Here is a 57,671-nt window from a genome sequence, read left to right as displayed (position 1 = left end):
TTGAATCCCAGTTAGGTGGAAAGGCCGAGGCTGAGGAGTTCTTCAACAATTTCAACTTTATACATAGCCAACCAACGATTGATAATCTAGAGAATCAGCTTCATGACTCTTTAGTTCCAGACCACACTAACGAAGAGGGCTGGCACAGATTTTTATCCAAAGTAAAGAGATGGGCTACTAGAAAAGGAGAGCCTTCGGCTGATGGATGCATAAGGTTTGAGGACCTACACAGCTTATTGAGTCTAGGAGTCAGCCGGGATCTCTCTCAGTATTTTGATATACCTGAAAAATACCTCCCCCCAACAATGAATTTTCATCAAGATGTTACTAATAAGCTAGAGACGGGGGGAGCTTGGGTTGTGTCGGGCGCTCCTGGTATGGGAAAAAGCACCTACCTCTCCTATTTGTATGAAAATCTACAGGCTAAGAATGTTGCTGCAGTGCGACATCATTATTCACTGGGCCTTCAAAGTCTGGACGATAGGATTTCTTTCTTTAACGCCGCATCATCAATTATTAAGCAAATCAAAAACTCCCCAATGATTTCGTGGGTTGGGCTAGATGAATCACCAGAGAATATAGATAAGTGGCTAGTTCGTGTAGGAGAGGAGGCAAGCAAAAAAGGGAAAAAATTTATACTAATTGTGGATGGATTGGACCATGTATGGAGAGAGAGGTCTGATATATCTCAATTAGAACATTTAATAAATAGAATTCTACCAGTTCCAGAAGGCGTAACAATTGTCTTTGGAACTCAGCCGGTCAGTAGCTCTAAGTTGCCTAACAGGTTGCTAAGCAATTGCCCTGTCGAAGGTGATCGGTGGGTGGATATCCCTTATATGGATTTGTCTGCAATTGGATCATGGCTTTAAGGCTTACGTGATTCCGGTGTCGCCAATATTGGAGGAAGCACATCTGTAAGCTCTATTCCTGAAATAGCTCTAGCATTACAACAGATTTCAAGCGGATATCCTTTGCATGTAATTTATTCGTTGCGTACATTGTTAGCTAAAGAAAAGAATGTGTCCGTTTATGATATCGAGAAGCTGGATAAGTGTCCGGATGGTGATATTAACACTTACTACTGGAATATTTGGGCAAACCTCTCGGAACTAGCTAAGGAAATTCTATACTTAATGGCTGTGACAGAATTTCCATGGCCAGGTAAAAATAGCTTTGCAAAATGTTTTGAAGGGACACAAACATTTTTAGAGGCGTATAAAGAAATTGAGCATTTGGTGGAACACCGCCGGAGCGGTGTGTTTCCGTTTCACGGAAGCCTATTAGTAAATATCCAGAAGCGGAAAGAATTTGAAGGCGCTAAAAGAAGGCTATATCCGGTTGTAAGTAATTGGCTTAGCAACGACGCTCCATCATTTTGGAGGTGGGCCTGGGATTGGATTGTACAATCGGAAATGAAAAACATTGATCCGCTGCTTAAAGGTGTTACTAAAGAGTGGGTTATAAATTCGTTATGCGATGGGTATCCGTTGGGGCATATCGAACATATTATCTCTAGTGCTGAAAAAGTAGCTTTTTCTAATAAAAATTATACTCGCCTAGTTGATTTGCGTCTGATGAAAACTAGGTTTATCAATGGTCCTGAATATCAGGTTCAGGATTTTTCAGAATTTTCTCGCTCGGCTATGAAGCATTCTGATGATGAATATGGATTGCTTTGGAAATCGGACAATATAAGAACATTAGATATCGAGGATATCGTCGCTGTTGCATCACTATGTAGGGAAAAGTATCCAGAAGTTGCAGAGAACTGCTATCAAGAACTATACAAAAGGGCAGTATTTTACGCGAATATATATGAAGGAACTGAAAATAAATTTAGCTTAATAGTTGATTCGTTAATTCAAGTTTTGTGTGATTGTGATGACCCAGATGTGGGCAGAGTTATTGATTTAATTGACCGGATTACCCCTAAAGATGGTTTGTATGAAAAGCTATTTTCATCCTTGTTAAGAAGCGATAATTCAGAATATATTTTTGATATTGACTACTTTAATCTCCCTGAAGAAAGTAAACCGAAGTTTTTAGAATACTCTATAACTGCCGCTTGTATTTCAGGTATTGATCTATCTAGCAGAGATTATCGAGGTGAGGTATTATCTTCTTCGTTTGGTGTGTCGTATTATTTATTAAAAGATCAGATACTAGTACATAAGAATTTTATTGGTCCGGTATATTTTAGGCATAAAGATGTGTCAGAAAGTGAGTTGCTTGATTTCTTCTTTCATACATTGAATGATCATTTGGCTTTTGATGTATTAACTTTAGATAAAGAAATTTTAAAACTCCAAATTGATGATAATTATGACTTTTTGATTTGGTTTGGCTTTTATATTGCAGCTGTGAATACAGCGAAGTTAATCCGTAACGGCGAAAAGTTAAACCCTTTAGATATCTACAAGTATATAGAAAGTTCGGGTTGCAAAAAGCATATTGGGTACGATTATGAACTTCATTCTAAAACATTATCTGTAATACATGCCATTCCTAATGCATGCATCAAAATTGCTTTATTGCTGAAAGAAAAAAATCTTTTTGAAAATATTGATAAGAAATATCTTGATGAGGTTCAAGACTATTCGTGGTGGAGTCCAGTCGTTTTCTTTCAAAAGTCAGTAAAACAGTCTTTCGTTCCTGTCGACCATGATAGTGCTAATAATTACTGGTGTGATTCTTTAAATGACCTTAACAATAGGGAAGGTAATACAGCTGAACTAGGTGATGAGTGTATTGATATTGTATCAATTTCATCTTCACTCGGTTTAAAGGATGCCGTGAAAACTGGTTTAGAGCAGGCTTGTAAGTACATGCTTGGCTACGGGTATAGAAAAGATATTACATTTCATGAGGTGTTTGAATCAATTCAGGCATGTTCTGATGCTGATATTGGGGATGTTGCTGATTATTTGAAGAGGGTTTCATGTTTTACAGTAGACATGTTCTCATTCACGGAGAGGGAAATAAGGCATATACCATTCTGGTATATGCAACTGTTGAGCAAGCATTTGCCTAGCAGAATATACGATGAGTTTTCCTTTCACCTTGAAGAGCAGAATTGGTATGTACTTGAAGATATTTTAATTGCTTATATAAAGAACGGTGACATCAGTTTGCCTGGTGTACTAGATTTGATTGGCTGCTTTTATTCTTATGGTTTGGTTGAGGCTATTAAAGAACGATCAAATGAAGATTCTTCTCTTGACCCAGTACTCCAAGAAATTGTTGAATATTATGGTAAAGAGCCACCTAAGCCAAGAGATAGAGATTCTAGTAGCAATATAGATAAAGAAGAAATAAAAATTCCTTTTGGTTCTTATGTGCCAGAGTATTTAGGTGATTTAATAGAGAGAATAAGAAAAGAGTATAGATACTCAGATTCTAGTTATCTTTCACAATGGATAGAACATTGGGTTGATCTTGGAGAAGGTCTGCGAGTCATAGCTGAATATGAAAACTTCTTCAAGGACGATGAAGACCTCCCTTATTTATCTGGGCTTAAGGAAAGTATCGATGCTATTTATCAAGCGAGCAAGAAGCTTCAAGGTAAAAGGAGGGCGTATGTTTGGGCACTTAGAAGTATTAGAGCTAATAGTTATTGGAGTAGATATTCTGGCTCAAAATCTGAAGAAATGATTTGCTATTATGCCCGAGAGTATAGAGACCGATGGGAGGAACTGTTCGCTGATTCAACTCATGGTGAGCACCTTCAATTGCGTGGCGATGAGTGGTCAATTGTACCAACCAGTAAGCTAGTAATGTTTTTAATAGCTGTTGGTCAGAATGATTTAGCGACGGATGTCACTGACGTAATCGTCCGTGGTTTGGAAAGGGATATAGAGCACTTGCCAATTCGAGAGTCCTATTGGTTGCACGATACAAAATCTAAAGAGGTATGGGCCTTTAGTTTTCTCTTAAAATTTTATCAATGGCCAGATAAAGCTGTAAAGAAAAAAACAGCTATGAAGATAGCCCATATTATTGATAATGACGATAGTGGCTTGTGCAGAAAAGAGTTTATAGAATGTATTAAATCACTCCCTAATGAAATGTCTGTCGTTGAATATTTATCAATACTTCAGCTTGTTGAAAAAAAACATTTTGATGCAGACGAACTTATAGAGGCGGTCCCATTTCACTCCTTGTCTTTGAAATATCTATTTGAAGATTTGGGGTTTTACTACGACGAGAAAAATCTAGCTAATTCATATTTGGATAAATCTATATATATTGGAATTAGTGAAAGGTTGAAAAAATCTTTAAACGGAGTGCCTGGCTATATCTCAACATCTATAAGTACTTTGGGCAACAATGTTGGTGCTGACCTTCTTGGCCATATGTCCTCAGAGCTGGAATACATTAATAGTAGGGAGAATTATTCTTACTTTGATCCATACAGCTTCACCGGCGGCATGTTTTGGTTGCGGGATCATCTGATGTGTAGTTTATCTTCAGCTACAGAGTCGGCGGTGATGTCGGCTTATGTACGAACTATTTTATATGCGGCTAATAATTACTCTATTGATCAATCTGAAGTATTTCACTTGGTGCAACAGGCCAATCCTTTCTCTGAGTTGCTTCATTCTGTTGGTCCAATATCTAGACCTGCTTTTTGGCCAGATACGTCAGAAATCATACAGAATGAACAGTTACCCGCTGAGAGGAAACTGAAAAGGATTTTGGACAAGCTTGCATGTAATGATGATGTGGTGCTGGGTGGTTCGGGGCCTGTTGTGCATCAAGTTAATGGTATCAATGTTGATCTAGAGGTATTCGCCGTGAGCATTGCTGAAGGCTGCGAACTAAATGCTTCAGAAAAATTTAGCGCAATTGAAAATAATCAAAACCCAATTTTTACAGGTGTTTACCCTTTATCAATATGTTTGCATGAAAAAATCGCTAGTAGATTTGAAGTTGATAAAGCTGTAAGAGGATTATATGCGCCGCATTTATCTCTGGGAACGGGTACTCCATATATTGAAAGCAATACTGATGGAATCAGTTTTAAGGAAGGTGATATAAATATAGCTAAGTGGGAATTCTGGTATCAAGACTGGTACCCGGCTCGTTATTATGGCTTAGGTCCTTCTTTGGGGGTAGCGACTATAGCAAGTCCTAATCTAAGGTTTATTCTTAAGTCTTCGGATGAGCAATTCTATTTAATTGGGCGATTTAGTGTGGTTAATAAAAGTGGATTTTCTACGGATAATGCGAATACAGAGCATTTCTACTTTGAGTCTAAGCTGAAACCTGGTCAATTAGAAGCATTGGATACCAGTTATGTTTCACCAGTAGTATCTGAGTATATGAAAACTTACATTGCAGGCAATCGGCTACCCAGAGGGAAAATGTTTCGAAATATTCACATTAAGTAGTAGGTAGTTGATATGGGTTTATTAGGTGGTTGAATTTGCTCTCTGAGTTAGATGTTTTGCAATATCCTATTTAATCCGTTAAATGCTAATTTAGTAAACTCACTGACTCATTTTGTCCAAAAGTTTCTTACGCGGAGTTGTGGTTGTATGTGGTTGTATGATGCAAAGGAGGATTGCTTGTATCGCAGAGCGCTGGTTAGCAACGAAATGTCGAGAATTGCTTTGATCGACTTGATGGGATAGTTGAGAATTTTAGGGTGATTTTCTCAGGTTTTGGTTAGAGAAAGTGCTTTTTGTTGAGAAAGTTGTGATTCCATTGGTACTACTGGCTTCTCTCATGATTCATAAAAACAAAAAATAATTCTTGCATAACTTAAATCATCCCAACCGTCCTTAGTCGAATACAAACAAGCCTTTCATTGATTAAATGAAAGGCTTGTTTGCTATTGGGGCTCCCAACTTTGACGTCTCGCTAACGAAATGCTGCTCAGTTTATTATTTAGTGTTGTAAACTTAGGAGTATGATTTCAACGCTTTACACTTCTATTCCTGATTGTTTTGATCAGGATTGTTCCCTATGAGGTAAACATGACGTTTCATTTCCCCCAGAAACTGCGCCTGACATCTTGGGTGACATTATTCGCACTTGCCGTCATTATGTTCTCCCCAATGGCTGTTCATGCGACTGCTACTGACGATATCCAAGAGCCTTCTGCTGCCGAAATCTCGATTGACAACTTGAACCGAGAGATTGTGGATTTATCCCAAAGCCTCTCGCAAGCGAGTGGCGACGAGCGTGATGCCCTTCAACTGCAACTATTCCAAAAGAATGAAGAATTAAGAAGCCAGTTAGCGTCAGCGATTGAACGTGAAACTATCTCTCGCGACAAGCTGATCTTGCTAGTTAAAAAACAAGAACAATACTCTGAGGATGCGACGAACTATCTATCGGAAAAAATAAAGAAAGTCGTCGAGGATTTAAATAAGGCTAAGGATGAAGAGAAGCTTGCTCTTGTTAATGATTATCGAGAGCTACAGCGTTATCTTGATGTTAGCTTCGATTCGAGCTGGCAAAATCTCGCTTGGTTGAAGGAGCTAGGGGCCCAAAACGAGCGCGCAGAAGCGGAACTAAAAGATAAAATTGATAAACGTATGCGCTTACTGTCTGCTTCAATTGAGTACTTGAGTCAGCAAAGTGAGATCATTGGCTCCCAACTTTCGTCTAGCCCAGAGTCGGAAAAAGCGTCGTTGCAACTTAGTCAGCTCATTACTAAACAAAGGCTAAATATTGCGACAGAAAGCTTACGCAACCTGATTTCAATTGGTGATAAAGTCGGTTTAGAAACGTCTGAATACAAACGCCAAATTTTTGAAGTGACGGGTAATATCACCCATGATTTACTGAATACCAAAGTTGTGTGGTCAATACTGAGTCACTGGTCCAACTCTGCACTGGATTGGTTTGCCGAGAATGCACCGCAGCATATCTTCCAGTTGTTTGTTTTTGCGCTGATTTTATTGATCGCTCGTGGACTGGCTAAGTTAACGCGCAAAGTGGTCCGTAAGGCAGTTGCATCGAAAAACTTAAAACTTTCCCACTTGATGCAGGACTTCTTTATCTCGATGTCCGGCAAATTCGTGTGGGTGATCGGTATCATGGTAGGCTTATCTCAGCTTGGCTTGAACCTAGCGCCAATCCTAACCGGTTTCGGTATTGCTGGTGTGATTATTGGTTTCGCGTTGCAAGACACGTTATCCAACTTCGCGGCGGGTATGATGCTGCTTATTTATCGCCCATTTGATGTTGGTGATTTTGTGTATGCTGGCGGTGTAGATGGCAAGGTAAGCCATATGAGTTTGGTGAACACCACAATCCGTACGTTTGATAACCAAATTATTATTGTGCCTAACAGCAAAATCTGGGGAGATGTTATTAAGAACGTCACGCATGAACGCATTCGCCGCGTGGATATGGTGTTTGGCATTGGCTATGCGGATGACCTCTTAAAAGCGGAGTCAGTATTGTCTGATATCATTACCTCTCACCCTTCGGTACTTCGCACTCCAGAGCCAATGATCAAAGTTCATACATTAAATACGTCTTCTGTAGATTTTATTGTGCGTCCTTGGGTAAAAACGGATGATTACTGGGATGTATACTGGGATGTGACAAAAGAGGTGAAACTACGCTTCGACCGAGAAGGTATTTCGATTCCTTTCCCACAACAAGATGTGCATTTGCATATGGTGGAGAAGCAAGACGCTTAATTACAGGTCCCAACTAGTGAAAGGCACTCTAGATAGAGTGCCTTTTTTGATCTTCGGTTAGCGCTATAGTTACAGTTCGTTAAAGAACACCAGTTTAGGCTCGCATTCTAACAAGTTGTCGATCTGGCTAATCAAAAGAGCAAAGTGTTCTGTTTTACCATGAAGCTCAAATGCTTGTTGGTTTTTAAATTGCTCCTGAAAAACGAAGTGGCATGCATTGTCTTTATCTTGGAACAATTGATAACGAACGCAACCTTCTTCATTGCGAGTAGGTTCAAGCGCTCGGGTAAGTACCTCTTTCAACTCTTGTTCTTTTCCCGGTTGTGCATGAAAGGTAGCCGTCAAGTGAATCATAATGTTTACTCTTTTTGTTATAGGTAACGCCCTTGGCGTTGCAGGAACTCAATTTTGTAACCATCAGGGTCGGTTACAAAAAAGAACGTTGCTAAATGCTTTTGTTGATGGTCAAAGGCTTTGATGTCACCAGTTTCAATGCCGAGAGATTTAATGCGTTTGTGGGCTTGTTCAATGTCCTCCACGCTGACGGCAAGGTGGCCGTAACCTGAGCCGTGAGTGTAGGGCTCACTTTGGTCGTGATTGTGCGTCAGTTCCAATTCAAAGCCAGTTTCTTGGTTGGCTAGATAGGTTAGAGAAAAGCCATCAAAGATGTATTGATCAGCGACTTCTAGTTCAAGTACGTCACAGTAAAATTGTAGAGAGCGGTCCAGATCACTTACTCGGATCATGGTGTGAATCATTTTTGTCATAGGTACTCCTTGATAGTCCGCACAGGTTAGCGATTTCAAAAGGAGTCTGGGTAGTACTCTAGTACGACAAATTAGAAGATGCTCAAGGGTTTATAATACGGATGCATAGCCTAGGATGGTTATTGCTCGGTTGGTTGCTATTAACTGTTAAGTTGCGCAAGTGCTTGACGAGTGGTCTCTTGAGGTTGGCGGGCGTAAGTGAGGCAAGCGCATCGAAGTAAGGAGGCAAAGTTGTTCACTTCACCATTGTATTCGAGTGCTTCTTGATAAACAGTGCTTATGAATTTAGGAACCGTCATGTTTTGAGCACTAGCGATTTCCTCAAGAATTGTCCAAAAGCTCGCTTCAAGTTTTACACTGGTCGCGTGACCATCAATACGGATAGAGCGGGTGATGAACTGATAGTTGTCTTGGGGTTGCTTAGCAAAGATTTCGCACATTTTCTTTATTCATATAATTAAAGACCCATAATTATTGTGGTGTACGATTTAAAACGTCAACTGTTTTCATGCATAAAAAAACGCTCCCTTGCGAGAGCGTTGAAACATCACGAGTTGTGAAGTAAGTGCAAGTTGATTATTTAATTTGTTGCTTCAAGTACTCGCCTAGTTGCGAGTGGTGCATGATTTTTGATACCGGAAGGATAGTTTCTGCAGGTCCCCAAGCAAATACGTTGACAGGAGTATGCGTATGAGTACCCGTCCCCCATACTGTGTTTTGCTTTGTTGCATGCTCACGCGCTAGCAAGTTGCCACGGTCGTTGTAAGGAAAGAAAGCATCAAAGTCATTGATTGTCGGTACGTTCTCTTCGCTTAAGTATTTGTGTCCAGCGAGTCGGTATGGATTTGGTTTACTTGCTAATACGCGTTCTGCTTGCTCAGGCGTAATCGAAAAATCGCTATTTGTGTTCACGACTTCCGCAAACTTCTCTGGAGTTTGCTCTTTCTTATCAAGCGCTTGGAATTCACTGATCATGCCGTAGTAACTTTTCTTTTGGTTGTATAAACCATCGAGGATCTCGAACTGACCAAAGTTGAAGTTTGGCGCGTAATCCTGATTTTTGAATGCTTCGCCGTCGCGTTTTTGTGGTTTAGGCAAGTTTGCTGATGAGTAGCTAAAGCCAAAAGAGCCGGTTTCGTGGTCAGCAGTAACAATGATCAGGGTGTCATCACGGCCTTTTGCCCACTCATAAACTGAGTTTACCGCTTCATCGAATTTAAGCATTTCATGCAGCATCGTACCTGCATCGTTACTGTGGCCAGCCCAGTCAATTTGGCCGCCTTCAACCATCAAGAAAAAACCGTCTTTGTCTTTTGAAAGAATGTCGATTGCTTTGGTGGTCATTTCTTTCAGCGATGGCTGCGTGCGTTTTGGATCGTTTTTGCTTTGACTGTAGGCAATACCATCGTTCATGCCCGAGTAAGCAAAAAGTCCAAGTAATTTGTCACCTTTAGCTTGTGTGAGCATATCGCGGCTGAAAGCTAAGCTATAGCCTTGGTCTTGCGCTTCGGCAAGCAAGTTGCGTTCGTCTTTGCGTTTCGATTTTAGGTAGACATTACCTTGAGTGAGCTTTTCAAGTTGCTCGTATGTCTCTCCCTTGTCGTTTGTCGACTTTGGAATCCAATGACGAAGTCCACCAGACATCATCACGTCTACGCCTGTTTCGAGCATATCCGCCGCAATATTGTTTTCTAGGGAGCGATGTGGTTGATGAGCGGCAAATGCTGCTGGCGTTGCGTGGGTCATACGCGTATCAGAGACGAGCCCTGTCGCTTTACCTTTACTTTTGGCTTTTTCCAAAATAGTTTCGACATGGTTGCCTTGGCTATCAATGCCAATGACTTCAGAAGCGGTAGGGATTCCTGTCGCTAGCATCGTAGCTGAGCACGCAGAGTCGACGACAATTGCGTCTTCTGGATTGGTTAGTGATGATCCAATCACACCTTCTTGAGCGAGTTTGTATAACGCTGTGCTTTCGCCTTTGTAAACCGAGTTAGGTGCGTGTTTTGCGTAGGTCTCGAGTAAACCAACTTGTTGAGGACCCATGCCGTCGCCGATCATCAAAATGACGTTTTTGATTTCAGCTGAGAGTGCGTTGAAAGAGAGGGTAGATGCAGCCACTGCCGTAACGATTGGAGATACTAAGCGCTTCATTATATTTTCCTTGTTTATTGAAAGCGCAGGCATTAAAGCAATGATTTATGAAAGTTTTGTGTCGGTAATAAAAGTTTAACCAAATTGTCGTTTTTGTTTGGTTTTGCAGAAAAAATGAGTCGCTCTCTAACGTTCGTTAGTTTGGAAAGAAGAAAGCCCACAAACGTGGGCTTGGATTACGCTTAGGAGTTGAAAGCATGGACTAAAGTTATCCATTCAGTGCCTTCACAAGAAACCTAGTTTAGGGAGCAATAAACGAGCATATATTATCGGGCCACAAGAGCGGTCGAATTCACTTACGTTTGCATCATATCGTTCTTTGGCTTATTAAATTATGGGCTGCAGTAAGTGTTTGGTTCAAATAGGATTTGTTGTCGTGACGATTATCAGACTGGTTATCAGACTAATGCCAGTATGATGCCACCAACGGTAAGTGCCGCAGAAAGGTATTGACCCGCAGAATATGAGCCATCCTCTTCTTTCTCGATTTTATCGGGGTGATCCATGCCAAGCGCACCATGTGTGAAAGATTCGACCTTTTCACCAACAGATTTATCTTCTGCTTCTATTTTTTTGCTGTCGTGCTCGATTTGTTGCAGAGCGGCAAGTAGCGCTTTGCCTTCGGTCGAAAGCGTCACCTTATTGTGTTCGACTTTCAGCGGCGAAGCACTAGTTTCTTCTTGTGCAATACTTGCTTGTTTAGAGGCGACAGGTTGTTTGGCATAGCTATTAACAGAAGTGCTTCCTACTGGATTCATCGAATACTCCTTGGAACATCGACACTCGGTCACTGAGTGCGGGTAAAAAGCAGTTATATTTTTATCGGCGGCAAAGTTTATTTCTGAAGCTATTTGGATAAAAACAGGTCTGCTTTTGCCGCTTCTAGTTTCTATTGGTGATCATTAGCAAAAAATAGACCAGCAGGAAGCAGACCCTTGTCACTCTATGAACTCGAAGCGGTGTGATGATGCAACGCAACGGCAAGGTAGTAACTTAAATTGAAGACCAGCTACTTACATTGAAGATCGTTATTGCGTTTAGTTAGATGTTGATATGCCGCCATGCGGTGAGCATCTTGTACATACCGTACTGGTGGTGCGAGAACCTCTAACTGATAGTCTGTATTATCAGAAAGCACGTTATCTGTTGGGCTAATTACAACCACTTTTAAGCTCGGGTTGCGGCTTAAGATTGATGCTGCCGTACCCAACCCTTGCTCGGTGTGAAACTTGCCCGCAACATGGACAATCTGAGCGCCTGGGTTGTCGTCTAGATAGCTAACGATAGATTCCGCCATAGTTTCATCCCAAGTAACTTGAGCTGCAAACTGTTTTTCCGTCTGCTCTGGCTTACCGTGATGCATGGATGCCATGAACTTTTCTTTGTACGGACTACTACCAGTGTTGATGGCTTGTGCAATGAACATCCGCTGATCATCATCGAGCTTGTTAATGTAATCTAGCCCTTGTCGACCAATGCATCGGACAATGCTCTTTGGTGCATTTGCTGCAATGACCGGGAGATTTTTCTGCTTAGCAAACTCCACGAGAGGGCGATAGTCGCTTTCATAATTGGGCCAAGCGTTGGCTTGTTTCATTAAGTACTGTTCGCCGATCTCCCCACGTAGGTAAGCGTCAACAACAGGTTGTTTGTCGCGGGTAAATTGTTCCATAGATAACGCGAGTGAGCGGTCGTAGGACGTAAGTTGTTTGAGCATATCGGTTTGAAAGCGATGAATGCCGGCGTGTGTGTGCCATTCACCAATAAGAATGACATCTGCTTGTTGCAGCTCAATTGGCAGTTTGCTTAGAGCGATGTGCTCGCCAGAAGGGGTGTATAGTTGGTAGTCGTAAAAACTAGTGACTTCCGCTGAGGTTGCGTGAGAGTTGGTGTGCGTATATGAAGAGCAACCAGTAAGTAAGCCTGCAAAGAGCAAGCTCAAAGTAGAAAAGCGCATTGAAAAGCCTCCAAAAATGTCCGGATGATATTAATGGAGGCTGAGCAATGAATCAATATAAATGATAACTATTTGCGTTTGTTGTTTTTTTGACGTATTAATTGAGTGTTTTTTTGCGATATACACGCAACATAAAATCAGCCTCACATTGGAAAAGTGTAGCGGATTTCAACTCTTCACGAAGAGCATCGGTTGCTTTCCATGCGAATGGCGTCATTTGCAATAAATCGACTGCGGCTCCGTTTTTCAAGTCCATAACATAGTTAAGATGCTGCTGGTGCTCTAATTCAAACCCTTCAATATGTTCTGGTTCTTCATTGTGAAGACGAACTTCTTGATAAATCCGCTCACGCAGTTGGTATAAGTGGCGACTAGCAGGAGTAACCGTGACAACAACGCCGTCGTTTTTTACAACGCGCTGCAGCTCCTCAGCTTTACACGGGGCATAAATGCGCAAAATGGCATCTAAGGATTCATTTGCGAAGGGAAGTCGGTGACTAGAAGCCACACTAAAGTTGCAGTGCGTGTAACGCTTCGCCGCGTAACGAATGGCAACTTTGGAAATGTCTAAGCCATAAATCGTGGCATGGTTCGCTTGTGTTTCTATCGTCTTTTGTACTTGATCTGTGTAGTAACCTTCACCACAACCAATATCTAATAATTGATGGGTGCTCCCCTCAGTGTATGTTGCACACAGCTGCGCCACTTCTTGGCGCATTGGGTTGTAGTAATCTCCTTCGAGGAATCGACGACGAGCTTGCATCATCTCTTTGTTGTCACCAGGATCTTTAGAACGTTTGTGGTGCGCTGGCATCAAGTTAACGTAGCCTTCTTTTGCTAAGTCAAACTGATGATTGTTTTCGCACTTAAACGTTTTTTCATTTAACGCTAGAGCTTGGTGGCATAGAGGGCATTGATAGTTCATGACGATCTCGAACAGAAAGTAGGGCGGCAAATTCTATCAAAAAGCGTGGTATCAAGTGAAACAAAAAGAGCCGACTGGGTCGGCTCTTATTAAGTATTAGTGGAAGAAGTCGACTTGCTCTTTCAAGTTTCGTGCTTGTTGTTGAAGTTCAATGGCACTTTGCGAGGTTTTTGCGCTCGTGTTGCGGCTTTCTCGGTTAAGTTCACTGATAGAATGGGCATTTGCTGCAATTTCTTGTGAAACTTGAGCTTGTTCTTCTGAAGTCGCTGCAATGGCGTCGGCTTGAGAGGCTATCGACTGCACTTGTACTGCGATGGCTTCTAATGCTGTGCCCGCGTCTTGTGCTTTGTCCAAGACCTGGTTTGCACTGCGTTGGCTGTCTGTCATCATATTAACTGCATTATGAGTCGACCCTTTTAGTTTCTCGATAATTTCCACGACATCCTGAACTGAGCTTTGGGTTCGGTGCGCAAGTGTGCGCACTTCATCTGCTACAACTGCGAAGCCACGACCTTGTTCACCTGCTCGTGCTGCTTCAATGGCGGCATTCAAGGCAAGTAAATTGGTTTGCTCAGCAATTTCATCAATCATTTTAGTGACGGTTTGAATACTCTCGCTATCGCGATTTACTTGCTCGATAGCCGTTGCTGATTGATCCAATTGATCGTTAAGTTGAGCAACGTCGATACATACGCCTTCAACAATCGCGAGACCAGACTGGCTATCGGTATTTGCTGAGCGTACGTTTTCCGCAATGCTTTCGACTTGTTGTGCGACAGATTGAGCGGAAGAGGCCATTTCTTCAATCGCTGTCACAACTTGCTCGACTTCTTGTTGTTGTCGGTCGGCTTGGGTCAAATTGCTATGTGCATCGTTGGCAACGCTGGTGGAGTTGCTCTCCACTAAGTCGCTTGTTGAACGGATCTTACCGACAAGTTCATTGAGCTGACTTGCCATACTGGCGACACCCGAGCTCAGGTTCGTAATTTCATTCTTTGATGCTTTACGAGACGCTGGGATGCTCAAGCTGACTTCGCCGCCGGCTAAGCGAGTCATGTATGAGTTTAGAGTCGTGAGAGGTTGTAAGCTGTGATTCAAGAAAAGTGTCAGTACAACAAAAGTAATGATTGCCGCTACCGAAGAAATGATGGCAATGAGTGTGAGAAGCGTGTCGCTACCTTTTGTAACTTCTTTGATAAACGTACCGCCTAGCAGTTTCCAGTTCCAACCTGGAACCTCTGTGTAGACAAGATACTTTTCGCCTACGTTACCTTGGTACTCGAAAGGGTAGCGAATTAATCCACTAGATTGTTCGAAAATCTGGCCAAAAGGCTTGTGACCATTGTAGTCGGCGACTTCTAGTATTGACGAATCTGAGCCGCTTTTTGCTGGATGAAGTAGGTATTTACCAAGATTGTTGTCGTCGTTATCAACGATAATGGTGTAACCAGTGTCGCCCCATTTTATCTCTTCGAGTGCATCGAATAAGGTTTGTGTCGCTTGGTCTACTGGTAAGCCAATAAACGATAGGCCTGCTACCTTTCCTGTCGCATCTTTGATTGGGGCATAGTAGGTAATGTAGCGCTCGCCATACAATTTAATTTGAGCGTAATACGGTTGTCCTGCTTTAAGTTGCTGATAACCAGGATGGTTGATGCCTAGCGTGGTTCCGACCGCTCGCTGACCTTGTGGATCTTTTAGGGAGGTGGACACCCGAATAAAGTCGTCACCCAATGGTGCGAATAGCGTTGCTATAGCGCCGGTATCACGTGTGAAACTGTCGACCAACTTGGTGTCATTAATTAAGCTTTCACTGTATTGAGTGATGTTTGGTACTTCATGTCCCATGAAGTCAACCGTGTAATTTTCGACATAGACACCGGCAAGGTAGCCATTGCGAAAAGTAGATTCGAGGACTTTAGCGGTGTGCAGGTAAGCATCGAATTGGCCAGCAATGGTTTTTGCCATTGATTCTACTTTAGATTGGTGTTCTTTCAGTGTGCTTTCCAATAGAACATCGGAAGCGTTGCGGTAAACAAGCGCTGCAATACTGCTGAAAGCAATGAATAGACACAAAGTGATCACCAGTTTCAACTGGAATCCGACACTTTGATTTCGGTATCTCTCTAACATAGACTAATTCCTGATATTTTTATTATTTATGAGTTTTGTATCGGTATGCTATCGGTTTATATGATCAATTTTTTTGATATTTATTAATGAAACCGTCAAAAGTGACCAGTAACCAATAAGTTAGTAAAGATAGGACCATCTAAGCAGAGCTTTTATTACAAAAAAAGCCGGGTATCCCGGCCTTTATATGGTGATTCTTACTGCGCTGAAATGACAGTGACAAGTTCATGTGTCTCACCTGGTTGGAGGGTTTGACCTTGCTCAATACTTGGTGCATGAACAGCAGACTCCACACACAACATGGTTTGATAACCATCGTCAGCCATGTCACCCATGCTTTGCGCACCTTCTGCCCAAGGGTTCCATAATACTGCTGAGTTGTGGCCTTGGTTGTGTACGCTTAGCGTATGATCCAATACCGGGTCTTTTACCAAAATTTTCGCTTCTGGTTGCGTGTAAACGCGATCAATGGTGTCAGTTAGTTGTAGAACATTACCACCTTGGCATACCGCATCAGCTTTCAAGCTATCAATGTACTCGGCACCCATGCCTGTCGTTTGTGCTTGCTTAATGTCTCCAACGTTTAGGTAAGTATGTAATGCGCCAGAGAAGGTCCAAGCCTCGTCATCAATATTCATGACTTTGAGCGTCACTTTTAGCTCATCGCCCACTTCAATAACCAAACGAGCGTCAAACATATGGGGCCAAATATCGTGGATTTCTTCTGTCGGGAACAGAGCAAGTTCAACAATCACACCGTTATGGTTCTCACGATGTTCAACCAACTCCCATTCTGCGGTGCGGGCAAAGCCGTGAGCTGGAGCAGCAATACGCCCAAACCAAGGCCAACAAACCGGAATACCACCGCGAAGAGCAGCCTTACCATCGAAGACAGCTTTTTCGCTCATCCAGATCAGATCTTCTTGACCTTCAGGCGTGAACGACACGACATGACCACCGTGTAGCGAGATGCCTGCCGTTGCTTTGTCATGAATCACGCGGACGATTTTTATCTGATCAACTTCAACGATAGTGACGTTATCAGATAGCACCGTTAGGGCTGGGAGAGTTTTTAAATCCATGTGTAGTTTCCTATCGCTGGGGGAGAGCTTTTAGACGCGCTTCGCACATTAAATGCAACATCGAGCCTGCATTCTCTCAAATTCCAGATACAAAAAAGGCGACTCTAGAGCCGCCTTTTCTTTAACGAAGTTATTCGCTAATTGCTAACTTTCTAATTACTTAGAGATGTGAGCGATTAGGTCTAGAACTTTGTTTGAGTAACCGATTTCGTTGTCGTACCAAGATACAACCTTAACGAATTTGTCAGTTAGCGCGATACCAGCTTTAGCATCGAATACTGAAGTGCAAACTTCGCCGATGAAGTCTTGAGATACAACTGCATCTTCAGTGTAGCCTAGAACGCCTTTTAGTTCGCCTTCAGAAGCTTCTTTCATCGCTTTACAGATGTCTTCGTAAGAAGCACCGTTAACTAGGTTAACAGTTAGGTCAACTACAGAAACGTTAGCAGTTGGTACGCGGAAAGCCATACCAGTTAGTTTGCCGTTTACTTCTGGAAGTACAACGCCTACAGCTTTAGCAGCACCAGTTGAAGATGGGATGATGTTTTGAGAAGCACCACGACCACCGCGCCAGTCTTTAGCAGAAGGACCATCTACAGTTTTTTGAGTTGCTGTAGTTGCGTGAACTGTAGTCATAAGACCAGATTCGATACCGAACTTGTCGTTAAGAACTTTAGCGATAGGCGCTAGACAGTTAGTAGTACAAGAAGCGTTAGAAACGATGTCTTGACCAGCGTAAGTGTCGAAGTTTACGCCGTTAACGAACATTGGAGTAGCGTCTTTAGAAGGACCAGTTAGTACAACTTTTTTCGCGCCAGCAGTGATGTGCTTACGTGCAGTCTCGTCAGTTAGGAAAAGACCAGTTGCTTCAGCTACAACGTCAACACCGATTTCGTCCCATTTTAGGTCTTCAGGGTTGCGCTCTGCAGTAACACGTACAGTTTTACCGTTAACGATTAGGTTACCGCCTTCAACTTCAACAGTACCGTTGAAACGGCCGTGAGTTGAGTCATACTTAAGCATGTATGCCATGTAATCTACATCGATAAGGTCGTTAATACCTACTACTTCGATGTCGTTGCGCTCTTGCGCTGCACGGAATACGAAACGACCGATACGGCCAAAACCGTTAATACCTACTTTGATAGTCATTATAGTTGCTCCACAACTTAATTTCTGATTAAAGATAACTGGTAGTAAAATTACAGAATCCAGTAAACATCTGCAAGTGATAATCGGACTTAACTTGTTTAAAGTCAAAAAAAAGCGACGCTTTTTTTAACAATTCTTTGCAAATGTACGTTTTTTAAACTTTTAACTGATTCTTCTGTAGCCCAGTTGGCGTAATATAACTGGTGAGATAAGTGCTCTTATCAAATTAATTACGCATGGTGTCCTGGTGAGAAAGTATGTGCTACAACTGTTAAGAGAAGCAAGTTTTTTGCTAAAAAAGTCAATACCAAGAACAGTAAATAAGGAGCCGAAAGTCGTGGAACAAAGCGGGAAAAAAGTGACGAAGTCAGATGAACAGTGGCGTGAGCAACTGTCTGATGAAGAGTTCCGTGTTTGCCGAGAGCAAGGTACAGAGCCTCCTTTCAGCGGTAAGCTACTGCATAATAAGGAAACTGGTGTTTATGCTTGTACTTGTTGTAATGCCCCTCTCTTTGTCTCTGATAACAAGTATGACTCTGGCTGCGGATGGCCAAGTTTTGATGCGCCTATCAACGATCAAGCGGTGCGTTATTTAGAAGATCTAAGTCACGGAATGGTACGTACAGAGATTCGTTGTGCAACGTGTGATAGCCATCTAGGGCACGTTTTTGAAGATGGCCCACAGACCACAGGAGAGCGTTTTTGTGTTAATTCTGTGTCGTTAATTTTCAACAAATCAGAATAATAACGACAAAATTGTGCTCGAGATTGTTTTATCCTTTCAGGATGATTCATGCTCAACAGTGATCTGAGTGTCGCTCGACTTAAATAAAAACTCCCGCTCATTGCGGGAGTTTTTCGTTTATATCTCACTGGGTATCATTGCTGGGGAATAGATACCTTTCTCTATGGCTTTCGCCACCGATTCGGCTAATTCATCCAACTGCTTATATCGCTCTGGATGACTGAAATTGAACATACGTTGGAGCTGCTTTTCATCAGCAAGCGGTACGTCGAATCTCTTCGCGACCATTGCCCATAGATACGCTTGCTCTTTGTCTCCAAGCCCCTGATGAATACTTGCCATTGACTTGAGAATGACCGGATTGATGTTGTCTTCATCAGATAAAGACAACGCGTTATTAAGAAGCTCCAGGGTTTTCTTGGTATCTCGGTTGGTATAAAAAGTGGCTAATGCATATTGCATCTCAGCATTATTTAATTGGGGAGACCCTTCCATTTGTAAAAATGCGCGCCGAGCTTGAGTATCTCCCGTTTGAGACCATAAGAAATACAAAGTAGCCGGGTCTTCTGAGCCTTTTAACTCGTTTACGATGCGCTCTAGCTCATCAATACTGTGTACCAATGCATTAAAGCGTTGTCTTTTGAGAGCACTTTGATCAATAGGGGTGATCTGGGAGGCGAGTTCTAAGCATTTCCTATATTCAGCGACCAGACCGTATTCGATGATTTGGTTTGCTTCCGATGGGTTTTTCAATTGCTCAAACCGATGCCAAACCAAATTTGTTCTTGGAATTCGACATTGGCCGTCATCCATATTGAGCTGCTCGCAACGCAGTTCTGGTGTTTTTTGGCACAACTCTTCGGTTGTCACGTTACCTTCAAAACAGCCCGATAGCACAAAACATGCGAGGCTGAGAAGTAACCAGTTTGTTCTTTTCATGGCTTTGCTTGTGATCCGTTACACCAATTCATTTTCGTATTCTTGACTCAGTTTCTTAACCCGTTATGTTCTGTAAATAGAATGTAATAAGAAGGTACACTATGGACGCAGAACAACTATTACAAGCGATGACTCCAGAAGTTTATGATCGCTTAGTCTATGCAGTAGAAACGGGAAGATGGCCTGAGGGTACAACACTTTCTAAAGAGCAGCGAGATTCGTGTATGCAAGCTGTGATGTTGTATCAATCAAAACATAATACTGATGCGCAGCATATGACGGTTGCAGCCGGTGGTGAAATCAGTTTTAAATCAAAACAAGAGCTTAAAAAACAATTCAGCGGAGAAGAGAGCGATATTGTTCGTGTCAATCCGAACATTGATTAATCCTTACGCCTTATTTCTCAAAATTTTATTATATTGATTTTGAAAGAAAAAAGCCCAAATTGTATTGGGCTTTTTAGATCGCAGAAAGCTTGAACTTACAGGCTCATTTCACCACGCAGTACTTGTTGCATTCTCTCTTTTACTTCTTCGTAAGAAAGGTTTTGGCTTAGAAGGTAGTGTAGTTTTGCCAGCGCCGCTTCGGGCGTCATGTCAAAGCCACTGATAACACCAGAGTCTGCGAGCGCACAACCTGTGGCATATCCGCCCATATTCACTTTACCTGCCAAACACTGAGTTAGGTTTACGACAATAACGCCGCGCTCAGAGGCTTCTTTCAGGTGACCAAGCAGCTCAGGGTTTTGAGGAGCATTGCCGACACCAAAAGTCAGAAGAATCATCGCATTCACGGGCTGACGAAGCGTGTTGCGGATAACTTCGTGTGAAATACCAGGGTACATGGTGATCACACCGATTGGTTGTGGCGTGATGTTGTGAACCTTAAACTCACCTTCTGGTTGTGCACCAACGGTTACGCTGTTGCTAACTTGAATATTGATCCCAGCTTCCAATAGTGGAGGAAGGTTTGGTGAAGTAAAGGCATTAAAACCGTCTGCATGAGATTTTGTGCTGCGGTTACCACGCATCAATTGATTATTGAAGAACAAAGTTACTTCGTTGATCGGGTAGTTTGCCGCAATATGTAGCGCGTTTAACAGGTTTGCTTGGCCGTCAGAACGCAGCTCTGCGAGAGGGATTTGTGAACCCGTTACAATCACTGGCTTACCAAGGTTTTCAAGCATGAAAGACAATGCGGACGCTGTGTACGCCATGGTGTCAGTACCATGTAGGATAACGAAACCATCGTATTTGTCATAGTTGTCACGAATATCATTCGCAATCTGCTGCCAGTCAGCAGGTGTCATATCTGATGAGTCAATCAGAGGGTCGTATTCGTGGATGGTGTAATCCGGCATTTCAGGACGATGGAATTCGGGCATGCTTGCTAATTGCTTTTCCATAAAGCCAGCAACAGGCACATAGCCGTGGTCGGATTTTTGCATTCCGATGGTACCACCGGTGTAAGCGATGTAGATGTGTTTTCTAGTCATCGTTTTTTCTTTCGTGTAGGGGAACAGAGGCGGGGATTATATACCTAAATAACCTTGAGATGCGAGGCTATACGCACAGCATCAGAAAGTCATCTGAGGAGATGCAAAGCCTAATAAAAAGGGCACTTCAAGTAGAAGTGCCCTTTGTAATATTGATGGAAAAACTACTGCACTTGGCAGTTCAAACAAAATGCGTATTGACCTTTAGGATCGTTGAAGCTTTGGAGCAAGCTTGCGTCTTGTTCGAATTGTTGAGCTACGGGTTGAAGACTTTTTGGTAGCAAGCTTGTTGCATCAATACCTAGAGAGACTTTCACCTGTTTCATAAACTCTTGTAGAAATAGTTCAGTAGGTGAAAGAGGCTCTTCTACCCAGTAAATGCCGTAATCGGTTACGTTCGCTAGTTTCGCCGCTAGCTCTACAGCATCATCAAAGTCACCCATTTGATCGACAAGACCAAAGGATAGTGCATCTTGGCCAGTCCAAACTCGACCTTGAGCAACTTTGTCAACTTCCTCTAGAGACATATCGCGATTCTCGCCAACTAGAGAAATAAAGCGCTTGTAACCGTGTTCGATACCTAATTGGAACACTTGAGACGCGCCCTCAGAAAGGCCAGTGGTAATACCGTCACCTGAGAACGGCGATGTGCCAACGCCATCAGTATTAATACCTAACTTGCTAAAGCCTTTTTCAAACGTGGTGATGACACTAAATATACCAATGGAGCCCGTCAGGGTTGTTGGCTGAGCAACGATTTTGTCTGCGCTCATTGAAATCCAATAACCACCAGAAGCGGCCAAACTCGACATGGATACAACAACCGGCTTACCTGCTTGCTTCAGAGCTTCTACTTCGTTACGAATCACTTCAGAAGCAAAGGCACTGCCTCCTGGACTATCTACTCGTAACACGACCGCTTTCACTTTTTCATCATTGCGTGCTTGACGCAGCAAGCTTGCGACCGTGTCACCACCAACAGTTCCGCGAGGTTGTTGACCGTCCATAATCGCGCCACTGGCTAGAACAACGGCGATGTCGTGCTGAGGTAGTGTGTAATCGGGACGAATCGTTGCAAGGTAGTCGTAGTAACCAATCGCGTTGTAGCTGTCTTTGCCGTCGCTACCAAACTGTTTTGCAAATAGAGTGCGAATGTCTTGGCGTGTCGCAAGTTCATCCACTAGCCCCAGTTTGACTGCGAGCTGAGCAATATCGCCATTTACAGACTTCATTTCGTTAATCAGCTCATCCATGGTTGGATTAAGCACTTTCGCATCAATGTTTCGGTTTGTTGTTACGTCATCAACAAAAGCACTCCACAATTGAGTAACCCAACGTGTTGCTGACTCTTTCGCCGCATCGGACATGCCATCACGAATAAAAGGTTCGATAGCGGATTTATAAGTACCTACGCGAAAAACATGAGTAGAAACGTCAAGCTTTTCAAGTAACGTTTTGTAGTACATTGAGTAAGCGCTGTAACCTTTAATCAATACACCACCATCAGGTGCCAGATAAACTTTGTCAGCGTAACTTGCCAAGTAATATTGGCTTTGGTTGTAGAAATCACCTACGGCGTAAACGGGTTTGCCTGACGCTTTAAATTCGTTCAACGCTTTCGCGATGTAACGTAGTTTCGTGAGATTTGTTTCTGGCATGTCTCGCAGTGCTAGCACTAATCCAGACACTTTAGGATCGTCTTTCGCGTAGCGAATAGTATCAACGATATCGAAAAGGACGTTTTCTTTCGGTAGCTCATTACCCAAAAGGGAACCAGCAAAAGAGTCCATTGGGTTTACATAACGTCTTTGTTCGACAATTGGGCCTGAAAGGTTCATCACCAATGCCGATTCTTTTTCGACGACAGGTTGACCGTCTCCGGTATAAGTAAAGGCAAAGTAGAAAACGGCAATCATCAGCAAGAAAATTAGGTTTGCCAGTGCGAGTCTGATGAAAGTGATACTTTTCCATATCCCTTTAAATATCAAACCAATAAATTTGAAGAGTTTTTTCATCTTGTCTCCATAACGAGATAGTTACGCCGAGTCTAACAAAGTATGGGTTCTTATCTCTAAGATCTCAAAAGATAACATTTTTTTAGCTTATCACGACCACTCAACAATTGGCATATTTTCACACGAGATTGATCGGTGTTACAAAAATGTAAACGCTTGTTTGATTTTTTGGTTGAGCAGGCTTAATCTGGTCAGACCATGATAATAACAATGGATGTTAAGTGATGTCTGCCATGTACCCAAACCTATTAAAGCCACTGGATCTCGGTTTCACACAATTACGAAACCGAGTTCTGATGGGATCAATGCACACGGGCTTAGAAGAGCACAAAGAAGGATTACAGAAGCTCGCTGCTTTTTATGAAGAACGCGCGAAAGGCGGTGTCGGACTGATTGTAACCGGAGGTTTTTCTCCTAACTTACGCGGTCGTTTACACCCGTTGAGTGCTGAATTCAGCAAGCCAAAACATGCTAAAGCCCATAAAGTTGTGACAGAAGCGGTGCACAAGCACGGTGGTAAAATTGCGTTGCAAATTCTCCATGCTGGGCGTTATGCAATGCATCCATTCTCGCAAAGTGCATCTGGCATTAAAGCGCCGATTGCAAAGTTTGCTCCGAGTGAAATGAGCGACCGCCAGATAAAGAAAACCATCGACGCGTTTGCTAATAGTGCGGAGTTAGCACAGCTTGCTGGTTATGATGGCGTCGAGTTAATGGGCTCGGAAGGTTACTTGATAAACCAATTCTTATGTAAACGTACTAATATGCGTTACGACGAATGGGGTGGCAGCTATAAAAAACGTATGCGTTTTCCGCTAGAAATTGTTAAAGCGGTACGCAAGGCGGTGGGTGACAAGTTCATCATCATCTTCCGTCTTTCTATGCTGGATCTTGTCGAGCAGGGCAGCACTTTTGAAGACGTTATCGAATTGGCGAAAGCACTTGAAGAGGCTGGCGTCACGATTATTAATACGGGTATCGGTTGGCATGAGGCTCGAATTCCGACCATTGCGACTCAAGTACCACGCGGTGCGTTTACATGGGTTACGGAAAAAGTTAAACCTCACGTTTCGGTTCCTATTATCACTTGCAACCGTATAAATACGCCAGATGAAGCAGAACGCATTTTATCTTCCGGTCATGCCGACATGGTTTCGATGGCGCGCCCATTCTTGGCCGATCCTTACTTTGTTGCTAAAGCCGAACAGGAAAAAGCGCAGCTTATTAATACGTGTATTGGTTGTAATCAGGCGTGTCTAGATAACGTGTTTAAAGGTAAACGCGCCAGTTGCTTAGTGAACCCTCTAGCGTGCTATGAAACCGAAATTGTTGTTGAACCAGCTTTTAAAAAGAAAAACATTGCAGTTGTTGGTGCTGGACCTGCGGGCTTGGCTTGTGCGACCACACTGGCTGAACGTGGCCATAAGGTTGATTTGTTCGAAAAGAACGACCGCATCGGTGGTCAGTTCCGTCTTGCGATGCAGATCCCTGGTAAGGAAGAGTTTCGAGAGACGATACGATATTTCGCTAACCGTATTGATGAAACAGGCGTGAATCTGCACTTATCGACGGAAGCGAACTATGACTTACTCACAGAATACGATGAGATAGTGATGGCATCGGGTGTTGAGCCACGTAAAGTCAATATTGATGGAATTGATAACCCAGAGAAAGTCGTCGACTATCAAACTCTCATTCGAGACAAAACGCCAGTCGGTGAGAAAGTGGCTATCGTTGGTGCTGGTGGCATTGGCGTAGATGTCGCGACCATGCTCACAGAGCCAGTTGGACAAACGTTGGATGACTGGTTGCATGAATGGGGAATCGACAAGGAGATGTCTCAGCCGGGTGGTTTATACCCTTACCCTGATGCGGTTAGCGATAAAGAAGTCTGGGTACTTCAGCGTCGTAAAGGTCGTGTAGGTAAAGGTCCGGGTAAAACGACAGGTTGGATCCATAAACGTACCCTTGAAAAACGGGGCGTACATTTAGTCGGTGGTGTGTCTTACGATAAAATTGATGATCAAGGTTTGCACATTCATGTAGACGGAAGCGCGCAGGTACTTAATGCAGACAAAGTTATCATTTGTGCTGGGCAAGAGTCTGTATGTCCGTTTGAAGATAAATGGTCTGAACTTGGAGATAAGATTCATATCATTGGCGGAGCTGACCATGCGGGTGAACTTGATGCTGTGCGTGCGATTCGTCAAGGTGTTAAATTGGCGGTAAAACTCTAGCCTTTTAATGTGTGTTTACCATGAAAGCTGCGCTTTGAGCGCAGCTTTTTTTGTATAGAACTAGTCACTGATATCTGGCAGTTGTTTGGCCATTACTACGCCAGCAAGAGTAATAAAAGAGAACACTAACACCACTGCTGAAAGGCTCAAAAAGTTCGACATAACACCAAGAGAACTCATTAGAAGCAGCATTATTCCAACCACCGTGTTACTCACGGCTACATAGCTTGTCCGCTTGTCACCTTCTGCGATATCAACTAAGTAGGTTTTTCGTCCGACTCGTATTCCGTCGTGGGCAATACACACACAAAAGTAGAGCAGAGGAATCACGAATAGGAAGCTTTGGCTAGCGGTGACCCACGTATCGTAAACAAATAAAACAACGCCAAGTAGCGCGCTCATCATTGCGCCGATGACCATCACACTGCGGCTAGAGCGATCGGACATTCTTCCCCAGAAAGGACCTGACACAAAGGAGGCTAAGCCACTCGCAAACATAAAGAGAGCTAGCACCCAGAGCTGTCCACCCAGAGATTGCTGTGCCAGCACAACGTAGTACGGTGCACTCAGCGCAGAACATAAAAATAGTGTCCGCGTGATAACGAATCGACGAAAGGTCACGTCTGTCTTAAGTAACGCGAGTTGTTTAAATGCTTCGAGGACGCCATTTCGACCACCGTCTACCTCACCGGCATACTCATTAATTCGCGCATAGACGAATGCCGCGATGAGCCATATGACGCCCGCTAAGCCTAAACTCAGACCGTAAAAGCGCTCTGTCGGCTCTACGTCCCATAACCAGGCTAGTGCCAGAAGGCTCGCGAAAAGCAGCGTAACCAGGCCAGCAGCGCTTGAAGACCAGCCGTTGACTTGACCTCGTTGGTTTTTAGGGATGGTTTTGCCCAATACATCTTTTGATGCGACGGAATTTAAACCGCGTGAGAGGCTGAAGATCACAAGGCATGCAATCACACCATAACCCGCAGCTGCTCCTGTTAGAGTTAATGCGACCAATCCGATTGCAAATATGGAAAGAGCCTGCAAGATACTGCCAATTACCCAGACCCATTTTCTTACTGGAATGCGTCGGATGTAGTGCGCGATGCTAAGTTGTGGGATAAGGGATCCTGACTCACGAATAGGAACCAGCCAACCAATTAAGTAAACCGGAGCCCCGAGACTTTGTAGTATCCACGGCAACGTGACTTTAGGATTGATTAACGCATCGCCGACTTTCGTTAAAAACTGAGCGAGAATGATTTTAAGAAAGTTGCCGGGAACTTGATGACAAGCTGATTCAGGAATCGCCTTACAGGCACGGGCATCTTCGTCATTAACGATCTTTTCGTAAATGCTGTTTTGTTTGTCCTTGTTCATCAACCTGCCTATGTTCAACTTATTCATTTCGCGAATAAATTAACATTAAACCCAGATTGATGTTAAGTGAAGCACGTTATCAAGCCCACAGAAAACCGGTTGTTATTCGCAGGAGCAGATTGTGCTAAAGTGGCGTAAACAAAATAACAACGATATTCAATAAGGATTCTTTCATGGACGCTCTCGATCTTTTGCTCAATCGCCGATCTATCGCGAAGTTATCCGCGCCTGCTCCAGAAGGTAAAGCACTTGAGAACATCATTCGTGCTGGCCTTCGTGCGCCTGACCATGCGGGATTAACCCCTTGGCGTTTCGTTATCGCACAGGGCGATGGTTTGAAAAAACTGTCAGATATATTGGTAAAAGCGGCAGAAGCTGAAAATAGTGATGAAGCGGTGGTCGAAAAGGTAAAGAATGCCCCATTTCGCGCACCAATGGTGATCACTGTTATTGCTAAAGTAACAGAACATGAGAAAGTACCAGCACTAGAGCAACACTTATCTGCGGGATGCGCTGTACAAGCGATGCAAATGGCAGCCGTAGCGCAAGGCTTTCAAGGGTTTTGGCGCTCAGGTAAGTGGATGTTCCATCCAGAAGTTCATCAAGCATTTGGTTTAGAAGGTGACGATGAGATTGTTGGTTTCTTGTACTTAGGCACGCCTGGTTGTACACCGATGAAAGTTCCTGAGCGTGACCTTTCTCAGTTTGTTGAATTTCTATAACTGAAAACTTAAATAAACTGACTGTTTATTTATACAGTTTTTCTTGATTTATTAGGGCTACATTCGATAATGTGGCCCTAATTATATTTATTTCCAAAACGTTATGTCTCGTCTGTTTATTGCTGAAAAACCAAGTTTAGGCCGTGCGATTGCCGCTGCACTGCCAAACCCTCAAAAGAAAGATCAAGGATTCATCCGCTGTGGGAACGGGGATATCGTTACTTGGTGTATCGGCCACTTGCTCGAACAAGTCGAACCCGACGCTTACGATGAGCGTTACAAAAAGTGGAATATGGCAGATTTACCAATTGTTCCGCAGCAATGGCAGCTCAGACCGAGGAAAAGTGCAAGTAAGCAATTAACAGTGATTCGTAAATTGCTCAAAGAAGCTAACGAAGTCATTCATGCAGGAGACCCAGATCGAGAGGGTCAGCTGTTAGTTGATGAAGTTCTGGACTATTGCAAGTTATCTAAAACCAAGAAGGAATCTACACAGCGTTTGTTGATTTCCGACTTGAACTTACCTGCGGTTAAACGTGCTCTCAGTTCTATGCGCAGTAATCGCGAGTTTATCCCACTTTCAGTTTCAGCATTGGCCCGCTCTCGGGCTGATTGGCTGTATGGTATGAACATGTCTCGTGCTTATACCTTGCTTGGTCAAAAAGCAGGGTATCAAGGTGTTCTCTCGGTAGGGCGAGTGCAAACGCCAGTTCTTGGCTTAGTGGTGCGTCGTGATGAAGAAATCGAAAACTTTGTCCCGAAGGACTATTTTACCCTACATGCTCTGATCCCATATCAAGATGCCAATGGTACTTTTGATATTCGTGCTCGTTGGAAGCCAAGTGAGGCATGCAAGCCTTGGCAGGACGAAGAAGGTCGAGTATTAAACCGTAAGTTGGTAGAAAATGTTGCAAACCGTATTGCAAATCAACCCGCAAAAGTGACAGAGTCGGAACAAAAGCAAACCAAGCAATCAGCACCATTACCTTATTCGTTATCTGCTTTACAGATCGATGCCGCGAAGCGCTATGGTATGAGTGCGCAACAAGTACTAGATACTTGTCAGGCATTGTATGAAAAGCACAAGCTGATCACTTACCCGCGTTCAGATTGTCGCTATTTGCCGATGGAACACTACTCACAAGCAGGGACGGTGACAACTGCTATTGCGAATAACGCAAAAGAGTTGCAAGTTGCCGTTCAGGGAGCAGACTTAACATTAAAGTCCAAAGCCTGGAACGATAAAAAAGTGGATGCGCACCATGCGATTATCCCTACACCGAAGCAAGCTAATGTGAATGCGCTTTCCGGCAATGAGATGAAAGTGTATCAATTGATTGCTCGTCAGTACCTCATGCAGTTCTATCCGGCGGCGGTTTACGCAGAAGCGAAATTGGTTTTCGATATCGCTGGTGGTACGTTTGTCGCGAAAGGTCGTCAGTTAGTTTCGCCGGGTTGGAAAGCGCTAATGGGCAAAACTGACAAGGAAGATGAAGGTATTGATGCCGTGCCACCGCTACCCGAAGGCACCGTGTTAACTTGTCGTGAAGGGGAAATAAAAGACCGAAAAACCGAGCCACCAAAGCATTTTACCGAGGCATCGCTGTTGCAAGCGATGACCGGGATCGCCCGTTATGTTGCGGATAAAGAACTGAAAAAAATCCTTCGTGACACTGATGGGCTAGGCACGGAAGCGACTCGCGCTGGTATTTTGGACACGCTGTTCAAACGCCAACTGCTTACGCGTCAAGGTAAGTCAATTCTCAGTTCTCCTGCGGGAAGAGGTCTCATTCATGCCTTGCCAGAAGATTCAACATACCCTGATATGACGGCTCATTGGGAGCACCAGTTACAAGGTATGGCAGAGAGAAATCAAGCATATCAGCCGTTCATGCAAGCACTGGAACAACGCATTGATAGCTTGATGGCACAAGTAAAAGCAGGCCCTATCCCTGATTCATTACGTCATCTACCCAAGGTGGAACGTCCTGCGTTTAAACGTAAAAAGCGCAGTTATTCAAAGAATGGTGGCGCGACTAAATCTCGTGCAACCAAAGGTAAGCAGGCATAGGACAAGCGCGGTGTAATTAAACACCGCGCATGCTTGAAAATAGATTACTCGAACAGGTCACCGTGGTTTTGGATCGCGCCTCTTACTTCACCTTGAGTTAACACGCGTTTGTCCAGTACCTCTTTCACCTGGTTGCCCAAGTCAACTAATGTATCTCGATTCGCTTGAGTTTGGCGTTTACCAGCACTTCTCAAGCAGTAATTTAGTTCGTGCTCTTCGCTAAAATTAACCAAATCCCTATCTGCTGCCATCGTGCTTTCTCCTTATTTGTTCTACTTTTTCCTAAGTCTGGATTGGATGTAGATAAATTCAAGTTAGATTGCGTGAATTATGCTGGTGGATCACTGATGAACATTATGTTTGCCAACCAAGTCACGATTATGAAGCCTGGCTTTGATGGTATTTGGTTTAGTGATGGTTGTGTCTTAATGCTGCTACCAAGGTAACTCAGTACCATCGTAGTTAATAAATCGACCTGAAAGCTGCGGTGTGCTCAGCTCTATCACGTTCGCTAGGCCTTGCGCGGAGGTTGGCGTATCTATCAAAGCATTTGGCCCGCCCATCGCCGTTTTTACCCAACCAGGGTGAAGCGCTAAAACGGTAAATCCTTCAGGTGTTAAATCATTACTTAAGCTTTTCACAACCGAGTTAAGCGCCGCTTTCGATGAGCGATAAATATAACCGCCACCGGACGTATTTTCGGTCATACTGCCGACTTTTGATGAGATACAAGCAATCTTTTTCATCTTGCCTTGTTGTAAGCGAGGGTAACAGTACTCAACCAGTTTTAACGGAGCAATGGTGTTTACTTCGAAGACTTTACGCCATGCTTCTACGTCAGTATTTCCAAAGCCATATCCCTTGGGGCCGTAATATCCTGCATTATTGATGAGTAAGTCGATGGCAGGGAGTTTATCGGCAAGCTTAGCGACTTGTTCGTAGTGCGTGACATCCAGTTCGTGCAAAACTAGATTGCTGAATTGTGAGGCTAGAGTTTGTAGTTCTGAACTGTTCTCTAAGGAGCGGCTAGTAGCATGTACTTGGTGGCCTTGCTTCAGGTACAGCTCAGTTAAGCTAAGGCCAATGCCGCGATTTGCTCCGGTAATAAAGACGGTTTGACTCATACAAACACCTATGTTTTTTTGATTTCAGTTGAAAGTCATTGTGTTAGCTAAGCACAATAAAATCAACCAACCACCACGCACCAACAACGAGAGATGAAAATAGGGACAGAGCACAAAGAGAGCCAAACAGTGCGCCGAGAATAGCAAAGAAAGTAGAATTCATATGTATATTAAATTTAATTGATATTGAAAATCATTATCAATTAAATTGCGTTTTATTCAACCCTTTAAGTTGATACTATTTCGTTACCATTGTTATTAAGAATTTCTCATGCTGCCATTTATCTACCACCCGATTTATTCTCAACTTGAGTTGCCAGAGGGGCATCGTTACCCAATTATGAAATACCAGTACCTCTATGAATCGGTATTGGTGCATATGGAGAAAGATAACTGGAAAGAGCACACGCAGTTTTTCCAGCCCGAAGCATTAACTGTTGGGGAAGTAAAACGTGTTCATGACGAGGAATACGTCGAGTTACTTGTTAGTGGAAACATGCCAGCTGCGAAGATGCGCCGAATAGGTTTTCCTTGGAGTGAGTCTCTCATTACCAGAACGCTAACTTCAGCAGCGGGCACGGCTCTGACCGCAAAAAAGGCACTTGAGTACGGTGTGGCCATTCATTTGAGTGGTGGGTATCACCACGCACACAAAGAGTTTGGCAGTGGTTTTTGTTTATTTAATGACTTAGTGATCGCGGCCAGGCAAGCGCTCGAAGTCGAGCATGTCGATAAAGTATTGATCATTGATAGTGATGTTCACCATGGGGATGGAACAGCAACTTTATGTGACGATGAGCCAGATATCATCACGCTTTCTTTCCACTGTGATAAAAACTTCCCAGCGAGGAAGCCTCAGTCTGACCTCGATGTGCCTATGGCGCGAGGAACAGGTGATGAGGATTTTTTAATGGCGTTTAAAGAAGTGGTCGATATGGCACTTAATCTTCATCGCCCTGATTTGGTTATCTACGATGCTGGTGTCGATATACATCAAGACGATGAGCTTGGATATTTTGATGTGTCGACGCAAGGGATTTTAGAACGTGATAGATTTTTAATGCAAACAGTGAAATCTCGAGGTATCCCTGTCGCAGCTGTCGTTGGAGGTGGATATCGAACGAATCATGCTGACCTCGTCCCAATTCATTTGCAGCTTATCAATGCCGCTAAAGAAGTCTTTATTGATGAGTAGATACAACTAGATGTAAATATCAAATTGACTCAACACTGGAACGAACGAAAAGGGCATTAATTTTTTGTGGGTTCTTTCGGAGGGTGGCGGAGTGCTTAGTTGCGTTCAAGAAGTGATAAGTGATTTGTACAAATCTTTTAAGTCTGGAGATGCAAAAAAGCCCGCTAATTTCTTAGCGGGCTTTTTCTAAAAGTGGCGGAGAGATAGGGATTTGAACCCTAGATACGCTATTAACGTATGCCGGTTTTCAAGACCGGTGCTTTCAACCACTCAGCCATCTCTCCGTTGTTGAGGCGCATAATATAAGGCTTTGAAAATGTTGTAAACCCCTAGTTGAACTGATTGGATGTTTACTGCGCAAATTTGTGGTTTGTGTTGTTTAAATAAACAAAAACTCCCCAAAAAGGGGAGTTTGAATAGTATATGGATTGCTAGGTATTAATCGTTTTTAGAATAAAAACGCTGTAACTCAGTTAAACCTTGCATCAAAACTGGCAACTTCGGTGCATCATCTCTAAGTCGTTTGTAGTTTTTGTCATACAGCTTGTAGTTGCCAAACTTATCGATCACTGTGGTTTGCGAGCTAGTAATTAAGGCAAGCTCGCGAGTATCGCCCGCCAAGATCCAGCGACGACGGCTTTCATCGAATAGGTTGCGACCACTACTGTAATCATATGGGTTGGAAGATACGCCGAGCATATCTTGCAACAGTGTAACCGAGAGGTCCAAGTGGCTTGTGCTGTGATTAAACTCGCCAGCCAGCATTCCAGGCCAATGGATCACCATCGGAACTTGTAATTGATAACGGCTGTAGTTGCTGTTTGCTCCCCAGCTGTTCGTATTGGTTTCGTTAAATTCACTACCGTGATTAGAAGTGATGATTACGATGGTGTTTGTCAGTTGTCCCGTCGTTTCTAGTTCATCAATAATACCGGCGATAGCTCTATCCGCCGACTTCACTGCATATTCATAAGCTTTTTTGAATCGCTCACTTGCGGGCATTTCTTCGTCATTATTTGAAGGAATCGATTCAAAATTATCAACGGTGGTGACTTCGATGTAACTAAACCATGGCTGACTTGCTTTCTCTGCTAACCATGTATTCCAGTTTGCGATAGATTGTTTATCGGTATGAGCTTGCGTGCCATCTAGGTCTTCCGCTAAGTTCAAGTCGCGGAAAATAATTTCTGAGTAGAGATCATCTTCAAACCCACTGCCACTGAATAAACCAAAGTTGTAGCCCTGATCTTTCAGTACATCGAGCAATACTGGGGAAGCACCTTGCGCCTTGATGCTTGATGCATAACTGGTCGGTAAGCCATAGAACAAACCAAAGGCCCCGTATGTATCATTACTTGAGCTGTAATGATTACGGAAGTTCTGATTGTTTTCAGCAAACTCATAGAGGTTAGGCATCTCTTCTTGGTTAAGCGCATCCGCTCGTAAATTGTTTATGCTGATCATCAACACATTGAGCTTATTAACTCGGCGGTTAAACTCAAGCTTTTCAAGAGGGTAGTTGACTAACTCTACGTTGCCTTCGTTTTCTGCTAAACGTTTTAGGTATTCCTCACGGTCAAGTAGACCATGTTTTTCCATAAAACTCTTCGCCGTCATCGGGTAAGACAAAGGGAAGTTTGAACGCTGGCTAGTAATTGGGTTGTAAAAATACGCATCTGCCCAAATGTAAACCAAATGGCTGGTCATAAAGCTGAGGAAAAAGACGGCCGCGAGAGGGCGTCCTACGTGCTTATGAGATAGTTTGCGCTGTTTTCGCCATACCCATTCGGATAGTGCGAGTTGAATAAGGAAGATCAGCGGCATCACAACAAATAAATGTTGTAGGTCAGTGCTGAGCGCACTTTTGTCTTCGCTGAATAGTAACTCCCAGACAACGGGAGTTAAGTGCAAATTGATCGACTGATACGCTTGGGTATCAATTAATAATATGGTTTGCCCAAAGGTTGCGAAAATCACTGCCACCAAACGGAACAACTTCCGCGATGGCAGGATAAACGTCAACGGGAATAGAACAAGCAAGTAAAGTGCGAAAACTAGAAAGCCAAAGTGACCAACCCAAGAAACCGCCAGATAAAACTGACCAAGTAACGTCTCGGGCCAAGGAGACTGAACAATGTAGCGTGTGCCTATCAACATCGACGCAACGATATTGAAGAATGCAAACCAGTGACCCCAACCAACTAGTCGAGATACACGTTCGCCGTATGAGTTTCCGCTGTCTACCATGTATGTGTTCTATTGTCCGTGATTAGTGTGTTTTTGGTGTTTCTAAAGAAGACATCAGCGCCTGAGCAAATTTTTCAGCAATCGCTTTGCGTTGTGAAGCAGCAACACGTTGATTTAAGACATTGGTTGCGATATTTCCGGCAATCATTAGCGTCAACTCAGGAGAAGCAGCATGTTTTTCAAGAACTGTTGCTACTTCAGCAAGAATTTTTTCTACTTGCTCGTCAGTATATTTAGATGTAATCGGCATAAAGACTCTAATAATGATAGTAAAAGCGGCTTATGATAACCTACAATGCCCATCAACTAAAACCTTGTAGCAAGATAAAATCACTATGAGTCTTCATCTTTCAAACGTTATTCTGCATCAACTGTGCAAAAACGATCAGGACGAGCTGGTTGTAAACTTTCGTCCAGCATCATTAGAGAACGATGCATCTACAGAAAACTTAGTCGCTGAGCTTCACCGAGTATTCCATTCTAAAGCTGGTAAAGGTTTTGGCGCTTTCCAGTCAGACAGCGAATTTCAATTTTGGCTTCAAGAAATGCGCAAAGGAGAGCGAGATTTTTACGACTTCTCACAAATTAGTGCAAATCGCTTGAAAGAAGAGTTGATTAAGTACCCATTTGCGGATGAAGGTATCTTGGTTTTCGCAGAGTATCAGAGTTTAGCAACGGACTACTTGTTCATCGGTATCCTACCAATGAATCAAAGTTTAAAAGTGACCGAAGGTTTGGACATCAGTGCGACAGATTACTTAGATATCACCAAAATGGATATTGCCGCACGCATCGACCTGTCGAGCTACGAGACCGACAAGGAATCCAATCGTTATCTGCAATACATTAAAGGACGCGTTGGCCGTAAAGTGGCGGACTTCTTCCTAGATTTTCTGCAAGCGGATATTGGCTTAGATACTAAACAACAAAACTTAGTGTTGATGCAGGCGGTGGATGATTTTTGTGCTGACTCGAAGCTAGAAAAGCAAGAAGTGAACGAGTACAAGAAACAAGTTTACGACTACTGCAATGAGCAAATTAAATCCGGTGATGAAGTTCAAATCTCAGAGCTTTCCGGAGAGCTTCCTCAAAGCCAAGATGGCACGAGCTTTATGGATTTCACCAAAGAGCAAGGGTACGAACTTGAAGAGTCTTTCCCAGGTGATCGTGCGACGGTTCGCAAACTGACTAAATTTGTTGGAGCTGGTGGTGGTTTGAATATTAGCTTCGATAGTCTCTTACTTGGCGAGCGTATTTTTTATGATCCAGAGACGGATACCTTAACGATTAAAGGGACTCCTCCAAATCTAAAAGATCAGTTAAGTCGCAATTAAAATCATATCGTTAAATAAAGAGAGCAAACGGCTCTCTTTTTTTATGTGAATAAGAAACATCCATAGTATATGCTTGTAATTAATGGAGATATGCGAGGGGCAAGTGTTGCTGAAGCTAAAAGAAGGAATACGGCGGTTTGTTTGGTTCTGGTTCGTTTTGTGGTGTGTTTTAGCACTTGGCATTTGGCTGCAAGCCAAACAAACGATTCAAACGATTTCGACTGTAAATGAGTTAGGAAGTAAAGTTGAAGAAGTCAGGCACTTTTTTAACTTCGATCTGCCTTACCGTGTTAAACACGTCGACCAAATTTCACTGAAACTTCAGTTGGCTTATGCAGTTCGCTTACAGCTTGAAAGTGAGTTTTCTGAAGGGAAAATCACACCAGACATCACTCAATTGCTTTATACGACCGACCGATTTTTAGAAAGTGCTCGAGCTTTTGTAAGAAGTGACAGTGAATTGGTTTCGTTAGCAGAACAGTTACGAAGCAGCCGTGCTCGAACAGAAAACTCTGATCAAATTCAGGCAATGTACTATCGCTTAGGTGCGCTTGTTTTTGAGTCTGTCTTTAGTGACTCTGCAACGAATAGCGATACTTACCGTGACTTAGACCGACTTTTTATTGAATCAGAGACGCTCTCTCCCGAAGAGCGAAGTGCTCTTCAGCGCCAGCTTGCTCAAACCTCAAGCGCACTATCTGCTCAGGCACAGGGCAGTTATTTATCCAATCAACTGCTTAATCCAGATTTCCCGAACCAGTTAACTTCGATAAATGATCAGTTGGAACAGAAGCTAATGACTTTTATTGTTTGGTTGTCTGTAATCAGTGGTTTGCTCCTTTTCCTCATTTCATGGGGAGCCTTCTCCCCAAAAACGATTCAACCGATACCACTACCCAGAACCGATGATAAAAAGTCAGAGCAAGTTGGCGATGATGAAAATGGAGCTAACGCTGTTCCCTCAGCTCAGTCAGAAAATTTTCAAAACGTCCAAATGAACGAAGAAAGTTGTAATGAGGTGAATTCATCACAAGTGGAAGTAGTGGAACGTGAGCCGTACATAGATATCAATAAAATGTTAGATTCTCTGTCTGGTGACGAGGGCGCTGTGCGGATGTTACTGGAGGTCTTTATTCAGGATCACTCTGGCGATGGCACTAAAATGTATCAGCTGTTAGAAGAGGATAAAGAGCAAGCGCAAAGAGCCGCACACAGTCTTAAAGGGGTCTCAGGGAGTTTAGGTGCAATGCCATTGCACTGTATTTCGGGTGATATTGAACTGTTGATTAAACAAGGGCAAAAAGTGCCGGAAGAGAAGTTGGCATGTTTAGATGATGTCCTAAAACAAACCATACTTTTTGCTAATAATGTACTCAATAGTGAAAAGATAACAGAAGCGCTAACAGATTGATATTGCTCTGACTTAATGTCATAAGAGTTGAGGTAATAAAGGCTCGAACTATATGACTTAGTTCGCTTTATTCCTGTTCTATACAATTTGTTAAAGGTGTTTTCATGTCCGTTCGCCGAATGTCTTCAATTATGTTGATAGGGCTGGTTATGATGCTTTCAGGGTGCTCCCTGCTCGAAGTCAAGATCGAGAGTCAAACCGTCCCTCTTACCAAACAAGAGCTCAATATGCGTCTTTTGACTCGTGAGTATGCGCAGCAGTTTTTTGCTCAGGTTGAGCAAGCAGCAGATGCACTACACGAACAATATGATCCTCATGATAAAGTTCATCAATCTTATATTTTACTTTGGAAGATAAATGCTGAAGAAGGCATCCAAGCTTCTGCGTATCAAGTGTCCCCAATGGCTGCACTGATTGATACATGGACTTTCACGCTACAAATGGAACAGTTCTTTACTACCGCTTCTGGTAATGAGCTCTTTGCGTCTGATGAGGCCAAGTTAGTTTCCGTTTATTTAGCGAAAGAGGTCGATAAACTGGCTCAATCTTTATTGAAGAAAGAAGCATACATCAAGACACAAACGTTTGTTGCAGAGTTCGCCAAGCAGCATCCATTCGCTGATTTAAGCATGATTAGGACTCCGGCTTACCGTGGGTGGTTAGATGCAAACCAAATTAGCGAAGAGGAAGCCGTTACAACGCTAGGCACGATGCCAGAAGCACTTGGGGATGTCTCTGATCGTCTAAGTCTGGTATCAGAACAGACACCAAAAATTATGACGTGGAAAGCGCAGTTGTTGGCCTTGAATAGCTCTGCCAGTATCGAAAAAGTCAATGCGGCGCTCAATAGTTTGCAAGTTACCGCTGATTCGATGAGGGATTTTATCGATAACAACCCAGAGTACATGCGTTATTTGGCAGAACAAATGGCGCTGGAGTTACAACCTTTGGTTGACGATATCGATCAAAGGACGGAGGCGCGTTTATCTCAGTTGGGTGAAGAACGCCAAGCTATAGAGCTGATGGTTGCCAGAGAACGTCAAGAAATCGCACAGATCATTACCCATGAGCGCGAGAAGTTTGCTCAAGATATGGATCGAGTGTCGCAAGAGGTTGTGAATCTCGCAATGACTAAGCTGATTGAACTTGTCAAAAGTACCATCATCTACTTTATTCTGTTCATTGCCGTTATATTCTTTGCACCGCTTGGCTTGGGCTATTGGTTTGGGAAGCGTGCAGCCGTGAAAACGCCAGTCAAACAAAGCTAACGATTTGTTTTGGAAATAAAAAAAGGGCGCTTTAAAGCGCTCTTTTTTAGTATTGAATTCGAAAGGGAGGTTCTTCCTATCTCTGCGAAGTTAAGCGGTTTGCTGCTTTAATTCGCCTTCAGCTTCTTCAACTGCTTCTGCTGTTGGTTCGCACTTATCAACAAACCAACCCATGTAAGAAGTGAAGATCGTTACGATGATACATACAAAACTCAGCCACATGAACGGGGCATAAGACAGTGTAGCAACACCCAAAATACTGGCCATGTAGATACCGTTGTCACTCCAAGGGACCATACCTGAGGTTAGCGTGCCGCCAAATTCTGCGTTACGAGACAAATTCTTACGTTTGTAGCCTAGACGGTCATAGTTCTTCGCACAGATTTTTGGGGTCAGGATAAGTGAAACGTACATCGCTGAACCAAATACGTTGCCCATAAAGGCCGTACCAATTGTGCTTGTTGCCAATGAACCTGCACTTTGAACGCGTTTTTCAAACAGCTTCGCGATAGTCTCTAGCACGCCTACTTTATCTAGTAGACCACCAAAACCAAGGCCGAATACGATAACCGCTACCGACCCAAGCATTGAAGACATGCCGCCACGGTTAAGGATTGAGTCAATGAAATCTACGCCAGATGAGATTGCAAACGGAGCCCAAGCCGTGTTGAACGCGGTTAGGAAATCGACATCTTGGATCATCACTGCCCAAATAATACCTAACAGAGAACCAAAACTGATCACTGGGAATGAAGGCATACGCATCGCTAGAAGTGACAATACGATGATCACAGGAACAAATGAGTAAGGGGTGATGTAGAACTGCTGTTCCATCGCTTTAATGACAGAGTCTACCTGGCTCATGTCAACTTGACCTGCGTAGTGGAAGCCAAATGCAGTAAACATAATGCCTGTAATAATGTAGCTAATGAGTGCTATCGGCAACATGCCTTTAATATGTTCCATCACTTCAACGTTAGACATAGATGAAGCAAGGATTACTGAATCCGATAGAGGCGACATTTTGTCACCAAAGTAACAGCCTGAAAGTACGGCACCTGCAGTGATTGGCGCAGGAACACCAAGACCTTGACCGATACCCATCATTGCAATACCTGCCGTGCCAGCCGCACCCCAAGATGTGCCAGTCGCTAGCGCAGTCAATGAACAGATGATCATGGTCGCGAGCAAAAAGATGGAAGGGTGGATTGCTTTAAGGCCGTAGTAAATAATGGTTGGAACAATACCACCAGAGATCCAAGTACCTACAAGCGCGCCAACGGCCAAAAGGATTAAAACGGCTCCAAGTCCATTGGAAATGCCATTTAGTGCTGCTTTTTCCAGATCTTTATACTGATGGCCAAGCTTTATGCCCAATATCATGACAATGAACCAACCGATGTATAGCGCTAGCTGAATCGGTAGGTCTAGCTTGGCTGTGAACGAAAATGCCAGCAGGAGAAATAAACCGAGCGAGATAAATACCTGTATCAAGCTTGGTAGGCGTGGTGTAACTTGCTTCATATGTGCCTCTGTCAATCTTGGAGCAATAGAGGAAGGCGCTCCTTGTTGTAATCGCGCATAACATACATTAACAAAAATTATATTTCGAACATTTGGTGTTTTATCTTGATGTTCGTCGGTAAAAACGTTTGCTTGTGAAATTAACTGTTAGTTTGTTTTAACTTTTTTGGTTTTAAATGTTGTGTAATGTGAAATTATTGTGCTTCATGTGTTATTTTCTCATTGAGTGGTAAGACCAATTAGGGGACTAAAGTGCTTTCCCTACTTGAAAAATGGTTAAAACCGCAAACCAAACACTAAAAAATCTCGTGTAACCCGGTTTTTCAGAGGAAAAGGTTAAAAAACGCGCTTATTTACAAAATAGGGGTTGAGATTTTGCTGTGAAAAATTAACTATGGGGTAGGTTTTTTAATACATGGAGAGTTAATACGATGAGAGTTGGTTTAGTTGGTTGGCGCGGTATGGTTGGTTCAGTCCTTATGCAGCGTATGGTTGAAGAGAAAGACTTCGACCTAATCGAACCAGTATTCTACAGTACTTCTCAAGTTGGTATTCCTGCTCCTAACTTAGGAAAAGACGCAGGCTTACTGCAAGACGCGTATGATATTGAAAGCTTAAAACAGCTTGATGCGGTAATCACCTGTCAAGGTGGTAGCTACACAGAAAAAGTTTTCCCTGCACTTCGTCAGGCTGGTTGGAAAGGCTACTGGATTGACGCGGCCTCTACGCTACGTATGGCTGAAGATTCGATCATCACACTTGATCCAGTGAACTTAAAGCAAATCCAACAAGGCATCCACGGTAGCACGAACACATTTGTCGGTGGTAACTGTACGGTTAGTTTAATGCTAATGGGGCTAGGTGGTCTATTTGAGAAAGGCCTTGTTGAGTGGACAAGCGCAATGACTTATCAAGCCGCATCTGGTGCTGGTGCGCAAAATATGCGTGAGTTGATCTCGCAAATGGGCGTTATCAATGACTCTGTGAGCTCTGAACTTGCAAACCCATCAAGCTCTATCCTAGATATTGATAAGAAAGTTGCGGATACAATGCGCAGCGGCTCTTTCCCTACCGATAAATTCGGTGTGCCACTAGCTGGTTCGTTGATCCCATGGATCGATGTGAAGCGCGATAATGGTCAGAGTAAAGAAGAGTGGAAAGCGGGCGCCGAGGCGAATAAAATTTTGGGTTCTCAAAGTTCACCTGTCCCAATTGACGGTACTTGTGTGCGTATTGGCGCGATGCGTTGTCACTCTCAAGCACTTACTATCAAGCTTAAACAAAATGTACCAATGGACGAAATCGAAGAAATCATCGCCACTCATAACGATTGGGTGAAAGTGATTCCTAACGACCGTGACATCACTGCTCAAGAGCTAACGCCGGCAAAAGTTACGGGCACAATGTCTGTACCAGTGGGTCGTCTACGTAAGATGGCAATGGGTGATGATTTCCTAAATGCTTTCACTGTTGGTGACCAACTGCTTTGGGGGGCTGCGGAGCCATTGCGTCGTACTCTGCGAATTATTCTGTCTGAGAAAGCATAATCACATCAATCCTTTATTTGATGACAAAATAAAAGAGCTCCTTAGGGAGCTCTTTTTTCATGCGTCGTCTTCCGTTCGAACGACTCTTTTGTCTGGATCGGCCAGTTCACTACCACAATGTTTACAGTAAATTGCGTCAGAGTCGTGCCCTGCGTGGGAGCAGTTTGGGCATTTCACCAATACTTTGTGCGATTGCATCTCTTGGTGTAATTCGGCAGTGAAAATACCTGTAGGTACCGCCAAAATGGAATAACCCAGTAACATGGTGAGTGATGCAAGCCCTTTACCTAGGTCTGTTTGAGGGACCAAGTCACCATAACCAACCGTTGTGATGGTCACGATCGCCCAATAAATACTTTTAGGAATGCTAGTAAATCCGTTTTCAGGTCCTTCAATGATAAAAATCAATGAGCCGAAAATCGTTACCATAATGGCGACGGAACTAAAGAAGATAAAAATCTTTCTGCGCGCCATAAGCAGTGAACGTAAGAGGATATTGGACTCTTGGAGGTATCGGACTAACTTGAGTATGCGGAATATTCGCATCACTCGCAGCGCCCTGATCACACCCATAAACGAAGCGGATGGGAAGAAGAGTGCTAAATAGGTGGGCAAAATCGCAAGTAAATCGACGACACCATAAAAACTCTTTGCGTAGGCGGCAGGTTTAGGAGAGCAATAAAGCCTTAGAAGGTATTCAATCGTGAATAGGCCAGTAAATGTGTATTCAATAAACTTCAGCTCTTTTTCCCACTCGGCCCGAACGGAGGGTATCGAATCTAACACCAGTACGATTAACGAACTGATGATCGCGATAATGAGAGCAATATCGAACGTTTTACCAGCTTTGGTATGAGTACCAAAAATGGTGACATATAGAGTATGTTTAAGAGAGTCAGTCGTCATGACAAAGCGATCCATTGTTGAATCGCTCTATCATACAATTTTATAGAAACTCAGGCTAATCCTGGAAATAAGTTGCGTAAGCCATTCGCAATGAACTCTATGCCAAGCGCGCCCAATATCAAACCCATGATACGAGTAATGACGTTGATTCCAGTTTGACCTAAAAATCGTACGATCAATGGGGCAGAGCGGAACAATAGCCATGAACAAAGGCAGAACAAACCAATCGTAATACTAATGCCCACGGTATCGAACATGCTTGGGTAGCGTGCACCATAAACAATAGTCGAACTGATTGCACCAGGACCTGCCATTAAAGGCATTGCAAGAGGGACCACACCAATCTGTTCACGACTGACGTATTCCGTTTTCTCTTGTTTGTTCTGCTTATCTTCCCCCAGTTTACCGCTCATCATCGAGAATGCGATGCTAAGTAATAGCAACCCGCCAGCGACACGAAACGAATCCAGAGAAATACTGAACATGTCTAACAGTAACTGACCAGCAAAAAGCGAAATGATCAGGATGATCGCAACAGCCACATTTGCTGTTGTTGCCGTATTGCGCTTTTCGTCTGGAGTCATATGCCCGGTTAGTGACACAAACACAGGCATGATACCAACAGGGTTTACTGCGGCGACCAAACCGAGAAAAAACTGCAAGAAGATAGCAAGTTCAAAAGTTTGCATGTTGCGTACTCATCAAAGTTCACATTAGTGAAAAGGAGAAGGGGTAATTTGGGCGTAATGTAAGGCAAAAGTTAGGTTGTAAGAAATGAAAAAAACTAACGCATTCCCTGCCATTTAAGTGAGAAAAACTAATTCTTTAATAAACTGTATCTAATCTGGAAAGGAAATGTTACGTATAAAGTTGCTGATAAATTGCGCTGTTTTACATAAACGTTAACATTCGCACATTTTTGATAAAAACCAAGGTGGTTTGTAGAGAGATGTATTCGGTTCGATATACTCTCAGTAGCACAAAGAATTGGGCCTACATGTAATTTTGTTGGTCAAAAATGAAACTTTTTTACAGGTTGTTGTAGTTTCTTTTATTTATTTGTCCATTTGCTTCTTTTTTATTCAATAAAAAATGAAAGTTAATTTATTTGTTTATCAGTGATTTATGTCATTTTGGTGTGATGAGGCACCACTTTGGTAGTATTTAGGTGGTGAGAACTGATCCAAGTCAATTTTTTTCACACTCTGAAATATTATACTCAGTCCTGAAAGCAATTTACTAAGACGTTTGTTTTCTAAGTGACTGATAAACAGTAAAAACGATAAGTAATAGCCTTAGTAAAAAGTTTTTAATATTTGTTAATTTTAGGAGATTCCCTATGCCTGTAACTAATATGGCTGAACTAGATGCAATGGTTGCTCGCGTTAAGAAAGCGCAAGAAGAGTTCGCTACTTACTCTCAAGAGCAAGTAGATAAAATCTTTCGTGCAGCATCGCTTGCAGCTAACCAGGCCCGTATCCCGCTAGCTCAACAAGCGGTAGAAGAATCTGGTATGGGTATTGTTGAAGATAAAGTAATCAAGAACCACTTTGCTTCTGAGTTTATCTACAACAAATACAAAGACGAACAAACGTGTGGCATCTTAGAAGAGGATGACAACCTAGGTACTATGACTATCGCTGAGCCTGTAGGCATCATCTGCGGTATCGTACCAACGACTAACCCAACTTCTACAGCGATCTTCAAATCTCTAATCTCTTTGAAGACTCGTAACGGTATCATCTTCTCACCACACCCACGTGCGAAAAACTCAACTAACGATGCAGCTAAACTCGTTCTAGATGCAGCAGTAGCAGCAGGTGCACCAAAAGACATCATCGGTTGGATCGACCAGCCTTCTGTTGAGCTTTCAAACGCTCTAATGAAACACGATGACATCGCTCTTATCCTTGCAACTGGTGGTCCAGGCATGGTTAAAGCCGCTTACTCTTCTGGTAAGCCAGCAATCGGTGTAGGTGCAGGTAACGTTCCTGTTGTTATCGATGAAACAGCAGACATCAAACGTGCTGTTGCTTCTATCCTTATGTCTAAGACTTTCGACAACGGTGTAGTATGTGCTTCTGAGCAGGCTGCAATCGTAGTTGACGAAGTATACGACGAAGTGAAAGAGCGTTTTGCTTCTCACAAAGCGTATGTCCTAAGCAAAGCAGAAGCTGATAAAGTTCGTAAAGTTCTTCTTATCGATGGCGCGCTAAACGCGAAAATCGTAGGTCAGCCAGCAGCAGCAATCGCTGAAATGGCAGGCGTTAAAGTTCCAGCAGACACTAAAGTTCTTGTTGGTGAAGGTCTGGGTAAAGTATCTCACGATGACGCATTCGCTCACGAGAAACTATCTCCAACTCTAGGTCTATTCCGTGCTGACAACTTCGAAGACGCGGTTGCTCAAGCGGTAACTATGGTTGAGATTGGTGGTATCGGCCACACATCTGGTCTTTACACTAACCAAGATACTAACGCTGATCGTATCCGTTACTTCGGTGACAAGATGAAGACAGCTCGTATCCTAATCAACATCCCGACTACTCACGGTGGTATCGGTGACTTGTACAACTTCAACGTTGCGCCATCTCTAACGCTAGGTTGTGGTTCTTGGGGTGGTAACTCTATCTCTGAGAACGTAGGTCCTAAACACCTAATCAACAAGAAAACTGTAGCGAAGCGAGCTGAAAACATGTTGTGGCATAAACTACCTAAGTCAATCTACTTCCGTCGTGGTAGCCTTCCAATCGCGCTTGGCGACCTAGAAGGTAAGAAACGTGCATTCCTAGTAACTGACCGTTTCCTATTCAACAACGGTTATGCAGATGACGTAGTAAGCCTACTGAAAGCTCAAGGCATGGAAGTTCAAACATTCTTCGATGTTGAAGCTGACCCAACACTGTCTGTAGTAGAAAAAGGTGCGGCTCAAATGGCTAGCTACCAACCTGACGTTATCCTAGCGCTAGGCGGTGGTTCACCAATGGATGCAGCGAAAATCATGTGGGTAATGTACGAGCACCCAGAAACTCACTTTGAAGAACTAGCAATGCGCTTTATGGACATCCGTAAACGTATCTACAAGTTCCCTAAAATGGGTAAAAAAGCTGAGCTTGTATGTATCACTACAACTTCAGGTACTGGTTCAGAAGTTACTCCATTCGCGGTTGTTACTGACGACAAGACTGGTGCTAAATACCCACTAGCTGACTACGAAATCACGCCAAACATGGCAATCGTTGATGCGAACCTAGTAATGAACATGCCTAAGTCTCTAACAGCATTTGGTGGTTACGATGCAGTAACTCACGCTCTAGAAGCTTACGTTTCTGTTCTTGCTAACGAATACTCAGATGGCCAAGCTCTTCAAGCACTTAAGATGCTAAAAGAGTACCTACCATCAAGCTATGCGAACGGTGCAAATGACCCAATCGCTCGTGAGAAAGTACACAACGCAGCTACTATCGCTGGTGTTGCATTTGCGAACGCATTCCTAGGTGTTTGTCACTCAATGGCTCACAAACTGGGTGCTGAGTTCCACTTGCCACACGGCCTAGCTAACGCACTACTTATCTCTAACGTGGTACGTTACAACGCGAACGACAATCCAACTAAACAAACTGCGTTCTCTCAATACGACCGTCCACAAGCACGTCGTCGTTACGCTGAAGTTGCTGACCACCTAGGCCTAAGCCAAGAAGGTGACCGTACTGCTCAGAAGATTGAACGTCTACTAGCATGGTTGGATGAACTAAAAGTTAACCTAGACATCCCAATGTCTATCCAAGCGGCAGGTGTTGCTGAATCAGATTTCGTAGCGAAACTGGATGAGCTAGCGGTAGAAGCGTTCGATGACCAATGTACTGGTGCGAACCCACGTTACCCTCTAATCAGCGAACTTAAAGATGTGTTGATGGCTTCTTACTACGGTAAAGCATTTGTTGAAGGCGAAACTTTCGAAGGTACAACTGTTATCAAGAAGAAAGCAGACCAAGAAGCAGCAAAAGCAGCACCTAAAGCAAAGAAAGAAAAAGCTGACGCGTAATTAAAAAATCGAGTGAGCAAGGTTTTCGCTAGCACGGAACCTTAATCGGGAAAAGGTTAAAGCCCCAGTCAAATGACTGGGGCTTTTTTTATTTTGGTGCAGGATTTACATCTGGCTTGGGAAAACAGAGTTGCTGTGTATGCTTACACTTCGGTCGCAACTACTCGGCCACTGAAGTATTCATTCGCGACGATGTATGCTGTGTTGCGGACTAGTTCGTCTTGGATCTCAGCCCAGTGCCTCTCGTTGAGCTCTTCTTTTGTATGATTTACCGAGGGAATAACGCCGCCCACTCGAATGTTGAATGGTGTGAGTTCTTTTGCCCAGCTGTGAGTAAAACCTGACACCAACGCCGCCATGCTTTCAACTCCCGTAAAGTCTTCATGGTTGTCATGAGAAATGACGTTAACAATGACGCCTTTCTTGTTTCTGGCTCGAAAGCGCTCTGCTCCTACTTGGCCGTAGGTATAAAGGAAGCGTGCCGCAGACGACAAGTGATCAATGTAAGTACTCATTGGTTCTGGCGCCATTAAGCCAGGCATAGGGGAGCTGGTCCAGCAATTAACAATCACATCTGGTGTCGCACGTAGCTGTGATTCTATCTGGTCAAACAATAAGTTAATGGACGTTGTGTTATCACTACACACATTCATCGCATACACTTTGTCAGTGAAAGCGCTGATTTGCTCATAGCTCGCTCTCAAAGCGCTAGAATTTTGGTCACAAAGAATCAACGTTGCTCCAAGGTGAGCAAAGTGATTTGCACAGGTTCTTCCTATAACCGAACCTGCAGACGTGACGAGAATAATTGATTCTTTGATATCCATAGCACCTTCACTGTATCCATATGTGAAAAACAATACACCAGTGGTTTGTGCTAATAGCATGGTTGAAATTCGTTGGGTTCAGTGTGAAAGGCTTCAAACTAACGCTTTCGAGTGAGGACTATTGTGCGGTAATTTGTAAGATGTCACATTTCTGACGTGTAGGTATTGCAAGCTATTGGATAAAAAGCGGATCTCTATGCTTTAGCTTGAATTTGATGCTGACGTTGAGCCGTCACTAGCTGATTATATAGCCCAGCATCTGGGATCAGTTGTTTGTTGCGTTCGCCCAATCTGCGTCGCTCATGACCAGATAGGTTGTGATAAACCTCCTCTGGTAGGTTGAATGTGTCTTCAGGCAGGTAAGTCAGCGCATCCGGTTTTAGGTAATGGCTCAGCTTTGCGGAAGGCAATCCTGCATCGTGAAACTGTTTCGCTTGTTCAGCTGCGAGTTTATAGCTGCTGCTATCAGAACGAAGAGCTTGAGGTTGCGATAAACCCAATTGTTGGCGAAGAATACTGTCACTGGTGATGACTTCCTGGACCTCTTCAACTGGGACCACATCGCGAACATCATTAGAGAACATAGACAGAATCAGCGAGAAATCCGCACGACGACCTTCGTGTACGGCATGGTTAATACCATTACCGAACTGAAGTTCGTTGATAATTGCAGCTTTGTCTAACGTATGAATTTGCATGATGTTCCTCGCTCGATGCTCTTTTAACGGCGTGGATAAGAAGAACTTTAGTAAAAGAGGGAATTATTTAAAGGTGCTAGGGAAGGCGAAACAAAAAAGCCCGCTAAATAGCGAGCTTTTGAATAAGACTAAATTGAACTTAGGGGGAAGTATATTACTTCGCTAGGTTCTCAGCTACGAAGTCCCAGTTTACTAGAGCCCAGAAGCCGTTCATGTAATCAGGACGTACGTTGCGGTAATCGATGTAGTACGCGTGTTCCCATAGGTCAACAGTTAGAAGTGGTGTTGTACCTTCTTCTGTTAGAGGAGTAGCAGCGTTAGAAGTGTTAACGATCTCTAGAGAGCCGTCAGCTTTCTTAACAAGCCAAGTCCATGAAGAACCGAAGTTGTTGATTGCTGAATCAGTAAACTTCGCTTTGAATTCTTCAAAAGAACCGAATGCTGCGTTGATAGCGTCTGCAACTGCGCCAGTTGGCTCGCCGCCCGCATTTGGAGCAAGACAGTGCCAGTAGAACGTGTGGTTCCAGATTTGCGCTGCGTTGTTGAATACGCCACCAGTAGAAGTCTTGATGATCTCTTCTAGAGTTTTGCCTTCGAACTCAGTACCAGGGATAAGACCGTTAAGCTTAACAACGTAAGTGTTGTGGTGCTTACCGTGGTGGTAGTCAAGAGTCTCTGCTGAGATGTGTGGTTCTAGTGCGTCTTTCGCGTAAGGAAGAGCTGGTAGTTCAAATGCCATTACTCGATTCTCCATTGATTTGAAAGGATGACCTTTCGATTGCTTCCAGTGTTTTTTTATAGCTATGTCGCCTTTAAGGCTGACTTACTAAGTATTTTAGCAAGTTTTTACTTTATTAAAACCCCGATATGAAAATATTTTAAGAGGTTAGCAGTGGTGAAGTGCTGCATTGCTCGCCAATGAGCAACCTAAAATTAAGCCTTATTAATTATATGGTTTTTATTCTGTCGTTATTGAGTAGAATGTGGCAAATAAATAAAGTTCAAACCCATGAATGAGGAAGCGATGGAAACTATCGACAAAATCAAACAGCAGATCTCTGAAAACTCAATCCTGCTGTACATGAAAGGATCACCGAAACTACCTAGCTGTGGTTTCTCTTCTCAAGCGTCACAGGCACTAATGGCATGTGGTGAGAAGTTCGCTTACGTAGACATTCTGCAAAACCCAGATATCCGTGCTGAGTTACCAAAGTACGCGCAATGGCCAACTTTCCCTCAACTATGGGTTGAAGGTGAGCTTATCGGCGGTTGTGACATTATTCTAGAAATGTTCCAAAAAGGTGAACTGCAGCCTCTAATCAAAGAAGCAGCAGCGCGCGCTGAAGATCAAGCTGAGTAATTCGTAAATACTCACATTTAGCGATAGAATACGAAGGAGCCGTACTGGCTCCTTTTTCTTTTTAGGTTAGTGGAATGAACATAAAGCTTTACTACGTGCATGACCCAATGTGCAGTTGGTGTTGGGGTTACAAACCAACGCTGGATAAACTAAAACAGCAACTGCCAGGTGTGATTCAATTTGAGTATGTGGTTGGTGGTCTTGCGCCAGATACTAATTTACCGATGCCGCCCGAGATGCAACAAAAACTCGAAGGTATTTGGAAGCAGATTGAGCGCCAGTTAGGCACTAAGTTTAACTACGATTTCTGGAAGCTTTGTACGCCAGTTAGAAGCACTTACCAATCTTGTCGTGCGGTTATTGCAGCGGGCTTTCAAGACTCTTATGAGCAGATGCTAGAAGCGATTCAGCATGCGTATTACTTACGTGCGATGCCTCCTCATGAAGAAGCTACTCACTTGCAACTAGCGAGAGAAATTGGCTTGAATGTTCAGCAATTCAAGAATGACATGGATGGCTCTTTCTTAGAAGGTGTGTTCGAAGATCAATTGAGCCTTGCAAAGAGCCTAGGTGTGAGCTCTTACCCTAGCTTGGTTCTTAAAATTAACGACGCTTATTTTCCGATTGCCATCGATTACCTGTCGACAGAACCAACCTTGAAGCTGATTCGTGAGCGTATTATTGACAATATGCCAGCGCAATAACCACAGTTATGAATAACAAAAAGCCGCTCATTGAGCGGCTTTTTCGTAACTAAATGTATATCCATCCAAACAATAGTATTAAAGCACCATTGCTGCAATCCAACCAAAGATGATTAGAGGGATATTGTAATGGATAAAGGTTGGAACGACTGTTTCCCAAATGTGCTCATGTTGACCGTCAGCATTTAGACCAGATGTAGGGCCTAATGTAGAGTCAGAAGCTGGAGAGCCTGCATCACCTAACGCCGCCGCAGTACCTACCAGTGCAATCGTTGCCATCGGCGAGAAGCCAAATGCTAGCGCAAGAGGCACATAGATAGTTGCAAGGATTGGAATCGTAGAGAACGATGAACCAATGCCCATTGTTACCAACAGACCAACGATCAGCATCAGTAGTGCAGCTAAAGGCTTATTGTCACCGATGCTGGTTGATAGCGATTGTACTAGTGTTTCAACACCGCCAGTTTGCTTCATTACTGCTGCAAAACCTGCCGCTGCAATCATGATGAAGCCAATCATTGCCATCATGTGTACACCTTTAGTGAACACGTCGTGCGTCTCTTTCCATGCAATAACGCCGCCGAAAGTAAACACCATAAAGCCAGCTAGAGCACCGATAATCATTGAACCCGTGTAAAGCTGAACACCCAAAGCAGCGACAATACCAAGTGCCGCAACCAAGATGTGCTTTTTATTGATGACATGATCGGTTTCGTCAACGACAGTCAACTCAGTTTCTTTGTAGACACGCGGTTTACGATAGCTAACAAAGATAGCCAGTAATAGACCAAACAGCATACCTGCACCAGGCAGTAACATGGCGGTTGGGACTTGGCTTGCAACCACATTCTCCAAACCGTTGTCATGTAGGTTCTTTAACAGAATGTTGTTTAAGAAAATACCGCCGAAACCAACAGGCAAGATCATGTAAGGTGTGATCAAACCGAAGGTAAGAACACACGCGACCAAACGTCGATCGAGCTTAAGTTTCGCAAATACGCCCAAAAGAGGTGGAATCAAAATTGGAATAAAGGCGATATGGACCGGAATTACGTTCTGAGATGACATAGTGACAAGAACGAGCACGACTAACACCGCGTACTTTAACCCGGTAGTTGACGCCGAGTTTTCTTTACCATTTAAGCGCTTGATAACACTTTTGGCCAGTAGATCCGTGATGCCTGATTTCGAGATGGCAACAGCGAAAGTACCTAACATGGCGTAGCTTAGCGCAATAGTTGCACCGCCACCTAGACCACTTTCAAATGCGGCAACCGTATCCCCAAGGCTCATGCCTGCGACTAGGCCGCCTACGATGGCACTAAACGTGAGGGCAACCACCACGTTTACGCGCATCAATGCTAACACGAGCATGACGCACACTGATATAACGACAGGATTCATACTTTTCCTAATATGTTGTGTTTACTTATTATTCTTCGTCGACAAGCGGCCAACCGCCGAGGGCCTTCCATTTGTTGACAATACCGCAGAATAATTCTGCTGTTTTTTGTGTATCGTAAAGCGCAGAGTGTGCTTCACGGTTATCAAATTCCATCCCGGCTGTTTTGCATGCTTTAGCGAGAACTGTTTGGCCATAAGCAAGGCCACTTAATGTAGCCGTATCAAAAGTAGCAAAGGGATGAAAAGGGACTCTTTTTAGTTTACAGCGTTCATTTGCTGCATTTACAAAACCCAAGTCGAATGCTGCGTTATGAGCAACCATAATTGCACGTGAGCAATCTGCGGCTTTTTGTTCTTTGCGAATAAGCTTATAAATTTCCTTTAGCGCCTCTTGCTCAGAAACAGCACCTCGAAGAGGGCTGAAAGGGTCACGAATACCATTGAATTCAAGCGCTTCTTTTTCTAAGTTAGCGCCTTCAAATGGTTCCACATGAAAATGAATGGTGGAGGCCGGATGCAACACGCCATGTTCGTCCATTTTCAACGTAACGGCACAGATTTCTAAAAGTGCATCAGTTTGAGCATTGAAACCAGCGGTCTCAACGTCTACTACCACAGGGAAATAACCACGAAAGCGTTTTTTCAAGGTTAGAGCTTCATTTTCTAGTGTCATGTTGGCTTATTTTTGTGTGACGAAGGCTGCATTATTGCAGATTATACCGATGAGAAAAACCGCAATTTAAGAGAAAACCGGAATTCTATTTTGCATCCAATCAATAAGTTTGTATTGCATATTATGTAGACGTTTATTCGCCATACTTTGCATCATGTAAACCGATAAAACATGAGGAAGTAAAACGCTAAGTGGCGGTTAAGGTGATTGGAACACGGTGGCTCACATTAATGGCAGTGTGACAGATAACCCTATATTGGCGAGATTTTTGCATGCTGGTTGAAGTGGTTTTATTGATGCAAATTGACGGCAACAGACTGCCGTTTAAGAGACAGTATTAGATGAAGAAATGGCTGATTACCAGTGGTGTTGTATTTTCGTTGTTTAGCACAAGCAGCTTCGCTTTGATGGGCAAACGTTATGCTGCAACTCCACAGCAATCTCAATGGGAAATGGTGGTCAATACACCATTAGAATGTCAGCTTGTACACCCCATTCCAAGCTTTGGAGATGCGGTATTTTCATCTCGTGCGAATAAAAAAATCAATTTAGACTTTGAGTTAAAAATGCGTCGCCCGATGGGAGAAACACGTAACGTCAGTCTCATTTCTATGCCGCCACCTTGGCGACCAGGTGAACACGCCGATCGAATTACAAACCTAAAGTTTTTTAAACAGTTTGATGGTTATGTCGGAGGGCAAACAGCATGGGGCATTTTGTCTGAGCTGGAAAAAGGCCGTTATCCGACTTTTAGTTACCAAGATTGGCAGAGCCGAGATCAGAGAATTGAAGTCGCATTGTCATCAGTACTGTTTCAAAACAAGTACAACGCGTTTAGCGACTGTATTTCCAACTTATTGAAATACAGTTTCGAGGACATTGCTTTTACGATTTTGCACTACGAAAGACAAGGTGATCAGTTAACCAAGGCTTCTAAAAAGCGTTTATCACAAATTGCAGATTATATCCGACATAATCAAGATATCGATCTCGTGCTGGTGGCGACGTACACAGATTCAACCGATGGTAAAAGTGCGAGTCAAAGTTTATCAGAGCGACGTGCAGAGTCACTTCGTGACTATTTTCAGTCTCTAGGGCTACCGGAAGATCGAATTCAAGTGCAAGGGTACGGCAAGCGTCGTCCTATTGCAGATAACGGTTCGCCAATAGGAAAAGACAAAAACCGCCGAGTCGTGATATCTCTAGGGCGAACCCAAGTGTGATGCATATAAAAACGCCGAAGCTGAAAGCTTCGGCGTTTTTGATTTACTGACGTTGTTAATAATATTTTAGTGGTATTTTGCCAAGCACGTTTCGGTGATTCCTGCTGTATAATTTGAATGTTAGTTTAAGCGGAATTTGGCAATGACTTCGCAATTGGTGGCGGTATCGATTTTTTCAACCTGTTTGGCAATAGCCGGATTAGGGTGACGCTTCATAAAGTCTATCAACGCCTTAGTACAGCATCCTATCGAGTCGATAAAGCTTGCACACTCTTTATTTGGGCATTGTGGGATAAGTGTTAAGACCTTCTCAGAGGCCAGTTGAAGGTATTTGAGTTCATAGTCAGTATCTCCAGCCCAACGCCAGAACTGAGCTAAGTTATGACAAGAAATCACAGAAATTAATAATCGCTCGTCCGCCTCAATTTCCACACATTCGCTGATATCTTCACTCAGGCTTAGGGCTTGCTGGTAATGAAGAATGCTGCGAACAGGGTCATCTAGTTGAAGTGCCGTATCGGCTAGAAGTGTGTGTTTTTCCCATTCACTGATCATTATCGTAATCCCGCATATCGAAGTTGCGGATAAATCTAAACGATAACTATTATCAAGTAAAGAGTTTTGTTTATAAAAGGACAGGCAGATCGCAGACCTGCCTGTAATCGGAGTTCAACTTGCAGTACAAGTGATTATTAGAAGTGCCGCTTAGCCTTCAAGACCTGATGAAGCTTGCTTGTTTTGAATAAGCTCAATCATATAACCATCTGGGTCTTTTACGAATGCAATGTGCGTGCTTCCGCCTTTTACTGGACCTGGCTCACGCGTCACATTACCGCCCGCCGCTTTGATAGCGTCGCAAGTTGTGTAGATATCATCAACACCAATGGCGATATGACCAAAAGCAGTACCTAGGTCATACTCAGTTTTACCCCAGTTGTAAGTCAGTTCGATCACTGCACCTTGGGATTCGTCACCATAACCAAGAAACGCTAGCGTGTATTCGTACTCTTTATTTTCGTTAGTACGAAGCAGCTGCATGCCCATAACTTCAGTGTAAAACTTGATGGATTTGTCTAGATCACCTACGCGAAGCATAGTGTGGAGAATTCGACCGTTTGACATTTTTTGCTCCTAGCTTTGATTTACAAATAGCATTAGCTATCTGGGTATACTTTCTCTTTATATTCGCACAAATCTTCGATAATACAGCTACCGCAGCGAGGCTTTCTTGCTACGCACGTATAACGACCATGAAGAATGAGCCAGTGGTGCACATCGAGTTTGAACTCTTTTGGCACAACTTTTAATAGCTTCTGCTCGACATCATCAACCGTTTTTCCCATCGCAAATTTAGTGCGATTCGACACGCGATAAATGTGCGTATCGACGGCAATAGTTGGCCAACCAAAAGCGGTGTTGAGCACGACGTTTGCGGTCTTGCGACCTACGCCTGGTAGCGCTTCTAACGCGGCACGATCTTCAGGAACTTCACCATTGTGTTTTTCCAACAAGATCTTACAAGTCTTGATTGTGTTTTCTGCCTTTGAGTTAAACAAACCGATGGTCTTTATGTATTCTTTTAAGCCATCGACTCCCAAATCGAGAATACTTTGTGGTGTATTAGCGACAGGGAAAAGCTTGTCGGTGGCTTTATTGACACTTACATCGGTTGCTTGCGCTGATAGTAATACCGCGATTAGCAGTTCAAAAGGGGAGCTCCAGTTAAGCTCAGTTTGAGGATTCGGATTGTTTTCTCGTAATCGCTCAAGAATTTCGATTCTTTTTATTTTGTTCATTGCTGACTTCCAATACCGTCTCTGCGGTTTATGAAAAAGGCTCCTATGACAGAGCCTTATCTTGTTATGCGTTGGTGACGCGAGCACGTTCTATGGTTGGTTTTTCTTCTTTAGGTTGACGTGCCTGGACTGAATTATCGATGACATTTTTAAGCGCTATCAACAGACCAACACCGATAAATGCACCGGGTGGAAGAAGCGCTAGCAGAAAGCTGTTGTCAAATTGGAAAACTTGAATGCGGAGAGCGGATGCCCAGTCTCCTAATAGCAGATCTGCCCCGTCGAATAGTGTGCCATTACCAATTAACTCACGCATGGCACCTAGCACGACCAAAACGCTTGTCATACCAAGCCCCATCCATAAACCGTCTAATGCTGCAGGCGCAACATCATTTTTTGAAGCATATGCTTCAGCTCGACCAATAATGATGCAGTTGGTTACAATCAGAGGAATAAAGATACCAAGAGATAGGTATAAACCATACGCATAGGCATTCATCAATAACTGAACACAGGTAACGAGAGAGGCAATGATCATCACGAACACAGGAATGCGGATCTCTTTTGGTACGTAATTACGAATAAGAGAAACCGTGACGTTGGAGCCGACCAGCACTAATAAGGTTGCAATACCAAGACCTAAGGCATTGGTTATCGTGGAAGAAACCGCTAGTAGTGGACACAGACCCAGCAGCTGTACGAGAGCAGGGTTATTGCTCCACATACCGTTTTTCATCAGCAATTTATTTTCACTCATTACTGCTCTCCTTCACAGCCCAAAGGCTGGCTAAGAATGTCTTCACGAGATTGGTTTACGTAGTTAACGGTATTTCGCACCACTTTTACGACGGCTCTAGGCGTGATCGTTGCACCAGTAAATTGATCGAAATCACCACCATCTTTACGAACTTTCCATGAGTTCCAGTTACTTTCCGTGACTTGTTTGCCCGTAAAGCTCAGGATCCAGTCGGTGACACGAAGATCGATTTTATCGCCCAGACCAGGGGTTTCTTGGTGGTTTAGGACGCGTGTCCCCAAAATATTGCCCTGATTATCAATCCCTGTAATCACTTTTATCTCACCATTGTAGCCATCTGGCGCGATAGATTCTATTGCGATTGCTGTTGGTTCACCATTCTTCGTGGCGAGGTAGGCTGGCATCGCACGTAATGTCCCCAGATCTGGAGACGTGACCATTGTACAAGCTTGCGTGAGTGCGTTGTCATGCATGTTTTCTGGAATGACTTGATTCAAAACAGAAAGTAATTGTTTTTGCTCTTGTACCTTGATTTGGTCTTTTGTTAGGTACTGAGTAAGGGCGACTAATCCGGTTGTTGCACATGCAAATATCGCGAGTGTCAGACCATTTTTTCTAATAGCGGTTAACATGTTTACCTCAGTGACCGTAAGTTCTAGGTTTGGTGTAGTAATCGATCAGTGGCACACACATATTTGCAAGCAACACTGCAAATGCAACACCATCTGGGAAACCGCCCCAACTGCGAATGATAAAAACCAAAGCACCAATAAGCGCACCGAAGATTAAACGTCCTTTGACGGTGGTAGACGCCGAAACGGGATCGGTTGCAATAAAGAATGCGCCAAGCATGGTTGCACCAGATAACAAGTGTAAAATTGGCGACGCAGTTTCCCCTGGCGTCAGCAACGTGAACACTAGGCTAAACAGAGTCAGACTCGCAAGGAAACCTGCTGGAATATACCATTGGATGATACGCTTTTTGATCATGACTATGCCGCCAAGAAGGTAAGCAAGGTTTACCCATTGCCAACCAATACCACCTAAGCCATCAAATATCGGCTGCGACATTACTTCGCTTGGAGTGGCACCTGTAAGAATGCCAGTCTTAAATGCATCAAGTGGTGTCGCCATTGTCACACCGTCAACACCTGAGCGAACTTGCTGAAGTGATAAGCCGTCGTAATCATAGCCCGTAAAAATTAAAGAGAGTGTATCTGCAAAATTTACGTGATCAGGTATGAGTGACGTCGGGGCACTCCAACTCGTCATTTGCACTGGGAATGAGATTAACAAGACCACATAAGCGACCATGGCAGGATTGAATAAGTTTTGACCAAGGCCACCATAGAGGTGTTTAGCAATTACGATCGCGAAAATAAGTCCGATCACCATAATCCACCACGGAGACCATGGTGGAATAGCAACGGCTAATAACCAAGCGGTAACGATCGCACTGTTATCACGTAGTGCTCTCATTGGTGAGCGTTTACGACAGATCATGACTAAGGCTTCAAGGGATACAGCGACTGCAATGGCAAAAATCAGCTGAATAAGCGTTCCCCAGCCAAAGAAGTAGGTTTGAGCTACTAAACCTGGAAGTGCGCAAAGTGCCACCCATTTCATTAAGTCTGGCGTACTACGACGACTGTGGGTATGCGGTGAACTGGCAATAAAAAACGACACTACTCGTTCTCCTCAGTATTATTTTTATTAGCTTCTTGTTGCGCTTTGCGGGCCTTCGCGCGCGCAATTGCTGCGGCAACCGCGGCTTTTTTCGGATCCACTTCTGGTTCTTCAGAAGTTGCTTCTTCAACAGGCTTAGTTTGCGTTTCTTGCTTAGCTTTACGCGCTTTGGCACGTGCAATGGCAGCAGCCACGGCGGCTTTTTTCGGATCTTCGGTTTGCTCGGCAGGTGCTTCAGCTTCTTCCGCTTCAGTTGAGTCTGCTTGTTTCGCTTTACGAGCCTTCGCGCGCGCAATTGCTGCGGCAACCGCGGCTTTTTTCGGATCCACTTCTGGTTCTTCAGAAGTTGCGTCTTCAACAGGCTCAGTTTGCGTTTCTTGCTTCGCTTTACGTGCTTTGGCACGTGCAATGGCAGCTGCCACGGCGGCTTTTTTCAGATCGTCGGTTTGCTCGGCAGGTGCGTCAGCTTCTTCCGCTTCGGTTGAGTCTGCTTGCTTCGCTTTGCGCGCTTTG

Annotated in this window: 49 protein-coding genes, 1 tRNA gene and 1 pseudogene (1 of these 51 only partly in view); 17 read left to right on the top strand and 34 right to left on the bottom strand. The window is 43.5% G+C overall.

Going from position 1 to position 57,671, the window contains the following annotated elements:
• From R7P36_RS13725 to R7P36_RS13715, 3 genes are all read left to right on the top strand, one after another.
• Positions 1 to 872, top strand: the 3' portion of a protein-coding gene (locus tag R7P36_RS13725; RefSeq protein ID WP_318122183.1) for a hypothetical protein. 457 nt of this gene lie to the left of the window's left edge; only the last 872 of its 1,329 coding nucleotides appear in the window; its start codon lies beyond the left edge, outside the window; the stop codon is at positions 870 to 872.
• Positions 873 to 1,022: 150 nt separating this feature from the next.
• Positions 1,023 to 5,393, top strand: a complete 4,371-nt coding sequence (locus R7P36_RS13720) for a hypothetical protein (RefSeq protein WP_318122182.1) — start codon at positions 1,023 to 1,025, stop codon at positions 5,391 to 5,393.
• Between the two features lie 588 nt (positions 5,394 to 5,981).
• Positions 5,982 to 7,661 carry a mechanosensitive ion channel family protein gene (locus R7P36_RS13715; RefSeq protein WP_005380681.1) on the top strand — a complete coding sequence of 560 codons (1,680 nt, stop codon included), beginning with the start codon at positions 5,982 to 5,984 and terminating at the stop codon, positions 7,659 to 7,661.
• Positions 7,662 to 7,730: 69 nt separating this feature from the next.
• Here R7P36_RS13715 and R7P36_RS13710 read toward each other — a convergent pair whose 3' ends face one another.
• The 10 genes from R7P36_RS13710 to gap all read right to left on the bottom strand — a co-directional run bounded on the left by R7P36_RS13710 (position 7,731) and on the right by gap (position 17,831).
• Positions 7,731 to 8,015 carry a putative quinol monooxygenase gene (locus tag R7P36_RS13710; RefSeq protein WP_213899711.1) on the bottom strand — a complete coding sequence of 95 codons (285 nt, stop codon included), beginning with the start codon at positions 8,013 to 8,015 and terminating at the stop codon, positions 7,731 to 7,733.
• A gap of 17 nt (positions 8,016 to 8,032) precedes the next feature.
• Positions 8,033 to 8,428, bottom strand: a complete 396-nt coding sequence (locus tag R7P36_RS13705) for a VOC family protein (protein WP_005380685.1) — start codon at positions 8,426 to 8,428, stop codon at positions 8,033 to 8,035.
• A 140-nt stretch (positions 8,429 to 8,568) separates the two neighbouring features.
• Entirely contained in the window at positions 8,569 to 8,868 is a 300-nt protein-coding gene (locus R7P36_RS13700; protein WP_005384938.1) for a ribbon-helix-helix domain-containing protein, read from the bottom strand.
• 136 nt (positions 8,869 to 9,004) lie between these two features.
• The gene (locus R7P36_RS13695; RefSeq protein ID WP_318122181.1) at positions 9,005 to 10,582 is read right to left on the bottom strand and encodes an alkaline phosphatase; all 1,578 of its coding nucleotides are present in this window, start codon (positions 10,580 to 10,582) and stop codon (positions 9,005 to 9,007) included.
• Between the two features lie 398 nt (positions 10,583 to 10,980).
• Entirely contained in the window at positions 10,981 to 11,340 is a 360-nt protein-coding gene (locus R7P36_RS13690) for a hypothetical protein (RefSeq protein ID WP_053349598.1), read from the bottom strand.
• Between the two features lie 251 nt (positions 11,341 to 11,591).
• Positions 11,592 to 12,539, bottom strand: a complete 948-nt coding sequence (locus R7P36_RS13685) for a ChaN family lipoprotein (protein WP_053349599.1) — start codon at positions 12,537 to 12,539, stop codon at positions 11,592 to 11,594.
• Positions 12,540 to 12,636: 97 nt separating this feature from the next.
• Complete coding sequence (rlmA, locus tag R7P36_RS13680; protein WP_062730495.1) at positions 12,637 to 13,464, bottom strand: 23S rRNA (guanine(745)-N(1))-methyltransferase; 828 nt, start codon at positions 13,462 to 13,464, stop codon at positions 12,637 to 12,639.
• Between the two features lie 96 nt (positions 13,465 to 13,560).
• Complete coding sequence (locus R7P36_RS13675) at positions 13,561 to 15,597, bottom strand: methyl-accepting chemotaxis protein (protein WP_213899710.1); 2,037 nt, start codon at positions 15,595 to 15,597, stop codon at positions 13,561 to 13,563.
• A gap of 197 nt (positions 15,598 to 15,794) precedes the next feature.
• Positions 15,795 to 16,679, bottom strand: a complete 885-nt coding sequence (locus R7P36_RS13670) for a D-hexose-6-phosphate mutarotase (RefSeq protein WP_213899709.1) — start codon at positions 16,677 to 16,679, stop codon at positions 15,795 to 15,797.
• 156 nt (positions 16,680 to 16,835) lie between these two features.
• Positions 16,836 to 17,831 carry a type I glyceraldehyde-3-phosphate dehydrogenase gene (gene gap, locus R7P36_RS13665; protein WP_005380697.1) on the bottom strand — a complete coding sequence of 332 codons (996 nt, stop codon included), beginning with the start codon at positions 17,829 to 17,831 and terminating at the stop codon, positions 16,836 to 16,838.
• Between the two features lie 337 nt (positions 17,832 to 18,168).
• Between gap and msrB the strand changes: the two genes are divergently transcribed.
• Positions 18,169 to 18,576, top strand: coding sequence for a peptide-methionine (R)-S-oxide reductase MsrB (gene msrB / locus R7P36_RS13660; RefSeq protein WP_005380698.1), 408 nt, complete (start codon positions 18,169 to 18,171; stop codon positions 18,574 to 18,576).
• A 117-nt stretch (positions 18,577 to 18,693) separates the two neighbouring features.
• Here the strand turns inward: msrB and R7P36_RS13655 are convergent, their stop codons facing one another.
• Positions 18,694 to 19,515 carry a DUF2989 domain-containing protein gene (locus R7P36_RS13655; protein ID WP_005384926.1) on the bottom strand — a complete coding sequence of 274 codons (822 nt, stop codon included), beginning with the start codon at positions 19,513 to 19,515 and terminating at the stop codon, positions 18,694 to 18,696.
• Positions 19,516 to 19,616: 101 nt separating this feature from the next.
• On the opposite strand from R7P36_RS13655, the gene R7P36_RS13650 reads away from it, so the two are divergent.
• Positions 19,617 to 19,901 (top strand): YeaC family protein, encoded by a 285-nt coding sequence (locus R7P36_RS13650; RefSeq protein WP_005380700.1) that lies wholly within the window; start codon positions 19,617 to 19,619, stop codon positions 19,899 to 19,901.
• 95 nt (positions 19,902 to 19,996) lie between these two features.
• Here the strand turns inward: R7P36_RS13650 and ansA are convergent, their stop codons facing one another.
• Together ansA and sppA are read right to left on the bottom strand one after the other, a co-directional pair.
• A complete protein-coding gene (gene ansA / locus R7P36_RS13645) occupies positions 19,997 to 21,010 on the bottom strand; it encodes an asparaginase (protein ID WP_017635822.1) in 1,014 nt (337 codons plus the stop codon).
• 164 nt (positions 21,011 to 21,174) lie between these two features.
• Complete coding sequence (sppA, locus tag R7P36_RS13640; RefSeq protein ID WP_318099316.1) at positions 21,175 to 23,025, bottom strand: signal peptide peptidase SppA; 1,851 nt, start codon at positions 23,023 to 23,025, stop codon at positions 21,175 to 21,177.
• 224 nt (positions 23,026 to 23,249) lie between these two features.
• Here sppA and R7P36_RS13635 point away from each other — a divergent pair, with 224 nt between their 5' ends.
• The gene (locus tag R7P36_RS13635) at positions 23,250 to 25,262 is read left to right on the top strand and encodes an NADPH-dependent 2,4-dienoyl-CoA reductase (protein WP_213899708.1); all 2,013 of its coding nucleotides are present in this window, start codon (positions 23,250 to 23,252) and stop codon (positions 25,260 to 25,262) included.
• A 60-nt stretch (positions 25,263 to 25,322) separates the two neighbouring features.
• On the opposite strand, the gene R7P36_RS13630 is transcribed toward R7P36_RS13635, so the two are convergent.
• A complete protein-coding gene (locus R7P36_RS13630; RefSeq protein WP_213899707.1) occupies positions 25,323 to 26,639 on the bottom strand; it encodes an MFS transporter in 1,317 nt (438 codons plus the stop codon).
• A gap of 173 nt (positions 26,640 to 26,812) precedes the next feature.
• Between R7P36_RS13630 and R7P36_RS13625 the strand changes: the two genes are divergently transcribed.
• Complete coding sequence (locus tag R7P36_RS13625) at positions 26,813 to 27,361, top strand: NAD(P)H nitroreductase (protein ID WP_005380711.1); 549 nt, start codon at positions 26,813 to 26,815, stop codon at positions 27,359 to 27,361.
• 103 nt (positions 27,362 to 27,464) lie between these two features.
• Entirely contained in the window at positions 27,465 to 29,432 is a 1,968-nt protein-coding gene (locus R7P36_RS13620) for a DNA topoisomerase III (RefSeq protein WP_017821143.1), read from the top strand.
• A 44-nt stretch (positions 29,433 to 29,476) separates the two neighbouring features.
• Here the strand turns inward: R7P36_RS13620 and R7P36_RS13615 are convergent, their stop codons facing one another.
• Complete coding sequence (locus R7P36_RS13615) at positions 29,477 to 29,683, bottom strand: hypothetical protein (protein ID WP_005380717.1); 207 nt, start codon at positions 29,681 to 29,683, stop codon at positions 29,477 to 29,479.
• 183 nt (positions 29,684 to 29,866) lie between these two features.
• Positions 29,867 to 30,556: an SDR family oxidoreductase gene (locus tag R7P36_RS13610; protein ID WP_213899706.1), complete on the bottom strand. Its 690-nt coding sequence runs from the start codon at positions 30,554 to 30,556 to the stop codon at positions 29,867 to 29,869.
• A gap of 271 nt (positions 30,557 to 30,827) precedes the next feature.
• Here R7P36_RS13610 and R7P36_RS13605 point away from each other — a divergent pair, with 271 nt between their 5' ends.
• Positions 30,828 to 31,751: a histone deacetylase gene (locus tag R7P36_RS13605; protein ID WP_206958126.1), complete on the top strand. Its 924-nt coding sequence runs from the start codon at positions 30,828 to 30,830 to the stop codon at positions 31,749 to 31,751.
• 193 nt (positions 31,752 to 31,944) lie between these two features.
• Here the strand turns inward: R7P36_RS13605 and R7P36_RS13600 are convergent.
• The 3 genes from R7P36_RS13600 to R7P36_RS13590 all read right to left on the bottom strand — a co-directional run bounded on the left by R7P36_RS13600 (position 31,945) and on the right by R7P36_RS13590 (position 34,248).
• A tRNA-Ser gene (locus tag R7P36_RS13600) sits at positions 31,945 to 32,035 on the bottom strand.
• 154 nt (positions 32,036 to 32,189) lie between these two features.
• Positions 32,190 to 33,998 carry a DUF3413 domain-containing protein gene (locus R7P36_RS13595; RefSeq protein ID WP_213876329.1) on the bottom strand — a complete coding sequence of 603 codons (1,809 nt, stop codon included), beginning with the start codon at positions 33,996 to 33,998 and terminating at the stop codon, positions 32,190 to 32,192.
• Between the two features lie 22 nt (positions 33,999 to 34,020).
• Positions 34,021 to 34,248, bottom strand: a complete 228-nt coding sequence (locus tag R7P36_RS13590; protein ID WP_005380722.1) for a YejL family protein — start codon at positions 34,246 to 34,248, stop codon at positions 34,021 to 34,023.
• 85 nt (positions 34,249 to 34,333) lie between these two features.
• On the opposite strand from R7P36_RS13590, the gene yejK reads away from it, so the two are divergent.
• From yejK to R7P36_RS13575, 3 genes are all read left to right on the top strand, one after another.
• Complete coding sequence (gene yejK, locus R7P36_RS13585; protein WP_005380723.1) at positions 34,334 to 35,332, top strand: nucleoid-associated protein YejK; 999 nt, start codon at positions 34,334 to 34,336, stop codon at positions 35,330 to 35,332.
• A gap of 82 nt (positions 35,333 to 35,414) precedes the next feature.
• Positions 35,415 to 36,743: an Hpt domain-containing protein gene (locus R7P36_RS13580; protein WP_080276925.1), complete on the top strand. Its 1,329-nt coding sequence runs from the start codon at positions 35,415 to 35,417 to the stop codon at positions 36,741 to 36,743.
• Between the two features lie 104 nt (positions 36,744 to 36,847).
• On the top strand, positions 36,848 to 38,011 hold the full coding sequence (locus tag R7P36_RS13575; protein ID WP_213899705.1) for a chemotaxis protein: 1,164 nt from the start codon (positions 36,848 to 36,850) through the stop codon (positions 38,009 to 38,011).
• A gap of 90 nt (positions 38,012 to 38,101) precedes the next feature.
• Here the strand turns inward: R7P36_RS13575 and nhaC are convergent, their stop codons facing one another.
• On the bottom strand, positions 38,102 to 39,535 hold the full coding sequence (gene nhaC, locus R7P36_RS13570) for a Na+/H+ antiporter NhaC (protein WP_005380726.1): 1,434 nt from the start codon (positions 39,533 to 39,535) through the stop codon (positions 38,102 to 38,104).
• A gap of 431 nt (positions 39,536 to 39,966) precedes the next feature.
• Between nhaC and asd the strand changes: the two genes are divergently transcribed.
• The gene (asd, locus tag R7P36_RS13565; RefSeq protein ID WP_213899704.1) at positions 39,967 to 41,082 is read left to right on the top strand and encodes an aspartate-semialdehyde dehydrogenase; all 1,116 of its coding nucleotides are present in this window, start codon (positions 39,967 to 39,969) and stop codon (positions 41,080 to 41,082) included.
• 57 nt (positions 41,083 to 41,139) lie between these two features.
• Here the strand turns inward: asd and R7P36_RS13560 are convergent, their stop codons facing one another.
• Positions 41,140 to 42,003 carry an ion transporter gene (locus tag R7P36_RS13560; RefSeq protein WP_005380728.1) on the bottom strand — a complete coding sequence of 288 codons (864 nt, stop codon included), beginning with the start codon at positions 42,001 to 42,003 and terminating at the stop codon, positions 41,140 to 41,142.
• A gap of 35 nt (positions 42,004 to 42,038) precedes the next feature.
• A complete protein-coding gene (locus tag R7P36_RS13555) occupies positions 42,039 to 42,677 on the bottom strand; it encodes a YchE family NAAT transporter (protein WP_005380729.1) in 639 nt (212 codons plus the stop codon).
• Between the two features lie 650 nt (positions 42,678 to 43,327).
• On the opposite strand from R7P36_RS13555, the gene adhE reads away from it, so the two are divergent.
• Positions 43,328 to 46,030, top strand: a complete 2,703-nt coding sequence (gene adhE, locus R7P36_RS13550) for a bifunctional acetaldehyde-CoA/alcohol dehydrogenase (RefSeq protein WP_005380731.1) — start codon at positions 43,328 to 43,330, stop codon at positions 46,028 to 46,030.
• 143 nt (positions 46,031 to 46,173) lie between these two features.
• On the opposite strand, the gene R7P36_RS13545 is transcribed toward adhE, so the two are convergent.
• The 3 genes from R7P36_RS13545 to sodB form a co-directional block, all read right to left on the bottom strand.
• Positions 46,174 to 46,917: an SDR family oxidoreductase gene (locus R7P36_RS13545; RefSeq protein WP_005380732.1), complete on the bottom strand. Its 744-nt coding sequence runs from the start codon at positions 46,915 to 46,917 to the stop codon at positions 46,174 to 46,176.
• A gap of 134 nt (positions 46,918 to 47,051) precedes the next feature.
• Positions 47,052 to 47,555 (bottom strand): VC2046/SO_2500 family protein, encoded by a 504-nt coding sequence (locus tag R7P36_RS13540; protein WP_213899703.1) that lies wholly within the window; start codon positions 47,553 to 47,555, stop codon positions 47,052 to 47,054.
• Positions 47,556 to 47,709: 154 nt separating this feature from the next.
• Entirely contained in the window at positions 47,710 to 48,294 is a 585-nt protein-coding gene (gene sodB / locus R7P36_RS13535) for a superoxide dismutase [Fe] (RefSeq protein WP_005396533.1), read from the bottom strand.
• 285 nt (positions 48,295 to 48,579) lie between these two features.
• On the opposite strand from sodB, the gene R7P36_RS13530 reads away from it, so the two are divergent.
• Positions 48,580 to 48,915 (top strand): Grx4 family monothiol glutaredoxin, encoded by a 336-nt coding sequence (locus R7P36_RS13530; RefSeq protein WP_017635833.1) that lies wholly within the window; start codon positions 48,580 to 48,582, stop codon positions 48,913 to 48,915.
• A 74-nt stretch (positions 48,916 to 48,989) separates the two neighbouring features.
• Positions 48,990 to 49,619 carry a DsbA family protein gene (locus tag R7P36_RS13525; RefSeq protein ID WP_132936849.1) on the top strand — a complete coding sequence of 210 codons (630 nt, stop codon included), beginning with the start codon at positions 48,990 to 48,992 and terminating at the stop codon, positions 49,617 to 49,619.
• A gap of 78 nt (positions 49,620 to 49,697) precedes the next feature.
• Here R7P36_RS13525 and R7P36_RS13520 read toward each other — a convergent pair whose 3' ends face one another.
• Both R7P36_RS13520 and rnt read right to left on the bottom strand, forming a co-directional pair.
• Entirely contained in the window at positions 49,698 to 51,023 is a 1,326-nt protein-coding gene (locus R7P36_RS13520; RefSeq protein ID WP_258510593.1) for a Na+/H+ antiporter family protein, read from the bottom strand.
• Positions 51,024 to 51,051: 28 nt separating this feature from the next.
• Positions 51,052 to 51,696, bottom strand: coding sequence for a ribonuclease T (gene rnt, locus R7P36_RS13515; RefSeq protein WP_005384888.1), 645 nt, complete (start codon positions 51,694 to 51,696; stop codon positions 51,052 to 51,054).
• A gap of 341 nt (positions 51,697 to 52,037) precedes the next feature.
• Here rnt and motY point away from each other — a divergent pair, with 341 nt between their 5' ends.
• The gene (gene motY / locus R7P36_RS13510; protein WP_005384887.1) at positions 52,038 to 52,919 is read left to right on the top strand and encodes a flagellar protein MotY; all 882 of its coding nucleotides are present in this window, start codon (positions 52,038 to 52,040) and stop codon (positions 52,917 to 52,919) included.
• A 120-nt stretch (positions 52,920 to 53,039) separates the two neighbouring features.
• Here the strand turns inward: motY and R7P36_RS13505 are convergent, their stop codons facing one another.
• From R7P36_RS13505 to R7P36_RS13475, 7 genes and pseudogenes are all read right to left on the bottom strand, one after another.
• Positions 53,040 to 53,474 (bottom strand): DUF2753 domain-containing protein, encoded by a 435-nt coding sequence (locus R7P36_RS13505; RefSeq protein WP_005384886.1) that lies wholly within the window; start codon positions 53,472 to 53,474, stop codon positions 53,040 to 53,042.
• Between the two features lie 150 nt (positions 53,475 to 53,624).
• A complete protein-coding gene (gene gloA / locus R7P36_RS13500) occupies positions 53,625 to 54,041 on the bottom strand; it encodes a lactoylglutathione lyase (protein ID WP_017635317.1) in 417 nt (138 codons plus the stop codon).
• A gap of 32 nt (positions 54,042 to 54,073) precedes the next feature.
• On the bottom strand, positions 54,074 to 54,715 hold the full coding sequence (nth, locus tag R7P36_RS13495; RefSeq protein WP_005380743.1) for an endonuclease III: 642 nt from the start codon (positions 54,713 to 54,715) through the stop codon (positions 54,074 to 54,076).
• Positions 54,716 to 54,779: 64 nt separating this feature from the next.
• Positions 54,780 to 55,472, bottom strand: coding sequence for an electron transport complex subunit E (locus R7P36_RS13490; RefSeq protein WP_005396543.1), 693 nt, complete (start codon positions 55,470 to 55,472; stop codon positions 54,780 to 54,782).
• Entirely contained in the window at positions 55,472 to 56,104 is a 633-nt protein-coding gene (gene rsxG, locus R7P36_RS13485) for an electron transport complex subunit RsxG (protein ID WP_033907338.1), read from the bottom strand. Before rsxG ends, R7P36_RS13490 begins: the two co-directional genes overlap by 1 nt.
• A gap of 7 nt (positions 56,105 to 56,111) precedes the next feature.
• Positions 56,112 to 57,158 (bottom strand): electron transport complex subunit RsxD, encoded by a 1,047-nt coding sequence (gene rsxD, locus R7P36_RS13480; protein ID WP_005380749.1) that lies wholly within the window; start codon positions 57,156 to 57,158, stop codon positions 56,112 to 56,114.
• Positions 57,158 to 57,671, bottom strand: a pseudogene (locus tag R7P36_RS13475) (electron transport complex subunit RsxC); the annotation flags it as partial. The gene rsxD and the pseudogene R7P36_RS13475, both read right to left, overlap by 1 nt.

It is taken from the genome of Vibrio sp. 397, assembly GCF_033339395.1.
Classification (GTDB): Bacteria; Pseudomonadota; Gammaproteobacteria; order Enterobacterales; family Vibrionaceae; genus Vibrio; species Vibrio alginolyticus.
This window is presented reverse-complemented; position numbering and strand designations above follow the sequence as displayed.

Excerpts from the sequence above, each read along its gene's own strand:
- R7P36_RS13715 (WP_005380681.1), top strand. The coding sequence starts at position 5,982 with ATGACGTTTCATTTCCCCCAGAAACTGCGCCTGACATCTTGGGTGACA.
- R7P36_RS13710 (WP_213899711.1), bottom strand. The coding sequence starts at position 8,015 with ATGATTCACTTGACGGCTACCTTTCATGCACAACCGGGAAAAGAACAA.
- R7P36_RS13705 (WP_005380685.1), bottom strand. The coding sequence starts at position 8,428 with ATGACAAAAATGATTCACACCATGATCCGAGTAAGTGATCTGGACCGC.
- R7P36_RS13700 (WP_005384938.1), bottom strand. The coding sequence starts at position 8,868 with ATGTGCGAAATCTTTGCTAAGCAACCCCAAGACAACTATCAGTTCATC.
- R7P36_RS13695 (WP_318122181.1), bottom strand. The coding sequence starts at position 10,582 with ATGAAGCGCTTAGTATCTCCAATCGTTACGGCAGTGGCTGCATCTACC.
- R7P36_RS13690 (WP_053349598.1), bottom strand. The coding sequence starts at position 11,340 with ATGAATCCAGTAGGAAGCACTTCTGTTAATAGCTATGCCAAACAACCT.
- R7P36_RS13685 (WP_053349599.1), bottom strand. The coding sequence starts at position 12,539 with ATGCGCTTTTCTACTTTGAGCTTGCTCTTTGCAGGCTTACTTACTGGT.
- rlmA (WP_062730495.1), bottom strand. The coding sequence starts at position 13,464 with ATGAACTATCAATGCCCTCTATGCCACCAAGCTCTAGCGTTAAATGAA.
- R7P36_RS13675 (WP_213899710.1), bottom strand. The coding sequence starts at position 15,597 with ATGTTAGAGAGATACCGAAATCAAAGTGTCGGATTCCAGTTGAAACTG.
- R7P36_RS13670 (WP_213899709.1), bottom strand. The coding sequence starts at position 16,679 with ATGGATTTAAAAACTCTCCCAGCCCTAACGGTGCTATCTGATAACGTC.
- gap (WP_005380697.1), bottom strand. The coding sequence starts at position 17,831 with ATGACTATCAAAGTAGGTATTAACGGTTTTGGCCGTATCGGTCGTTTC.
- R7P36_RS13655 (WP_005384926.1), bottom strand. The coding sequence starts at position 19,515 with ATGAAAAGAACAAACTGGTTACTTCTCAGCCTCGCATGTTTTGTGCTA.
- R7P36_RS13650 (WP_005380700.1), top strand. The coding sequence starts at position 19,617 with ATGGACGCAGAACAACTATTACAAGCGATGACTCCAGAAGTTTATGAT.
- ansA (WP_017635822.1), bottom strand. The coding sequence starts at position 21,010 with ATGACTAGAAAACACATCTACATCGCTTACACCGGTGGTACCATCGGA.
- sppA (WP_318099316.1), bottom strand. The coding sequence starts at position 23,025 with ATGAAAAAACTCTTCAAATTTATTGGTTTGATATTTAAAGGGATATGG.
- R7P36_RS13635 (WP_213899708.1), top strand. The coding sequence starts at position 23,250 with ATGTCTGCCATGTACCCAAACCTATTAAAGCCACTGGATCTCGGTTTC.
- R7P36_RS13630 (WP_213899707.1), bottom strand. The coding sequence starts at position 26,639 with ATGAACAAGGACAAACAAAACAGCATTTACGAAAAGATCGTTAATGAC.
- R7P36_RS13625 (WP_005380711.1), top strand. The coding sequence starts at position 26,813 with ATGGACGCTCTCGATCTTTTGCTCAATCGCCGATCTATCGCGAAGTTA.
- R7P36_RS13620 (WP_017821143.1), top strand. The coding sequence starts at position 27,465 with ATGTCTCGTCTGTTTATTGCTGAAAAACCAAGTTTAGGCCGTGCGATT.
- R7P36_RS13615 (WP_005380717.1), bottom strand. The coding sequence starts at position 29,683 with ATGGCAGCAGATAGGGATTTGGTTAATTTTAGCGAAGAGCACGAACTA.
- R7P36_RS13610 (WP_213899706.1), bottom strand. The coding sequence starts at position 30,556 with ATGAGTCAAACCGTCTTTATTACCGGAGCAAATCGCGGCATTGGCCTT.
- R7P36_RS13605 (WP_206958126.1), top strand. The coding sequence starts at position 30,828 with ATGCTGCCATTTATCTACCACCCGATTTATTCTCAACTTGAGTTGCCA.
- R7P36_RS13595 (WP_213876329.1), bottom strand. The coding sequence starts at position 33,998 with ATGGTAGACAGCGGAAACTCATACGGCGAACGTGTATCTCGACTAGTT.
- R7P36_RS13590 (WP_005380722.1), bottom strand. The coding sequence starts at position 34,248 with ATGCCGATTACATCTAAATATACTGACGAGCAAGTAGAAAAAATTCTT.
- yejK (WP_005380723.1), top strand. The coding sequence starts at position 34,334 with ATGAGTCTTCATCTTTCAAACGTTATTCTGCATCAACTGTGCAAAAAC.
- R7P36_RS13580 (WP_080276925.1), top strand. The coding sequence starts at position 35,415 with ATGGAGATATGCGAGGGGCAAGTGTTGCTGAAGCTAAAAGAAGGAATA.
- R7P36_RS13575 (WP_213899705.1), top strand. The coding sequence starts at position 36,848 with ATGTCCGTTCGCCGAATGTCTTCAATTATGTTGATAGGGCTGGTTATG.
- nhaC (WP_005380726.1), bottom strand. The coding sequence starts at position 39,535 with ATGAAGCAAGTTACACCACGCCTACCAAGCTTGATACAGGTATTTATC.
- asd (WP_213899704.1), top strand. The coding sequence starts at position 39,967 with ATGAGAGTTGGTTTAGTTGGTTGGCGCGGTATGGTTGGTTCAGTCCTT.
- R7P36_RS13560 (WP_005380728.1), bottom strand. The coding sequence starts at position 42,003 with ATGGATCGCTTTGTCATGACGACTGACTCTCTTAAACATACTCTATAT.
- R7P36_RS13555 (WP_005380729.1), bottom strand. The coding sequence starts at position 42,677 with ATGCAAACTTTTGAACTTGCTATCTTCTTGCAGTTTTTTCTCGGTTTG.
- adhE (WP_005380731.1), top strand. The coding sequence starts at position 43,328 with ATGCCTGTAACTAATATGGCTGAACTAGATGCAATGGTTGCTCGCGTT.
- R7P36_RS13545 (WP_005380732.1), bottom strand. The coding sequence starts at position 46,917 with ATGCTATTAGCACAAACCACTGGTGTATTGTTTTTCACATATGGATAC.
- R7P36_RS13540 (WP_213899703.1), bottom strand. The coding sequence starts at position 47,555 with ATGCAAATTCATACGTTAGACAAAGCTGCAATTATCAACGAACTTCAG.
- sodB (WP_005396533.1), bottom strand. The coding sequence starts at position 48,294 with ATGGCATTTGAACTACCAGCTCTTCCTTACGCGAAAGACGCACTAGAA.
- R7P36_RS13530 (WP_017635833.1), top strand. The coding sequence starts at position 48,580 with ATGGAAACTATCGACAAAATCAAACAGCAGATCTCTGAAAACTCAATC.
- R7P36_RS13525 (WP_132936849.1), top strand. The coding sequence starts at position 48,990 with ATGAACATAAAGCTTTACTACGTGCATGACCCAATGTGCAGTTGGTGT.
- R7P36_RS13520 (WP_258510593.1), bottom strand. The coding sequence starts at position 51,023 with ATGAATCCTGTCGTTATATCAGTGTGCGTCATGCTCGTGTTAGCATTG.
- rnt (WP_005384888.1), bottom strand. The coding sequence starts at position 51,696 with ATGACACTAGAAAATGAAGCTCTAACCTTGAAAAAACGCTTTCGTGGT.
- motY (WP_005384887.1), top strand. The coding sequence starts at position 52,038 with ATGAAGAAATGGCTGATTACCAGTGGTGTTGTATTTTCGTTGTTTAGC.
- R7P36_RS13505 (WP_005384886.1), bottom strand. The coding sequence starts at position 53,474 with ATGATCAGTGAATGGGAAAAACACACACTTCTAGCCGATACGGCACTT.
- gloA (WP_017635317.1), bottom strand. The coding sequence starts at position 54,041 with ATGTCAAACGGTCGAATTCTCCACACTATGCTTCGCGTAGGTGATCTA.
- nth (WP_005380743.1), bottom strand. The coding sequence starts at position 54,715 with ATGAACAAAATAAAAAGAATCGAAATTCTTGAGCGATTACGAGAAAAC.
- R7P36_RS13490 (WP_005396543.1), bottom strand. The coding sequence starts at position 55,472 with ATGAGTGAAAATAAATTGCTGATGAAAAACGGTATGTGGAGCAATAAC.
- rsxG (WP_033907338.1), bottom strand. The coding sequence starts at position 56,104 with ATGTTAACCGCTATTAGAAAAAATGGTCTGACACTCGCGATATTTGCA.